The sequence below is a fragment of the Spongorhabdus nitratireducens genome (assembly GCA_947387575.1).
Lineage (GTDB): Bacteria > Pseudomonadota > Gammaproteobacteria > Pseudomonadales > Endozoicomonadaceae > CANDOC01.
The window spans coordinates 406200-450463 of record CANDOC010000002.1; the positions used below are offsets into that span (position 1 = coordinate 406200).

The following is a 44264-nucleotide window of genomic DNA, read 5'->3' on the forward strand; positions in this document are numbered from 1 at the left end:
TTCTTCTGCTTGCCAGCGGGTGCAACGGCCAAACTGAAGGTCGGAATTACCCTGCACCCCTATTACAGCTATGTCAGCCAGATTGTTGGTGAGCGGGCAGACGTTATACCGCTGGTAGATGCCGGTTTTAATCCCCACAGTTATGAAATGCAGCCAGCGGATCTCAAGCGACTGATGTCTATGGATGCATTGGTTGTAAACGGAATTGGTCATGACGAGTTTGCCTTTCGGGCACTGGAAACCCTTGAAAGCCAGCAGGGCGACAAGCATCAGGTACGGATAATCAAAGCCAATACGGATGTACCGTTACTGGCTGCAAGTAATGCTCAAGGTGCCTGGAACCCTCACACTTTTGTTTCCATCAGTGCCTCCATTCGACAGATCTACACCATTGCCCGCACGCTTGGTGAACTGGATCCGGACAATGCCCGCTTTTACCGCAAAAATGCGGTGAGCTTTGCCCGTGAATTGCGCCAGATGCGACACAGTTACGCTAGCGAGCTGGTCGGCCTGGATCTCAGCAAAGTCCGTATTGCCAGCACTCATAACGCTTATGGCTATTTCCTGCAGGAGTTCGGTATTGGCATTGATACCGTAATTGAGCCTGCTCACGGCGTTGAGCCCAGTGCCAGCCAGTTGCAGAAGACCATTGACCGAATCAGGGCCGCAAATATTCAGGTGCTGTTTACCGAGTTGAATATGGATAACCGCTATGTGTCCACTATCGAGCGGGCAACCGGCATTCGCATCTACCATTTCTCCCATATGACTTATGGCGAGTACGATCCTGCCCAGTTCAAACGGGAGATGGAAGCCAATCTCAAGACTCTGGTATCCGCCCTGAAGCAGTCCACAACTCATAGCACGCAACTGGCTGGAGCGAGTTCATGAAAGGCCCCTCCATCAGCTTGCAAAACGTCAGCCTGAATCTTGCCGGCAACTGTATTCTTGAGCCTGTCAATGCAGAGCTGCAGGCCGGTCAGCTCCATTTGCTGATTGGTCCCAATGGCGCGGGCAAAACCTCGCTGCTGAAAACCTTGCTCGGGCTGATGCCTCATAAAGGTGAAGTGCTGAGACACTGGCCTGCCGGGACAGATAAAAATACCTCAGACAGATTGCCAGTCTACATCCCGCAACAGCCAAAATTTGATGCTGTACTGCCCGTTACCGTAATGGATTATCTGGCTGCTTCAATCAGTCGTCGTCCGCTTTTCTTTCGGCAATCAGGCCGTATAAAGACACAGGTAATGGAAACACTTGAAGTTGTTGCCATGGCTGATAAAGCCGAACTTCAACTGGGCAAGCTGTCCGGAGGCGAGCGGCAGCGACTGATGTTTGCCCAGGCACTTCAACAGAAGGCCGGCCTCTGGTTTATGGATGAACCCATGACCGGGCTGGATGGTGAAGGACAGCGCATTATTACCGGGTTGATACAGCGCCTCAGACAAGAGCAGAAAACACTGGTCATGGTTCACCATGATATGGACTTTGTACGTCAGTATGCAGATAACGTGCTGCTGGTAGATGGCGGCGTCAAACAGACAGGAACGCCGGAGCAGGTATTGGGTCGCAGTGACACAGCCATGCTGGAGGTGGCCTGATGGAAAGCATTCGACAGTTTTTGTTTGAGCAGCAGGCAGCAGGTGTGCTGCCGGATATGTTCCAGTACGGCTTCCTGATCAACTCCCTCGCTGCAGCACTTATGATTGGCCCGCTGCTGGGTGGCATGGGTAGTCTGGTCGTCATCAAGCGGCTGGCATTTTTCTCCGAGGCTGTTGGCCATGCGGCATTAACCGGCATTGCCATTGGCATTCTGCTGGGTGAACCGGCTTCCCATCCCTTTGGCGGGTTGTTCAGCTTCTGTCTGACCTTTGCCGTATTACTTCACTGGGTTAAAAGCCGGACTGCGGTGCCCTATGACGCTCTGGTCGGCGTTTTTCTTGCAGTGGCTATCGCCTCCGGTGCAGCCTTACTGTTGTTTGTTGCACGCAAGGTCAATATTCATATTCTGGAAAACGTGTTATTCGGCTCCATTCTGACCGTACAGGATACTGATCTGGCTATTCTGGCGGTAATTACCCTGTTATGTATGGCTGCAATGCTGCTGTTCGGTAACCGAGCACTGATTGCAACCCTGTCTCCCGAACAGGCAAAAGTGCGGGGTATCCGCGTTAACTTGTACGAATACGCCTTTGTACTGCTGATCGCTCTGATTACCGTGGCCGCAGTGAAAATTGCCGGCGCAATTCTGGTCGGCGCCATGTTGCTGATTCCTGCCACCACGGCACGACTTGTGACCCGTAATGTCATGCAGTTTTTCTGGGTCAATATTGTGATCTCCACCTGCTGCTGTGTGGCCGGCATTCTGCTGCCAATGGTATTTGACCTGCCGGTGCCGTCCGGTGCAGCCATCGTTCTTTTGGCCAGCATCGGCTTTGTTGCCGCTGTTGGCTTCAATCGGATAAGAAGTCTGGCATAAGAGATCTCAACAAGGTCGCTTACCAGAGATTGTGAACAAGGATTACCAAAATGATATCAACCGGACGGGGATGGCTTGTTGCAGTGCTGTTGATGCTGACCTGTCAGGCCAACTGGGCATCCCAGGGCAAGATAGCAACAACACTCCCGATTGCTCAGGCACTGGCAAAAGATTTGCTGCAGGAGACCGGGATCAATGTCACTTATTTGCCTCCCAAACGTCTGCCTGTAAAGCGCAGCGGACACTGGCTGGCACATAAAAGCAACGACTCGATCAAGAAGGCAGGCCCTTTTAATGCGGTTATTACTATTGAATCAGTATGGCCGGGTCATGCTGCTTACAGTAAGCTGCGCACCCATAATATTCGAGTGGTTGCTATTGATATTGCCCGTGAATTGAGTGCACCGGGACGGCAGGTTCATCTCAGCAGAGACGCCTTGCAACAACAGCATTATTTCTGGCTGTCACCGGATAACCTGTTGGTGATGACACAGATTCTGGCGACCGACCTGGCACGCCTCTGGCCTCAACATGCGGCGATGATTCAGCGCAATGAAAAGCGGCTGAACCAACAGATCCAGCATTACTCTCTGGAAGTTGAAAAGCTGCTGTTGGCACGGGATATTGAGGCACTTTGTGTTCACAGTCAGGAGTTAATGCCACAGGCCTCTGCTACCTTCCTGCTGCTGGAAGCCCCCGGAGATTGCAGCCCGAATGCATTGCATCTGCAAAAGTTCAGGGCCGGTCAGAAAGATACACCACAAACCTGGAAACTGGACTCAGCCGAAAAGCCGCTAAAAACTGATATCGCAGGCTGGCTGAATGCCAACCTGACGCGCCTTGATCAGGCTGTCAGGATTGATAATTGATTTTTGAGTGAATGATGGAACTGAGTGAAAGGCAGGGCACACTGCCAAAGGCAGGGTTTTCCCAGCCTGCGACACGCATCCTGATAATAGAAGACGATGTTGTACTGAGTAACCTGGTTGCAGACCTGCTAAGAAAACATGGCTACCTGGTGCGGCAATGTTTCGACGGTTGCAGCGGTCTGGAAACCGCGACTAAAGAAGGTTTCCACCTGCTGCTGCTCGATGTCATGCTGCCCGAAATGGACGGTTTCAAGGTACTGAACAGGCTGCGCCGAAAGTCCGATGTGCCGGTTATCATGATCACCGCCCGGGGCGCTGAAGCTGACCGCATCAGCGGGTTTAAAACCGGCGCTGATGATTACCTGCCAAAGCCGTTCAATATTGAAGAGTTGTTGCTTCGAGTCGAAGCCATCATCAAGCGAACTCAGAGAGTTCATCAGATACCAGCAGAAGCTGCACCGGTACTTCTGGAGTTTGCCAGCCTGACACTGAATACGGGTTCTCAGGCTGTTATGTATGAAGATACTGCCCTGGATCTGACAGACATGGAGTTCAAACTGTTAGCAGAACTGGTTGAGCACCAGGGTCAGGTTTTGAGCAAACCCTACCTTTACCATGAGCTGATGGGCAGGCCCTATAGCCGCGAGGAGCGGAGCCTGGATGTTCATGTCAGTAAACTCCGTCGCAAACTGAACTCAGCTGGGTTTAATGCCAAACAACTCCGAACTGTTCATGGCCAGGGATACTGTCTGAAATGAACCGCAAGCTGTTCTGGAAGTTGTGTATCAGTATCAGCCTGATATCAATGGCACTCGTGTATCTGGTCGGTGAGTTGAGCAACAATATTGAAAGCTCAATGAGTCAGCTCAGTGATTTAGATAAACGTACATTAAACGAGTACCGTAGAGAAGCCGAAGTACTTGTCGAAGCTGGAAATAAAGAGGCCGTTCAGCAATGGCTTGAGCAGCTACAGAACAAAGAAAATACCTTTGCCACCATCATTGAGCTGCATAGAAAAGAATATGCAGCAATACCTCATCCAGATCAGAGACCTGTAACCGTCCGGCTCGGAAGGCAGTTGGACTGGGGCCTTCACCTGCACCACAGCAAGCCTATGATAGAGCTGGGACTGTCTGACGGTATTCACTATCTGGTTCTGCTGCTACCCGATCATATGATGCCCGGTCGTTACTGGGGTTTAACTCACACTCTGCTTCATCTATTGCTGCCTTTCAGTCTTATGATGTTTGTCAGCCTTATCCTCTACCGCAACTTGATGCGCCCTCTGGGAAGGCTGGAAAAGGCAACCCGGGAATTTACCCGTGGCAATTATGCGACTCGTGTTTCACCAGATCTGAATGGTCGGAATGATGAGCTGGGTCGTCTGGCTCAGGCTTTTGATGAAATGGCATCCAAGATTGGTAGCCTGCTTCAAACTCAACGCCATCTCTTGAACGACTTGTCTCATGAACTGCGCACGCCCCTGCAACGCATCGAACTCTGCCTGGAAACCGGGGAGCACAAAAACGGCAGTCGTTTAAAGAAAGAAGCCACCCAGATGCGCAATCTGGTCGAGGATACCCTGACACTGGCCTGGCTCCAGAACGAATCGCCACAGCTGCGTCATGAGACAGTTGATCTTATCGGTCTGCTGGAAGCCATCGCTGACGACACTCAATTTGAGTATCAGGACCGGCATCTTGAACTGCGCATACCGGATGAACTGCTGATTTCTGACAGCAGTGAGAAAGCATTGAATATGGCGCTCGAAAACATTATTCGTAACGCCATGCAACATAGCCCCACCGGGGCCACGGTTTTGATTACTGTTTCACTGCTGAAAGATTGCTGTGAAATCGTGGTGCAGGATCAGGGGGGAGGCGTACCTGAAGATTGCCTGGATATGATTTTCAAACCCTTTTTCCGTGTCGATAAAGCCAGAGGGCGTGATGCTGGCGGCTTCGGGCTCGGTCTTGCGCTGGCCAGACGTCAGATAAAAGGGGTTGGAGGATCGATCCGGGCAGAGAATGTAGCAGGTGAGGGATTACGGATGCAGGTCAGACTACCCTGCCAAAACAGCCTGAAATGTAAAAAATGTTAACAGGGTTTCAATCACAATTTAAATGATAATAATTCGCATTACAAAAATTAGAGCAGCACACTCCTGGAGATTATTTGTAATGCAAAACCCGCTTTCAGACATATTGGCAAAGCGCACCCTGTCACTGGCTATCGCGGCCGTTGTTATGACTCAGTCTGGTGCATTGCTTGCGGACGAAGAGAAAATCACCGTCACCGGCCAGTCTCTGACGGCTGATTCTGTTATTGACCAGGAGTCACTGGAAAACTATCAGGCTGCAGACCTCGAAGACATTTTCAAAAACGACCCTAATGTCAATGTCGGCGGTGGTTTCAGTACCGCTCAAAAGATTTATGTTCGTGGTATTGAAGATACCAACCTGAATGTCACCATCGATGGTGCAACCCAGGCGGGCTACCTGTTTCACCATCAGGGTCGTATCAGTGTTGAGCCTGAACTGTTAAAGCAGGTTGAAGTGCAGGCAGGTGCCGGTCTGGCCACTGATGGCCCGGGTGCTCTGGGCGGTGCGATCCGTTTTATTACCAAGGACCCTGAAGACCTGCTGCGTGATGGCGAACAGTTTGGCGGCATGGCCAAGCTGGGTTACTTCAGCAACACCAAGGGTTTGAAACTGAATACCAGCCTGTTTGGCCGTCTGTCCGATGACGTATCCGTACTGGCTTCCGTAACCCGTCAGGACAGCAATGAAATCAAGGACGGTGACGGTAACAAGCAAAAGAACACCTCATCCAAGATCGACAGTGGTCTGTTCAAAGTTGTTGGTCACCTGTCTGATGATCAGACAATCAGACTGTCCCATGATATTCGTAATGATGATGGTACCCGCAACCTGCGTCCGCATTTTGTCGAAGCGGGTTGGAACCAGGCCAACAAACAGAAAAGTCGCCGGGAAACCACCAACTTTCAGTACAACCTGAACCCGGACAAAAATGCACTGAACCTGCAGGGTAACCTGTATTACACCAAGTCTTACATGACTCAGAAGAGTGATACCAAAGATAATGGTGCCGGCGTCAAATCTCTCGGTTTTGATCTTAAAAATACCCACATCATTGACACTCACAGCCTGACATATGGTCTGAACTTCCGAAAGGATACCGGTTATTACATTAACCGCCCGGCTGACTCCACCAAGAAGGATGAAAAGCAGGATGTCATCGGTATCTTTGTACAGGATCAACTGCCGCTGACTGACCAGCTTACCCTGAATACCGGCGTACGTTATGACCGCTACACCCTGAAGGATAATATCGGCCAGAAGTTCAAGAGTGACGGCATCAGCCCCAACGTCAATCTGAATTTCGCACTTACTGACGAGATCGACATTCATGGTGGATATGCCCGCGCCTACCGTGGTGTAAACATCAAAGAGGCTTACCTGCTCAATTACGCCACCAATGATGCCAATCTGAAAGGTCAGAAAGCAGATAACCTGGAACTGGGCTTTGACTACAGCAGTGGCGCCCTCAGCTTTGGTGCTACAGCTTATGTTGCCAAGATCAAGCGCGTCTCCACCCGTGTCAGTGGCGGTGTGATCCAAAATACCGGCGATGTCAAAAACAAGGGTGTGAACCTGTTTATGAATTACAGCTGGGAGAATACCGACCTGCACCTGGGCTTCAGCCATAACCGCCCGGAACTGGACGGTGAACCGCTGGACGACGGCAACATGGCTATCGGCACCGCCAGCGGTGATACTCTGACAGCATCCGTAACTCACATGCTGCCTGAACAGAACCTCGAACTGGGCTGGTCTCTCGAAGCCGTTAAACGTCTAAAGAAAGTACCTTCCGACCGAAAGGAAAAGCCGGGCTACGCAGTTAATGACGTCTATGTGAAGTGGAACCCGCAGGGTAACGAAGATCTGTCTGTAACTCTGACTGTGAAAAACCTGTTCGATCGCCAGTACCTGAGCCACGCAAGTTACGGCAAGAGCTCCAGCAGTGGTCAGATCATTGGTTTGGCTGAAGCGGGCAGAGATGTACGTCTGACTGTCGCAACTCGATTCTGATCTCAACTACGAAAACAGGCAGATTGACATGATGACAACCTGCCTGACCCAACCGGATGACATGGATGTCTATCCGGCTTCAGGCACAGCATGAGCTGGCCTGAAATTTCCGAGCAAGAAATACCGAAACCCTGTACACTCATCCCCGCCTGTGGGCAGTAACGGAATATCAGGATTGACACTTCCCTGCTCCACGATGGTGCTGAAATAACAACAGCAAATACGATGTCGCTGCATCGAAACGCACCATACCAACGCACCCTTTTTTATTTTGCACCAAACAGGTGCACAACTTTCATGAAAAGGGCCGCCACAGGCCGTCTTTCAGGGATGAAAATATGGCACAGGCTTTGCTTTGTTCTGGGAAAGTGCGAAATCGCCTGAATCATTCGCCATGTTGCTGCCAGATAGGGCAGTCTCGGCTGGCTCCTGAGAGGAACAATAAATGTCAGAGAATACGCTGAAGCTTATTAAGGAACACGACGTCAAGTGGATTGATCTGCGTTTCACCGACACTCGCGGTAAAGAGCAGCATGTATCCATGCCTGTGAGCGAAGTCGATAGCGAATTCTTCGAACTGGGCAAGATGTTTGACGGCTCCTCCATCGCGGGCTGGAAAGGCATCAACGAATCCGACATGATCCTGATGCCGGACGACAAAGCCTCCGTAATCGACCCTTTCACTGACGAAAAAACCCTGATCGTTCGTTGCGACATCATCGAGCCGGCCACCATGCAGGGTTACGAGCGTGACCCCCGTTCTGTAGCACACCGTGCAGAAGAATACCTGAAGTCCACTGGCATCGCCGACACTGCATTCTTTGGCCCGGAGCCGGAATTCTTTGTATTTGACGACGTAAAATGGAATGTGGACATCTCCGGTGCTTCCTACACCGTCAACTCTGAAGAAGCTGCATGGTCTTCCGACAGCCACTTCCAGGACGGCAACATGGGTCACCGCCCAAAAGTTAAAGGCGGCTATTTCCCCGTTCCTCCGGTTGATTCCCTGCACGATCTGCGTGCCAACATGTGTAATGCCATGGAGTCCATGGGTGTTGGCGTTGAAGTTCATCACCACGAAGTAGGTACTGCCGGCCAGTGTGAAATCGGTACCCGTTTTAACACTATGGTCACCAAGGCTGACGAAGTTCAGATCCTGAAGTACTGTGTTCACAACGTTGCTCACGCTTTCGGCAAGACTGCGACCTTCATGCCCAAGCCTCTGGTAGGTGACAACGGCAGTGGCATGCACGTTCACATGTCCCTGAGCAAAGACGGCAACAACCTGTTTGCCGGTGACGGCTATGCCGGTCTGAGTGAAATGGCGCTGTACTACATCGGCGGTGTTATCAAGCACGCCAAGGCGCTGAATGCATTCACCAACGCTTCTACCAACGCTTACAAGCGTCTGATTCCGGGCTTCGAAGCACCGGTTATGCTGGCTTACTCTGCCCGCAACCGTTCCGCTTCTATCCGTATTCCTTACGTGAACAGCCCGAAAGCCCGTCGCGTTGAAGTCCGCTTCCCGGATCCAACTGCCAACCCTTACCTGGCCTTTGCAGCACTGCTGATGGCTGGTCTGGACGGTATCAAGAACAAGATCCATCCTGGCGATGCAGCTGACAAGGATCTGTACGATCTGCCAGCTGAAGAAGCGAAGGAAATCCCGACTGTAGCCGAAAGCTTCGAAGAAGCACTGGCTTGCCTGGATAAGGATCGTGAGTTCCTGACCGCCGGTAGCGTATTCACCGACGATATGATCGATGCCTACATCGAACTGAAACGCGAAGAGTGCCTGCAGATTAGCCAGACTACTCACCCGGCTGAGTTTGACCTGTATTACAGTGTGTAATTAATCAGGCTGAGCAAGATCCATTACTCTTGAAATATGGGGCTTCCAATTAACGTTGGGAGCCTTTTTTATAAATAGTTCAGCAAGAGAAGCGATATTAAGATCCCTGATTAGTTTAATCAGATATGGTTCGTTCACATCATATCCATTAGCTAACAGAGCAAACCCAAAAAAGACAGAAACAAGGCGATGGACTTTTTCTGTAGGATGCATCGGATCAAAATAAAAGTACTCATCAGCACGCCCACTTTTATAGTGAACATTTTCTTCTGTTGCATGCTGAATTTTCACATCTCCTGTACACCAGCTGCAGTCAGCAAAATTTATATTTGTATATGGCCTGTCAATCTCCGTAATACCAAATTTATCATGGTTATTTAATAAGAGATTTAAATAGTATTCTCCATCAACAAACGTAAATGTAACATCCTGATTTTCATCTCTTAGCTTTCCCAACTTTTTCTTAACCATTTCATTATGTTTTCTAGCATGTTCACCAATGACTGAAGCTGACTTGTGCCCCCTTAAGCAAGGAGCACGCCTTGCATCAGGAATAGTTCCCCATCCAATATGTTTAACACCTGCCCCGATTAATTTTTCTATCAAATCTACCTGATAGCTAACAACTTCTTTTGGGCACCATATATGATTGACATAATCACTACCGCCATTCCCAACAACAACAAGTGTGTGCTCTATATCCAGATCACCCACTAATGCGTCCAAACAACACTGGGACATATCAACCATTGTCGGGAGCATCCACCATTTCCCAGTGCAAACATCCAGGAACAAACCACTCAGATTCGCCACACTGGTGAAGAAGCCTGCCTTGCATCGACAAGCCTCACGCCCCCACACTTTCGCTGCTCCTCCTAATGGCATGACCATACTCCCGCCGTATGCCAAATTCAGAAAGTGCTCCTCAAGATCAGGATCAAGACCTAACAGTCTTACCGTATGATCACATGAGATTTTTCCATTACTAAATCGACCCTCATAATAGAAGGGTTGGGGCGGTAATGGCTTCATAAAATAGCCAATCATATTTAGCAGGTAATAGCGCAGGTTTTCATAGTATCTGGAGAAATGCTTCGGTTTTTCTTCACTTTGCCCTGACAAATAATTTGTCAGGCGATAGGTATTTCCTGTATCAGCCAGACTATCCCCGATAAGAATAAGTCGATTAATTTTTGTGTTTGAATGGACAACAGAAACGTCAAAAATAAAAAACACGAATAAAAAAACACAAAAACAGGATAGGTTACATCGACTACCCATCTTGTCTTCCCCTAACTTGTTATTGATACCAAGCCTAGACGAAGATAGTTATTTGTCCTGTTTATAGATACTCTTGAACCAGAAGGTAAAATTTTATTTACGGGGAAACATTTTATGCCTGTACATAGAAAAATATTATTCACTACAGGTATTTGTTTTTTATTACCCTTCATGGCCTATGCCACTATTTATAAGACAACTGATGCTCAGGGCAATATCATATTCACTGATGACCCACCGCCAGGTGTAGATGTAGAACCCGTCCAGCTTAAAGAGCCAACTGTTCTCCCGGCAATCAAAATTGAAAATCGACCTGAACGTCAGGAGATAGCCACGTCCCACAGCATCAAATATAAAAACCTGACCATCACTTCCCCGGCAAATGAAGCAACCATCAGAGGTTCAGGTGAAGTCACTCTTTCAGCAGTACTACAGCCACCTTTACATTCCGAACATCAGGCCCGGTGGAGGCTTAACGGCAAACTTCTGGCTCCGCCTTCCAGTTCTCTCAGTCATTCTCTTATGAATATGAGCCGGGGTACCTATTCAGCTCAGATAGAGGTCATTAATGCCAAGGGAAAGGTTCTTAAAAGTGCTCAGGTCAAATTTTATGTCCACCGCCCCAGCCTGCTGAACCAGAACAGAGCATCTGACTCTACAAGTTCTTTTCCTTCACTGTCGCCCCCTCTTGCCCCACAGGCACCAAGAGTTCCTCAGGGGCCCAAGGCTCATTCAGGTCAAAGCGCACCAAAATAGTGCGCCGAATGAGTTATACTGGGGCACTGGTACTGGCGCACCTCTTGGCCAACGCCTGAATTCAGACATTTTATCTGTCTGGCTTACATCTTGCTTTGTTACATCACAGATACAATTGACCGCGGTTTAAGGGCTGGCGATACATGAAAGGCTATCTATGCATGAAAGGCTGACTGGGCAACAACGCCTATCGCAGATTCAACGGGAAGCCTCTCTGCTGGAAAACATGACAACAGCAGTGGTTATGCTCGGTTCATCACTGCAGGTCAAATACATGAATCCGGCCGCAGAAGTGCTGTTTGCAGTCAGTGAGCAACGTAGCCATAACCTGTCTATCACCGAACTGGTATCTCGCTCCGGTGCACTAAACAGCCGATTGCTGGAAGCTATGGAAACAGGCCAGCCTTATACCCGACGCGAGAAGGATCTTGAGTGCCATGACGGTCGCCGACTATTACTGGATTACACGGCTACACCAGTTGAAGAAGGTATTCTGCTCGAGTTTCAGCAACTTGATCGCCTCAAAAAGATCAGTCGGGAAGAAGCCCTCAAAACCAACCGGGAAACCGCCAAGAACCTGATTCGGGGCATGGCTCATGAGATCAAGAATCCATTGGGCGGTATCCGTGGCGCCGCTCAGCTACTGGCCAGAGAGTTACCTGATCCTGAGATGAAAGACTTCACCGATATTATTATTGGTGAAGCCGACCGACTGCGTAATCTGGTAGACCGCATGCTGGGGCCTCTGAATCCTCCCAGACTGGAACCTGTCAACATCCACGCCGTACTGGAGCATGTACGTCAGTTGGTTCTGGCGGAAACCAAAGGCAAATTGCAGATCCTTCAGGATTATGATCCCAGCGTACCGGAGGTTTCAGGTGATAATGAACAGTTGATTCAGGTCGTACTGAATGTTGTGCGCAATGCCTGCCAGGCAATATCCGGCAGCATGCCATTGAACCAGGGCAAGGTTACCTTACGTACCCGGATCCGCCGCCAGTTTACAATTGAGAGCCGGATTCATCGCCTGATTTGCCAACTGGATATCTGTGATAATGGCCCTGGCATCCCGGAAGATATGCAGGAAAGTATTTTCTACCCGATGATAAGCGGTCGCGCTGAAGGATCCGGTCTTGGTCTCTCGATTGCTCAATCAATTATGGGTCAGCACCAGGGGCTGATTGAATGTAGCAGTGAGCCCGGCAACACCACTTTTACCCTTTATCTTCCTTTTGAGCAGATTTCAGCAGGAGAGCCGAATGAGCAGCACTGAAAATGTCTGGATCATCGACGACGACCGCTCTATTCGCTGGGTGCTGGAACGCGCTCTAAAGCAGGATAGCATTCCATCCACCAGCTTTGAGAGTGGTGATATGGCACTGGCAGAGCTGGAGCACACTCAACCGGAAGTGATTATCTCGGATGTCCGAATGCCTGGGACCGATGGTCTGAGCATGCTCGAGAAAATCGGCAAGCACTGGCCGGATATTGCCGTTATCATCATGACCGCACATTCCGATCTGGACAGTGCTGTCTCTTCTTATCAGCGCGGTGCTTTCGAATATCTGCCGAAGCCGTTTGATATTGACGAAGCTGTCAGCTTAGTAAAACGGGCACAAGCTCATGTTCATGAGCAGAAGCAGCAAAGTGCTCCCGCGCCTGAAAATACAGCTTCACCTGAAATTATTGGTGAAGCTCCGGCGATGCAGGAAGTGTTTCGAGCTATAGGCCGACTGTCACACTCCAATATCACAGTGCTGATCAATGGTGAGTCTGGTACAGGTAAGGAGCTTGTCGCCCACGCGCTCCATCGTCACAGTCCACGCTCAGCTAATCCCTTTATCGCCCTGAATATGGCCGCCATCCCGAAAGACCTGATGGAATCTGAGCTATTTGGTCATGAAAAGGGAGCATTTACCGGCGCCAATCAGCAGCGACGGGGGCGGTTTGAGCAGGCCAACGGCGGCACCCTGTTTCTGGATGAAATCGGCGATATGCCGGCCGAAACCCAGACCCGACTGTTACGGGTTCTGGCTGACGGAGAATTCTATCGGGTCGGGGGACATACTCCGGTTCAGGTGGATGTTCGTATCATCGCAGCAACACACCAGAACCTGGAAAAACTGGTTCATGCTGGTCGGTTCCGGGAAGATCTGTTTCACCGCCTGAATGTGATTCGGGTTCATATTCCAAGACTCAGTGAGCGCAAGGAAGATATTCCTCTGCTGACGCGCCATTTTCTCGATTCAGCTGCAAAAGAGCTGGATGTTGAGCCCAAGCAGATTCACCCCGATACCCAAACTCTAATGCGCCGACTCGACTGGCCCGGCAATGTTCGCCAGCTGGAAAATACCTGTCGCTGGATGACGGTAATGGCCTCTGGTCGAGAGGTGTTACCGGATGATCTCCCCCCGGAGTTGTTAGATCAAAACACCAATAAAGTCACTTTTGACAACTGGGAGCAGGCATTAAGGATTTGGGCAGATAAGCAACTGGCATCGGGAGATAAAGGCCTCCTGAAACAGGCAATGCCAACTTTTGAAAAAATCATGATTGAAACAGCACTTGCTCATACCGGAGGACGAAAACGCGATGCATCCGAGCTTCTCGGATGGGGTCGGAATACTTTAACCCGAAAAATTAAGGAGCTTGGACTGGAACTAGAGGAGTATAGTGAGGAGAGTGACCCAGTATCTTAAAGGGTTCAGCAGTAAACTCCAGACCTGCATCAGAGGAACAACTAGACTGTTGTTGCCAGAACTTGATGCTTTGGATGGTCAAGGCTAGCTTAGAGCGGATTTTATCGCCTGTAAGAACAGTGACGATTCGCCGGTAGTCATAGAACAATTTATGCTCATGAATACACTCTTGGCTATTCTCTATCGCTCTTAATAATGTCATCAGCTCAGCCGGATGATATTGAGCCAACCAGAATATTGAAAACTGCATACGAATAAAATCAACCAGATTATCCTCTCCACTAGAGTCTAGGGGCTTCATTTGGGTCAACCATACTCGAGTCATTGCTTCATTATCGCTTTCAAATCCATACTCATATCTAAACTGCTGATCCAGCCAGGAACGAAGCCTCTCCTGGCTCATAGAGTCAGATAGCAAGTGCTGCGAAAGATGTAGCTGGAATAATGGGTTCCACATGCCATTGCTGAATACATCTGGCCTTATTTCTCTCAGACCCTTATTAAATGCTTCTGGAAAGCTTTTTCCCTGGTCACAAAGAAAAAGACTCAAATGCTTATCAAGTTCCCTTTCCATCATATCAAAATGGAGATAGATAGCTCTGTGAGCTTCAGGAATAAATCTCAAAATATCAATATGAAACCAGTCATGCAGAGTACAAGCTAAGACCCCAGAATAACGATCATGAGGTGTCAGAAAATTATTCAAGACTGAAGGGTGAAATAGAATAACCGGATGTTTTCCCCGGCACCTGAACTCAAACAAATGATCAGCTTTAGTTTTTCCCAAGACCGGCACTGGTCGAATATAATGACTGTGCTCACTTTTCAGAACTTCATGAAAAAAAAAGTATGATGACAATAGAATAATGCCATCATCTTCTAAGAAGGAACAAAACTCTGGATTCATGTCTGCACGACGCATAATCCACTGTCTAAGGTGAAAGATTCGTTCATATTGAGGCCCTATTTCAGAACCTCTTGTTAATAACAACTGCCTTTTTTCTTGAGAGGTAAGAAAAACCCTAGAAAAATAAACAGATGATTTACCCATTGATTCTCGAAGCTTCGTGGCAAATACGCCACCTCTTTTTCCCTCTATATTCATCAAGTACTTTTTTCTGAGTTCGTGATTAACAGTCAAGTCTACCCTGTCTACTCCGGTTGAACCGAGCACTTCTGGAAGAGAGCATTTATCCATAGCACCAAATTGATCCATTAACTCTACATGGACCCAAGCATCAAGAAGCAGCTTATCATCTATACATCCATCAAGATAAAGCTTCAGCATACCGTTATATATAAAAGTCTGTTTCTTAAACAAATCCGAATCATATATTCCATCCATTTTAGCTAAAAGGTCATCGGAAATAACAGAATTTAATACATCCAATTCTTGCTCAATTTCATCTCTGTTTTCTACAAAATCCAGAATTCCTCCTAAAGCATTAAAAGAAACAAAAACAGACAAAAAGACAAAATTTCTAAATACAACTTTTTTTATAGATATCATTTAAAAAATCATTCTATTTATTTTATATTTTCTACTGACTGCTTTTATGTATTACAGGTTCAGTAAAATTTATAATTATCCAATAACACACCACTACTGAATTTGTATATATTAAAAAATAATGAGCAAGTTCATTCAGAAAGGAATCTGAAAATGGAGATCGGACATCATACTTCAGAGACTACAATCAATCAGTGGAAATATGCCGGTTTCTGGGTCCGCCTGACTGCTGTTTTGGTCGATATGATTCTGATTCTATTGATCACAATCCCTCTTGCACTACTGACCTATGACTACATTTTGCCCGAAAATGACCCAACCAACGCCGGAATAGCCTGGCTGCTGATTGACTGGATCCTCCCTTCACTCTGCATCACCCTGTTCTGGATTTACAAGGCAGCGACACCCGGCAAGACCGCAATGAAAACCCAAATCATAGATGCCAAAACCGGGGGCAAACCCTCTTCCCGGCAGGCTGTTATCCGCCTGCTGGCCTACACCGCTTCTTTCCTGCCTTTGTTTATGGGCTTTCTGTGGATTGCTATCGATAAGCGTAAACAAGGCTGGCATGACAAACTGGCCGGTACACTGGTCATTCGTAACCAGTAGCCACCTTTTGCGGGCGGTATGATGGTGCTGAAGCCCGCTTTGCCCTAAGCTTGCGGGTTTGAAGTTTTCACCCTTGTGCCGCACATGATCAATATCGCTCTCTACCAACCCGAGATTCCCCCCAATACCGGTAATGTTATCCGCCTGTGTGCCAACACCGGCTTCCGGCTGCATCTGGTAAAGCCATTGGGCTTTTCTCTTGATGACAAGCGCATGCGGCGGGCCGGACTGGATTATCACGAATATGCCGATCTGAAGCTGCATGATAACTATGAAGTTCTACAGCAGGGCATGAAGGGTGGGAAGATTTATGCTTTGAGCACCAAAGGGACAACCTGTTATACCGATGCCACATTTCAGCCGGAAGACTTGCTACTTTTCGGCCCGGAAACACGGGGGCTCCCGGCGGAAATCCTTGAATCACTGCCGCCAGAGCAGGTATTGAGACTACCTATGCTCCCCGACAGCCGCAGCCTGAATCTGTCCAATACAGTATCGATTGTGGCCTACGAGGCCTGGCGCCAGATGGGATTCGCCGGCGGAAAAGTATAATTCTGTGACCGAAAATCAGGCCCGGTTAAACCGTTGAATCTGGGCTTGGGTATCGGTTGCCTCTTTTTGTGCTGTGGCAGTCGCTCCAGCGACTTTCTCTACAGTACCAAAAAATTCTGTACGACCTTCTGCTACCTGAGTGGAGGACAGTTGTTCTCCACTCAGCGGGTCAACCTCACTGCCCAAATCCTGACCCATTAAATCAGAAGCTTGCTGAACGTTTCCGGCCTGTATCTCCTGCATGGCCAGCGTGGTTTTCTCCAGCTTTTCTTTTTGCTCTTCAGCTTGCTGCTGCTGAGCCAGCAGTTTCATCATTTTGTTATGAGACAGTCCGGTACGACTGACTTCAAAGCCCTCATAAGCTTTGGCCGCCCTTTCATTCTTTGACGCAGGTTTACCGGGGAGTTCAAGCCCCAGCTTCGCAGCCAGAGCACCGGGGTTGGATGATCGTTGTAACAAATCAATATTACGCGGCCCAATAGGTCCGCGAGCAGCTTCAACAATCGCTAATGTCGCGGGAATAATGGCAGGAGCAAAAATAAAACCAAGAATGGCACCCGCTTTTTCTCCTGGAGACAGATGGCTCAGGTCAAAAACACTGCGCCGTTCCGCCAGTTTTTCATACTTGGCCAGCGTCTTTTCATGCGCCTGTTGACGGGCATCCTGGGCCGACTTGATCGTCTCTTCGTTAAATTTGACACTATTGTCCTGCAGTCTGGCATTAAGCTCAGACATCAGCTCTTGTAGTTTGTCCTCTGTCAGTGTCCCTGCCTGAGCCAAATTTTTGATTTCTGCCACAGAGCTGCCAATGGCTTTTAGCGCTGCCGAATCTCCTCCCTCCAGCCCAAGCGTAATCGATGCCAGCTTATCCAGTCGTTCTACCACTGGTCCATTTTCTGCAAGAGGTCCTTCGCCAACCGCAGCCATTGCAAACGCAAGATCAGTATGGATTCTGGAAATCTGCCCCTGAGCTGACTGTTGGTCAATATGTTGAGCTTTGACCTCCCTCAGAACTTCCTGGGCAGGAGCCGCCAACTTCAGCTGTTTCGGCTGCAAAGCAACGGGCAGCTTGCCCTGTTCATTCAGGGAAGAGGTGTCAGTAACACCAAAGCCGGTGCCAACCCGTTTAACATCTTTTGCCTGGGTACCATCAACAGGCTGGGTTTGAGGTTGCTGCTGAATCCGGTCGAGTGGATTATTGCCTATCTGGCCGGCCATCAGCTTTCTCCCCCGGCCACTTCAGCAATCCGCTTCTTCAGCATGGTGCCTCTGAGAATATGGTTGGAGTAACGCTTGTCTTTTCCGGCGACTTTCAGCGCCTCATCAAGAACCGCCAGCGCCTTATCGTAGTTTCTCAAGGCCAGATAAATATCGACCATGGCAAACAGCGGGGTCGGATCGGACGTATCCAACCCGGCAACATAGAAGAATGTTTTTGCCGCCTGACCATAGGTTTTCAGCATTTGCTGGCAGGCACCCAGCCCCATGAAATAGCGGGGTTCTTCATGATCGTGATAACAGAGGTACTGGAAAGCTTCAGCGGCCTGCTCATAGTTACCACTTTCATAATGAGCATGTGCCATGCTGTAGGTGGCTTCCATGGCTTCATCGCTGATGCCATTCAACTGTTGCAGCGTCCCGCCCCGGGCGAGAAATTCCTCCAGCGGATTATCGTAGCTTTCTGACGCGGCTGTTGGCTCGGCCATCCCTGATCCCTGTTGCCATGGCTGGTGAAATATCCTTATCTTATACAGTGTAGCCTGTAGTCCCGGCCTGTTTCCCCTTGACCAGACCCAGACAGGATATCGATCATGAGACAATCCAGACGGCGTTTTATCAAAACGGCCCTGGCCTCCCTTGCCGCTATGCCCGCCATTTTCAGCAGTCGTATTCAGGCCGCAGAGGAACAACTGATTCCTTTGCAAGAGTCAGACACTATGGCGGTCCAGTTTCAGTATAAAGATGATATAGAGGCGACAGATCCCAAGCCCTCTAATTTCAAACCAGGTTCTGACTGTGCCAACTGTCTGCTGTTCAAGCCCGGAAATAATGGCTGTGGCATTTTCCCCGGCAAATCCGTGAAGCCCAAAGGCTGGTGTCTGGCATGGGCTCCCAGGCCCAACTGATACAAAAAAGCCGGTACCCTGAAAGGATACCGGCTCGCAATAATCAGTATCAGAACTGACTATTATGTAGCGACATGCAGCTATAAAATAGCTATCAGGCAGGCTGCTGCTCAGCTTCGGCCTGCTGACGCGCCTGCTCGTACAGGGCATCAAAGTTAACCGGAGCCAGCTGCAGCGGAGGGAAACTGCCACGGGTAACCATGCTGTCGATCGCTTCACGCGCGTAAGGGAACAGGATGTTCGGGCAGAAAGCGCCCAGAGTGCGGTGCTTGTCAGCGTCTTCCAGACCCTGAACCAGGAAAATACCCGCCTGCTTGATCTCAACCATGAACATGGTCTCGCCTTCACCGGCAACAGTTGCAGTCAGGGTCAGTACCACTTCGTGCAGATCATCGCCCAGATCAGTGTTAGCAGTATTCAGGTCCAGCTTAACTTCCGGCTGCCATGCCTTGCGGAAGATTTCCGGAGCCTTCGGGGATTCAAAGGAAATATCCTTTACATAAATACGCTGCAGGGCAAACTGCGGGCCCTGTTGCTGCTGATTCTCGGCCATCTCGGTTCCTTCAATCAGTAATAAACGAGCCAGTAAAACCAGCCCTGTGAGTCAACCCAGTCACTGCTACCGGTCGGCCGGTATCAGGCCTGTGGTGTCAGTAATGTATCGAGCTCGCCACGCGCTTCCAGTGCGTAGAGATCATCGCAACCACCCACATGATGCTCGCCGATCCAGATCTGGGGCACGGACGTTCTTCCTGCCTTTGCAGTCATTTCGCGCCGGACTTCAGGTTCGCCATCGACGGAAATGCGCTTGTATTCAACACCCTTGGCTTGAAGCAGCTGTTCTGCACGGATGCAGAAAGGGCAATAGGCCGAACTGTAGATCTGAACGTCATTCATCCCTGGGGTATCCGATGTTGTTTTAATTTAGCTTTTAACTTACCAGGGGCAGGTTATCTGCCTGCCAGGTGCTTACACCACCTTTCAGACGCACAACATTTTCAAAGCCGGCATCTTTCAGGATTTTGGCGGCAGAGCCAGAGTGCTGACCCATGGCATCGACAACAATAACCGGCTTGGTTTTGTACTTGTCGATTTCCACTGCACGCTCTTTCAGTCGAGCCAGCGGAATATTAACGGCATCTACCATATGGCCGGTATTGAAGTCTTTCTTCTCACGAACATCCAGAAAGACAGCACCGTCCTGGTTTACCAGACGGGTCGCTTCATGCACGCTGACACTCTTGCCACCCTTGCGTGCTTCAGTCGCGACCAGTGCGATCAGCAGAACCACAAACGCACCAATCAGCATCGGGTGGTTTATGGTGAATTCAATCAATTGTTCCATTAGCTTTTGACTTCCCGCCAGACTTGAACGCTAAACAACGAAATCGGGCAGTATACTTGAGCTCGGTGTGAAACACACGAGCCCGGCACATGCCCCGCCAACTCTCTGCCTCACCAGCAACTCAGGGGATCATCAGTTTCTGACCGGTTCGAATCGGGTCAGATAATCTGATCTTGTTCACCTTCGCCAGCTTTGCCGTCGTAATGTTATAGCGCAAGGCAATCGCTGACAGGGTATCTCCTGCTTTGACAATGTACTGTCGCATACCCGGTGCAGTACCCACCGGCTTTCCTGCCAATCGCCGTCCTTTGGCCCAGGCCAGCCATGAATCCGGCGGCGGGCGATCGGTAAAGTAATTCCGTACCGCAGAATAGATCGCTTCAGCCACCTTGTTCTGGTGGCTGCGAGTATTCAGCTTCTTGGCTTCACCCGGGTTCGTGATAAAACCAGCCTCCACTAACATTGAGGGTATATCCGGCGATTTCAAGACCACGAATGCCGCTTGCTCCACTCTTTTTTTATGCAGGCGATTAAACTTGCCAATATTCTTCAGCACGTCATCACCCAGCTCCATGCTGGCTGACAGGGTGGAAGTCATGGATAAATCGAGCAGTACTTCTGCCAACACATCATCCTTGTCCTCCAGACTGAGTCCACCTTCACCGCCAATCAAATCCGAGCTATTTTCCTTTTGTGCCAACCAGCGAGCCGTCTCGGACGTTGCCCCGCGGTTGGACAAAACAAAGATGGAAGCGCCCCGGGCCTTTTTGTTTTTGAAGGCATCCGCATGGATCGAGATAAACAGGTCGGCTTTTGCCTCACGCGCCAGCTGGGTTCTTCGGCGAAGCTTGATGTAATAGTCACCGGTTCGTATCAGTACGGCTTTAAAGCCCGGTTCACGATTGATTTTTTCAGCCAGCTTGCGGGCAATCGACATGGTGACATGCTTTTCTTTCACCCCGCGATGGCCGATAGCACCAGGGTCTTCGCCCCCGTGGCCGGCATCAATCGCAATCACAACTTCCCTGCCTCGCGGAGATGCGGGCTTGGGCTGTTTCACCGGCTGCTTTTTTGGTTGCTGGTCAAACAAATCGATCACCAAACGGTGACCATAAGTCGCATTCGGACGTAGCAGAAAGCTGTTGGCTCTAACCGCCGTACGCAGATCAAGCACAACCCGGGTGTCAGATTTGTTGCGGGTGCCCCAGCGTATATTACTGACCGGCGTATCTTTCAACGACAGTTTGCCCGTATTGGCTTTGAACGTCGTCTTATCCAGATCAACCACCAGCCGCCCGGGGTTATCCAGGGTAAACAGGGTATGTTTCACACTGCTGCTTAAATCAAGCACCAACCGGGTTTTCTCCGGAGACTGCCAGATACGGATATCCTTCACCGTTCCGGCAATGGCCGGAACTACGGACAGTGAATAGCAGAGCAGAACGCTAAGACAAAAAAGAAAAAAGGACCTTGCCGCAAAAAGATCGAGTATGTGACGTTTCATTCCCCCTCCAGCTGTCTTCCCTGTTGCTGGACGGCTATAACAACGCGCTCACCCAGGGCAGAGCCGGCTTCCAGCCGTGCTTCTCTTCCCGGTAACCGGGGTTTAAGAGTCAGAATCAGATCCGGCTGTGGCAGACAGCCTTCTCCCCGGCAGGGCCACTCGATCAGGCACAGCGTATTCTGCTCGAGATAGTCACGAACACCGAGAAACTCCAGTTCTTCCGGATCAGCCAGACGATAAAGGTCAAAATGATAGGCAGAGCCACGAGGCAGATCGTAAGGTTCCACCAGCGTGTAAGTAGGGCTTTTAACCGCACCGGTATGACCCAGTTGCTGCATCACACCACGACACAACGTGGTTTTGCCAGCGCCCAGATCCCCCTGTAAATAAATTATTCCGCGGCCACCGCAGGCTTTGGCAACAGCACGCCCCAGCCGTACCATTGCCTGTTCATCGGGAAGGTAAAGTGCAGTGACTTCAGGCTTCATATCTCAACTGTCTGTATTCTGTATCAACATTGGCAGACGGTGTGACACAAAACCTGCTGTCACGCGTTTAACGTTACCAGCCGCCGCTGCTGATTTTGTTAATAAGCTTTCTTGCATACGGTACCAGATCTGTGGCCCGCATGCCTCGTTCACCGGACGCTGCCGCACATTCATCACCGGCCATGGCATGCAACCAGACCGCTACACCTGCTGCCTGTTCCGGCTCCAGCCCCTGAGCCAGCAGTGATCCGACAATACCGCTGAGGACATCCCCCATGCCGGCAACCGCCATTCCCGGATTACCGTGACAACACAACCGGATACCGGAAGGCCCTGTCACCAGCGAACCGGCACCTTTCAGGATGACACAGGAGCCATAACGCTCTTTCATTTCACGCACCGCACCAATACGATCGGCTTCTACTTCTGCAGCAGTGCATTTCAGCAGTCGGGCCGCCTCACCGGAATGAGGAGTCAGTACTCTGGGTGCTGTTGAGTTTCTGATCAGTTCAGGCTGTTCGGCAATCAGGTTCAGTGCATCCGCATCCAGTACCATCGGAATCTCTGTTGCCAGCGCTTTGGTCAGCACTTGCAACGACCAGTCGGTCTTGTCCAGTCCGGGCCCGACCACCAGCGCCTGTTTATCCGCCAACAACTTATCCAGCGGGTCAAGCTGCTGATCCAGCCCATAGGCCATGATTTCAGGGCAACGGATATTGAAGATCGTGGTGTGCTCAGGCTGAGTACCGACGGTCACTTTTCCTGCACCTATCGCCAACCCGGCTTCTGCCGCCATTACCGCAGCACCGGCCATACCATGATTACCGCCCAGCACCAACACATGCCCGTGCATACCCTTGTGGGCAATACGCTCACGCGGTGGCAGCAAGGACACAAAGTTATTGTGAGTCAGGCGCTGTACAGCCGGTTGTTCCTGTTCGTATACCCTATCGGCTATTTCCAGACCAGCAAATTGCAATTCACCGCAAACAGCCGGACCGGCACCCGTCAGCAACCCCTGTTTCATACCGACAAAGGTAATGGTCAAATCCGCCCGCACCGCCTGACCGGCTTCAGCGCCGGTATCAGCATTCAGGCCGGAAGGAATATCCAGTGCCAGCACCGGTGTGTTGCTGATATTGATCCGGCGAATCGCCTCAGCGTAATTACCCCGAATCGGCCCACTGAGCCCGGTTCCCAGCATGGCATCCACAACCACATCACCACTGACACCGATTTCGTCATGCCAAAGCTCAGTTTTAACTCCAGCGGCAACACAGTCCTGATAGGCCTGCAGGGCTTCACCCTGCAGTGTTTCTGGGTCAGCCAGTGCGATAACCCGGGCCGGGATTTGTTGTTTGTGTGCCAGCAGGGCAACTACATAACCATCCCCGCCGTTGTTTCCGGCACCACAGAAGATCTGGATACCCACCGTTCGGGACAAGTCCGGCCAGCGGTTGAGCAGTGCATCAAAAGCAGCCTGCCCCGCCCGTTGCATCAGGGTATAGCCATCAATTCCCTCTGCCTCGATTGCAGCCTGATCCAGCCGGCGCACCTGCTCCGCCCGGTAGAGAGATACAGGCAATCGCCCCTGTGATAAACTGACACTCATATTTTCAGTTCCTCCCGGAAACAAAGCTGAGCCGGAGATGACGCCCTGAAATAAAAAGCGGCGGCATGTCCATAGTAGAAAACAACCGCACCATTCCGCATTTGAGTCCGCACTTGATCAAAACCGATTCAGTACAGCAGTCCGCACCTTCCGGCATCATACCAACCAGAGCCGTGTTCTCAAGCAATGAGCTACAGGTGTTGACCCAGGACATCAAACGATGGGGGCGGGAGCTGGGCTTTCAGGATGTCGGCATCACTGACATTGATCTGAGTGACCATGAAGCCCACCTGAAAAACTGGCTTGATCAGGGCCTGCATGGTGACATGGAATGGATGGCAGCCCATGGCAACAAGCGTTCACGGCCCGCCGAGCTAGTGCCCGGCACCCTGCGCATTATCTCACTGCGGATGGACTATCTGCCTGCTGATACCCGTCAGATCCAGATCCTGCAGGATAAGAGTAAAGCCTATATTTCACGCTATGCGCTGGGGCGGGATTATCACAAGCTGATTCGCAAAAGAATTACCCAGTTGGGTAAACGCATTGAGCAGGAAATTGGTGCCTACGGTTACCGCGCATTTGTTGACAGTGCACCGGTGCTGGAAAGAGCTGTCGCAATGCGGGCGGGGCTTGGCTGGATTGGCAAAAACACCATGCTGCTTAACCATAAGGCCGGTTCATTTTTCTTCCTGGGTGAACTGTTTACCGATCTGCCGCTGCCTGTCGACAAACCCCAAGACAAAGTCCATTGTGGTAGTTGCACGGCCTGTCTGGATAAATGTCCCACAGATGCCTTTCTCGGTCCTCACAAGCTGGATGCCCGTAAATGCATCTCTTACCTGACGATTGAAAACTCCGGCCCGATTCAGGAAGAGCTCAGACCCTTAATCGGCAACCGGGTATTTGGCTGTGATGATTGCCAGTTGGTCTGCCCCTGGAACAAGTTTGCAAAATTCAGTGGCGAAACCGACTTCCTGCCCCGACACAAACTGGATTCCAGCGAACTGGCTGATCTGTTCCTGTGGACTGAAGAGGAATTTCTGGACCGTACCGCAGGTTCTCCCATCAGGCGGACAGGGTTTGAAGGTTGGTTGCGTAACCTTGCAGTTGGACTTGGCAATGCTTCTTCTTCGCCAAAAGTTATATCTGCCTTGAAACAGAGGCTGGACTCTCCTTCCGAGCTGATTTCAGAGCACGTCCGATGGGCACTCAATCAACATAATGCACTTTAGACTGAAAAGCTTCAGGGGCACTCAAGGGTGATCAGGGGCAATAGTACGTTGTGATCAGCCGCGATGCTGTGTTCAGCTCATCGGTATGCCCGATATACAGGTCATGATTCAGTACTCGAGACAGCTCCAGATTCATTTCCAGATTGGTATCAGCGAATACAGTGGCGGCGTCAGGAATCTTGGAGAACGCCTCCCGCTCTGCAGCCAGCGAGGCCGGTGAATTACTTACAACCAGGTTGCGAATAGTTTTCATCGCACTCTTCTGACGACATTTGCCGACATATTTTGAGTTCTTTTTACTGGCTTCATGTTTGGCTACGGCAATATCAACACTGGCCCTGTCTACCGGCTGGTGCACAAACATAATAAACAGCCGGGTATCCGCCCAGACAATATCAGCCACGCTGTTATTGACGGCTCGGGCATAACTGTAAAGCCCGATAATATCGCCACCTGAAGGCCCGATACTTGTGGGCCGCCCCGTACGCTTCCTGTAGGGATGAACATGGAAGGTGCCGGCAAAAAAGTCAGGCACCACACCGGATACGGTCAATGGCGGCAGATCAACCGATGACTTTTGACCTCTGACGACTTCACCAAACTCCAGGCTGTTTCCTCGCAGATAGAGATGACACCCGATCTCTCTGCAGCTCTCTTCTGCTTCACTGGCGATCAGTGAGAAAACCTCACACAGGCTGCCACTCAGGCATAGCTCCATTGGTTTTGAGACACAGGAACCCTGCCGGCAGGACGCCAGATAATGACTTAGAAACATAGGGGAAACAGGAAACAAGAGTATGTCGCTTAAAATAGTACAACATACTCTTTGTGGAGAAAGCTGAGTGCTAAAAAGCTGTCTTTGTTATGAAAGATTCAGGAAGTGTTCTTTGTAATACTTCAGTTCGGCAAGAGATTCACGAATATCATCCAGAGCCTTGTGAGTGCCGGCTTTGGTGAAACCACTCATAATCGAGGGCTTCCAGCGGCGTACCAGCTCTTTCAGAGTGCTGACATCAATATTGCGGTAGTGGAAGTAATTGTTCAGCTCAGGCATGTATTTGATCAGGAACCGGCGATCCTGCCCGATACTGTTGCCACACAGTGGTGATGCACCAGGCTCCAGCCACTTCCGCAGAAATTCCAGCGTCCGCTTTTCAGCTTCTGCTTCAGACACCTTGCTGGCTCGTACCCGGTCTGTGAGACCTGATGCGCCGTGGGTTTTAATACACCATTCGTTCATCTGGGCCAGACACTCGTCGGACTGATGAACAGCCAGTACCGGCCCCTCTTCGAGGACATTGAGATCCGCGTCTGTCACCAGTGTCGCAATTTCGATGATGCGATCTGTTTCAGGATCCAGACCGGTCATTTCCAGATCAATCCAGACCAGATTATCAGCTTTAGACATGAAGACGCTTCCCGGAAAACAGTTTCTGGCTCACACTGAGCTTGAAGTGATGCGTTGATAAAATGCTTATGGTTCATCATAATCGCGGCAGGAAACCCATGCAAACCAGCCATAACCCCACTACCCGGATTCTCGCCAGCCACTCCTCTTTATGAGCAAACGAAAACTCTCCCGTCGCCAGAACTGGCGAATCCAGAAAATTCAGGATGAACGTGCTGCCCGTGCCGCCAAGCGCGAGCAAAAAGCCGAAGAGCAACTCACTGCCGGAGAACTGGGCGCTGAGCAGGAAGGTCTGGTTATTGCCCATTACGGCAGCCAGCTGGATATCGAACCCATTGGCTCACCGGGTGAACTCTACCGTTGTCACCTGCGCACCAACCTGCCACCGCTGGTAACGGGTGATCAGGTCATCTGGCGTCCCGGAGCCGAAGGCCAGACAGGTGTTGTAGTTGCCCTGCAGCCTCGTAACTCGCTGTTGCAGCGTCCTGATATGCGTAACCAGCTGAAACCGGTTGCCGCCAATATCGACTATATCGTGATTGTGGTTTCTCCGGTTCCGACGCCCCATGCCAACCTGATTGACCGCTATCTTGTTGCAGCAGAAACGGTTGATATCGAGCCGGTAATCCTGCTCAACAAGACCGATCTGATCGATGACAGTAACCGTGAAGAGTTGGACGCCATGATGCGCGTTTATGAAAATATCGGTTACCGGGTGCTGCGTGCCTCAACCAAAACCGAGCACGGGCTGGATGCGATCAAGGCATTGCTGAACGAACATATCAGTGTGTTTGTTGGCCAATCCGGTGTTGGCAAGTCGTCACTGGTCAATGTTCTCTTGCCCGGTGTTGATACCCGTGTAGGAGCACTGTCCGAACTGACCGGCAAAGGTACCCATACAACCACGGCAGCCCGGCTGTTCCACTTCCCTGCGGGTGGCATGCTGATTGACTCCCCGGGAATCCGGGAGTTCGGCTTGTGGCATATCGATGAACAGCAGTTAATCGAAGGCTTCAGGGATTTCAGACCTTTCCTTGGCTACTGTCGCTTCCGTGACTGTGCTCATGAAAAAGAGCCGGGCTGTGCAATTCGTCAAGCATTGGAAGACGGAGATATTCTGCCGGCAAGAATGGAGAGTTACCGCCGGATTCTGGAATCACTGGAACAAAACTAGCTTGTGTCGCCTCTGCCTACCGGGCAGAGGTTTTCTGCAGACGGTTTATTTCATACTGTCCCGCCCTTGCAAACTGCTTGAGAAAAGTTTCCTTCTCTACAACCACAAGACGGCTGGCATGTTCTTGTGCCAACTTCTCACTGATGTTTTCATTCAGTTTTTTAGCAAGACTCGGCAAAGTGCAAGGAAACTCCCCAACAACAACCAGTTTGGCTGGTCCCTCTCCTGTGGTAGGCCTGTAGCTGGAAGGCCCTGGCGTAAAGCGAAAGTTGATATCCCTAATCAAGGAGTCCACCGCATACTGCACCGCCTGATTGGCCTGAGTTCGTCCATTTTCGAAGTCACCCGCTGTCACTTCAAAGCTATAGCTTTCAGCTACAGGACTATATTGCTCTGTCACTGCAATCCTGCAAACGATCTGTCCCAATTCATTCATTTCACCCCAGCCTGCCGGCCGTTGCAGAAAGTGAGTAAAGGGTTTCTCTCTAACAGTGTACTGATCATAACCTGACGCATATTCACAGAGCGCCATCAGCTTCACCAACTCCGCTCCACTTCGTTTATTCAGCCCAATCCGTTGTTCATAGTTTGCACGGGATAGATTCGGAAGCTGATTACCGGATTCATCATAGAAAAGAGCTGAAATACATTTCTCGGCAACAATGCTGCCCACCTGCCACTGCCCACCATCCTCACCATGTCGGGCAAACGAGGGCTTCAGCGCTTCAGACATTTCCCCGTCCCGAATCATGTAGCACAAGTCACATGTGGCAGCATGGACAACATCAACATTCTGAACCATGCCTTCAATGCTTCCATCCCCGGCCACCAGCTGAGCAATACGCCCGGGAATACACTGGTCACCAGCCATCCAGAAGGCATTACTTTCTATGGTAAAACCCTGAGACTCAAGAATTGAGCTGACAACATCTTTGAAGTACTGCTCTCGGGTATTCAGGCTGGCTGATTCTGTGTGTATGGAAAGGTATTGATGAGCAGGAGTGAAAGTTACTTCACCCGGAGTAACTGCTTGTTTGGCATAGGCCTCATAGCCTGCAATACCGACAAAAATCCTGCACTGTTTTACTGCCTGGTCATTAATCCCGAAAGCCTTCACAGCTTTCTTGAAGCCATATTCAAAAACGACTATTGCGTCAGCCAGAACCTTCATCGAGGAAGGTAAGCCCCACAATTCAGGCTCTATGACTCTACCGGTTTCAATGGTGAGCAGTGATTCCGGCTTCAGGGAAACTGCATTTGAAGTTGTTTCTACAATGGAAAAATAAGCATGAGCATTACCCATACCAACAATAATGTCGTATTGTTTTGCAGTAGCGATAACAGGCAAAAAAAACATTATCAGTACAAGAAACTTCACTTGAAAGGAAACTCTTGAGTTGAGAGCCTATCTGCCGGCAAATCCTTGAACATGCCGGCAGATACCCATATCACAGAAGAGGCATCTATCGACTATTACCTCACAAGCGCAGCCCTGCGATCCATTTCTGCACGTCCTGCGATCGGCAAAGCGTCCATAAAAGTTTTACGATTGACCAGCTGAATCCTTTTGGCTTTGCTCTCATCAAGTCTTGTTTGTAGTGTTTCCGATTTCAGGCGTGAGTCCAAATCCTGCAGTACCCAAGCGAGTTCACCAGCAATAAGAATTGGTGGCAGCTCATCTCCTCCCGAAGGAACTGTATAAGGAGGGTTACCATCAGGGACTGCTGCACCGGGCATAAACGAGCCATTCACAACTTTAATCAGTGTTTCTATTGTTTCGGTGATATAAGCTTCGGCTTCACACTGCGCCCGACAGATATCAGAATCGGATACAACAATACTTTCGTAAGTAGATTTTTGACATACAGCATGCCCATCAGCAGCAATACTACACACCATCTGACCTGTTTCATTCTTTTTGCCGATAGCAAGATAGGTTAGCAGGTGCTTTTTTTTCTTTTCAGCTTCTACCCATTCTGTTTCATAATATTTTGCAGCAAATTCACTCTTTGCCATCACTTTAAGAAGGCAAGCATTTTCTCCTGTCAGCCCAGCTACAGTGAGTTCATAATCGTCATCGCTGCAGTTTCCAAACTTTGCTTTCAGGCAACCGTCAAGCAGTTGCTGGCCTATTCTCCACTGACCACCATGTGTACCTGGACGTCCATCTTGACGCTTGAGAGCTGTGGGTGGCTTACCATCACGAATTTGATAAGGTGTTACACAGGATGCCACATGCAAGAAGTCCAGATTGTTAACAGGTCTTGAAGCATTTTTGCTTGCTACATACTGTAAAACTTGAGCAAGAATGACCTGGTCTCCTTCAAGCCACATCTGGCCTGGTTTCACAATAAAGCCTTTTCCATTCAGCAATTCAGTGAAGACTTCCCGAAAAAACTTCTCTCTTCCGGTTTTATCTGCACCTCTCATAACAGGAATGGTATAGGCAACAGCTTTGGGACATTTCTGTAAACTCTTTTCATCCAATGAAACTGATGAAGGGGCCCATTCTTTCCCATCCCAGACTGCACGACAGCCTGCCGCACTGATAAAAACCCGGCATTCGTGCTTCTCTTGAGCATCAGGGTCCAGACCTAATCCTTTTACCGCCTGATCAAGTGCATAAGCAAATGCATACACCGGTGAGTCTGTACTCCACAAGCCAGAGGGATGCCCCGCCATTGCTCCGCAGATGACAGACCCAGACTCGACTACAGAACTTTTTCCTGCAGAGGCGCTGGAGTCTTGTTCCGAGATAGCAATATATACATGGGCATTCCCCATATAGGCAGTGATATCAAAAGATCTGGCCTGAACATAATTCAAACCAAGAAGACTTATAAATAGGCTTATGAAAGCCTGTTTCAGGTATTTCATTGAGGGGAACCCTTCCTGCTTTCGGCCATTATTTTCTATAGTGAGTTGTGACCCGGAGAAAGGTTTGTAGTTCCTTTTGGCACGATCGGATTAACCGGATATCACACGTTTCAGGACTTGAGAATTGCTTTATGTTCCCCGCCGCCCGTATGACCGATATGACCCTCTGCCCCAAGTTTGAAGGCCCGGTGCCTCATGTCGGAGGCCCGGTATTGCCGCTGCCGATCACCTGCCTGATTGGTGGCCTGCCTGCCGCAGTGATGAATCAGCCCTGCCTGTGCGCCATGTGTGGTAACCCTCCAACCATCCAGATGGGTACACCCAATATTCTGGTCAGTGGTATGCCGCTGGCTTTTATCGGGGATATGGTTGGCACCAGTGGCGGGGAGCTGATTATGGGTTGTCCGACCGTACTCGTTGGCTGATGAGAAAAGACTGGTGGAAAAATTTAGCTTCACCCGGCCAGCGCCCCGCTCTAGAATCGCCTGACGCCTATAAAACAGACAATGGCTTCACAGGAGCGAAGTAACAATGACAACTCTGAAAGATCTGCCCCTGATCATTGAGCCCGATCAATTGGAGCCGCTACTGAATGAGCCAGGCCTGCGTATTGTGGATCTGTGCAATATCCAGCTTTATCAACAGTTGCATATCCCCGGCGCTGTTCATGTCGAGCCCCGTCGGCTGATCAGCGGCATGCCGCCGGCTACCGGCAAACTTCCGTCTGTTGAGCAGCTACAGCAAATGTTGGGTGCAATCGGCCTGCATGAAGATATGCATATCGTTGTCTACGATGATGAAGGCGGTGGCTGGGCCGGGCGTTTTATCTGGACGCTGGATGTTATCGGCCACAAGAACTACTCCTGCCTTAATGGTGGTATCCGTTCATGGCTGGATGGCAAGCACCCTGTCAGTAACACCGTACCAAGCGTTGAGCCCTCACAACCTGCAGTCACTATTAATCCGGATGTGATCGCTTCAGCAGAATACATCATGGATAAAATTGGCAACCCGACCACTGTTATTTGGGATGCCCGCTCTCCGGAAGAGTACCGGGGCGAGCGAATACTGGCTCAAAGAGGGGGACGAATTCCCGGAGCAGTCAACTACGAGTGGACCCGCAGTATGGACTTTCAGAACAGCTTTCGTATTCGTGACAACGTAGAGTCCGAGCTGGCTGAGCTAGGTATTACAGCAGACAAAGAGATTATTACTCACTGCCAGACGCATCACCGCTCCGGCTACACCTATCTGGTGGCCAAAGCACTGGGATTCAAAAATGTCCGTGCCTATGACGGTTCCTGGTCCGAGTGGGGCAACCGGTCGGATACTCCGATCGAAAGGTAACGGCTTATCCGGAAAAAGTGAACAAATGCAGCACATGTCTGCACTTTGCGCACTCTGGTTTGCTTTTTGCAGAAGCAAGAACGTGTAAAAGCGGTGCTTCTCACCTGTAAAGAGAATGAGAAGCGTATTTCTTCGGGCTATGCGGTTGGCTACAATGTCGCCTCACACGATTTTCAAGAAGAGCAACGCGTGAACGGTAAACTTTTTGCGTCTATCCAACATATTCTGCCTCACCACCTGATTTCCCGTGCGGTATCCGGTGCGGCTGAATGCACCATGACCGGTTTCAAGAATGCCCTGATCAAAGGGTTTGCCAACCATTTCATGGTTGATATGAGTGAGGCGCAGGAGCCCGATCTTAAGGCTTATAAGAACTTCAATGACTTCTTTACCCGTCCGCTGAAGGATGGCGTACGCCCTCTGCCGGAAGACAAGACCCTGCACAGCTGCCCGGCTGACGGAGCCATCAGCCAGATCGGCGATATCCGTCTCGGCCGTATTTATCAGGCCAAGGGCCATGATTACAGCCTGACGGCCCTGCTGGGTGGTGATACCCAACTGGCTGACGAGTTTATGGAAGGCAAGTTTGCCACCATCTACCTGTCTCCCCGTGATTATCACCGGGTACACATGCCGGTAAAAGGCACCCTGCGCAGCATGACCTATGTGCCGGGCCGTCTGTTTTCAGTGAACCAGGATACGGCTGAAAACGTACCGGGTCTGTTTGCCCGCAATGAGCGGGTAGTCTGTATTTTTGATACCGATAATGGTCCAGTGGCAATGGTTCTGGTCGGTGCCATGATCGTAGCCAGTATCGAAACCGTTTGGGCAGGTCTGGTAACGCCACCTCGCCGAATGCTGAAAGAGTTCGACTATACCACCCACGGTCGCCGTCAGATCAAACTGAAGCGTGGTGATGAAATGGGCCGCTTCAAGCTGGGTTCTACCGTCATTATGCTTTACGGCCGTGATCAGATTGAGTGGCTGGAAGGTCTTTCTGCCGGTGATCCTGTACGGATGGGACAGGCACTGGCAAAGCCAGTGGTTGCAGCGGCTGAAGAAAAGTCAGACGAAGACAAAGCCTGATAGCCAGTAGAAACCAGTCAGTCGAAAAAAAGCTGTCACAGTCACCTGTGGCAGCTTTTTTAGCATCAGAGCTTAACGAATTGCGGATTCATTAAAGTCGACAAAGAGTTCCTGACACAGCACACGCATATAATCCCGCAGGTATTCGGTGCGTTCCTGCGCAATCTTTTTCCCGCCTTCAGTTTTCATACTTCCGGCCAGTTTCAGCAGTTTGCACTGGAAATGGTCCAGCGCGAACTCCTGATCATTCAGTTCGCGATTCTCTGCCAGCGGATCAACCGGATCAAACATGCTGCGCTTCATTCTACCAGAGGTGTAGAACACCCGGGCCAGACCTATGGCTCCGATGGCTTCCATTCGATCAGCATCCTGCACAATTTCGGCTTCTGTGGTTTCTGTAGGAATACCGGCTGAAAAACTGTGAGCCTTTACCGCATGGCAAACATTTTCAATTTTATCTGCCGGGAAATTTACCTGTTGCAGGATTTCCCGGGTCTTTGCTGCGGCCAGAGTAGAAGCAGTAGAACGCTCAGGATGGTCCTTGGGCAGGGTGACAACATCATGCATATAACATGCAGCCAGAATAGTCAGTAGATCGGACGGGCGAGACTCTCCTTCAGCGATCTGGCGCGCAACATGCCATACGCGGTGAGCATGGTGCACATCGTGGGAAGCATCGTCCCCGGTATTCTGTGCCAGAATGGCGGCCAGGCGGGCTTCCCACTGTTCGAGAGTTTGTTCAGATTTTTTTTCAATGGTCATGGCTGATAACGCTGACAGGTACGGCTGTTAATTCGGGGAGCATCGTGCATAAATGCATGGCTGTGTACAAGCACATTTTTTCCCTGTAACTGGATCACACCGTAAACCGGAGGCTCGGGCGAGACATAACCCGGCTTGTCATTTTCCATTTCCATCGGAGTCTGATGAACCAGCGAAGGCAGACAACTGAAGCTGATTCCGTTCCAGCAGCCATTAACATGGCGGTGGAGATGACCAAAAAACAGATGGGCTATGCGCTCCTTGTAAGGCTCGATACACGCCACGAATTCATCGGCATTTGCCAACGCATCCTTGTCCATATTGGGAATACCAACCGCCAGCGGTGGATGATGCATAAACAGGAATAAAGGCCCAGAGGTCAGCTCCATTTGCTGCTGCAGCCAGTTCAACCGCGCCTGGCATAGCCTGCCACCCCGCTTGCCATCATCCAGTGTATCGAGAAAGATCAGATGGGCATCACCGACAGGAACCGAGAACTGCACATAGTCACCGGCAATGACCGGCAAATCAGGAAAGTATTGCGCCAACAAACCTCTGTCATCATGGTTACCGGGAATCAGATAAACAGGGTAATCAAGAGACGACAGGCGTTCTGCCAATAGCTGATAGGCGGATTCCTCGCCCCAGTGGGTCAGGTCTCCTGTGATTACACAGCCGTCCGCATCGGGATGCTCTTGTTCTATACGATCAAGGCAGGCATCCAGCCGGGCCAGCGGATCAATATCATAATTGATCCGGCCAGCCGGAATGAGTTGCGGGTCAGTGAACCAGATCAGTTTGGCGGATGAGGCAGTCATACCGGGCTTTTTATTCTGTGTTATTTCACAGTGTTGCCTCAAATAGCCCGGTCGGCAAGCCGGTTACTGCTGGCTTATCGCCTTTTCCAGCTCATTCACAAGGCGTTGGGTCTGCTCCAGCGTCCCCAGTGTAATACGAAGACCGACCTTACCTTGCTGATTTTTCTTGGGCCGAACCAGTACGCCTGAAGCCTGAAGTTGTTGATTCAGTGCTTCAGCCTGTTCCGGAAAAGCAAAGATAAAGTTGGCACTGGCCGGCCAGAAGGGGATGCCATGCTGGTGCAGGAATGATTCCAGCAGAGGTTTCGACTGCTCCAGCACCTCGGATACAAACGACTGCATATATTCCGGTTCATCCAGTGCAGCCCGTACGGCAACTTCGGCAAACTGGTTCACATCGTAGGGGCCACGGATATTCAGCAGGGCATTAATATTTTCCGTTGCACTCATTACATAACCGAGCCGGATAGAGGGCAGCCCCCAGGTTTTGGAGAAGGTTCGGGTAATAAATAGATTAGGTAAAGCAGTCAGGTGATCCTTGACCGTGACCCGGGTATATTCGAAATAGCATTCATCGACAAGAATGGCGCAGTCAGGAGCCGCTTGGGCAATCCGAACAATATCTGCTTCAGAAACCAGTGTGCCCGTCGGATTATTGGGATTGGATATTACAATTAGCCGGGTTGCAGGGGTGACCGCTGCCAACACGCCCTCAACCGGAAAACCTCCGGTCTCAGTGAATTCCGGCTCAATAATTTTTGCCCCTTCAACCTGGGCAATCTGGTTATACATGGCAAAGCTGGGTGACGGGATAATAACTTCATCACCGACATTACAGGTTGCCCGGATAATCAGGTCGATTCCCTGATCAGAACCATTGGTAATCATCAGTTGTTCTGATGGAACCCCGGCGTATTCAGCAATACGCTGGCTCAGGTCACCATAAGCCGGGTAGGTCTGCAAATGATCAGTCTGAATATAATCAATCAGCGCCTGACGCACTTTCGGACTAACGGGAATGGTTCTTTCATTGAAGTCCAGCAGCAGGTGCCGGTCAGCATTACGCCCTTCAAGCGGAGGAGAATAGGCGCCCATTTTTGTTATACGGGATTTGCAAACGCTCATTATCTGGCTTCCGTTTAATTCCCACACACGATAGTTCAAACTCGAATGAATGGGTAGCGGAAATGATAATGTACGGGGCAGAAAGTTCTGCCCCGTGAAAGGATAGCGTTAGAGGACGTTATCTGAAGCTTTAGCTGGTTTACCGGAAGAGCTGGCCACAATGGTTTGATCCACAGTGCTGTTCAACTGAGCCAGCATATTGCCGGACATTTCCTTGAACTTTTTCAGCTTGCTCTTGGGGATACCGTGAGAGGCTGGCAGCTTGGCTCGCATCGCATTGACCGGACGGCCATTCACATGCAGCTCATAATGCAGGTGAGGCCCTGTCGACAGACCGGTATTACCGGTACGCCCAATAACCTGTCCCTGCTTGATCTGCTGACCTTTACGCACATTAATACGGCTCAGGTGGAGATAACGTGTCACATAGTTACGTCCATGACGGATCTCAATAAAGTTACCCGCCGCCGGATGCCTGCGCACAGCACGCACGACAACGCCATCACCTGGTGCCCTGACCCGGGTTCCGGTCGGCGTTGCCCAGTCGGTACCATAGTGAGGACGAACACGACCTGTAACAGGATGACGGCGTTTGCGATTGAAGCTGGAGCTGATACGGTACTTCTTGTCGACAGGGTAACGCATCAGCGCACGCCCCATGCCCTTACCTTCCGGTGAATAGTAACGGCCATCTTCATAACGGATGCCTGTCAGTTCCTTCTTTCCACGGTACAGGCGGGCAACCAGAATATTACCATTCCGGATCTTGCCGTCACTCAGGCGGGCCTGTTCATGCAGAATCTCGAATCTATCACCAGCACGCAGGTCACGACTGAAATCCAGCTGCCATTCAAAGATATTCGCAAATTGCTGAATCATTGCCGGCGTTAAACCTGCACGGGCAGCACTCAGGTAAAAGCTGCCCTTTATTTCACCCGCCAGCTTGACCGGTTTGTAATGAACCGCTTCTTTAAGAATATCCAACCTGAATTTGTCGTCATTCAATTCAAAGTGAAGTGTCTCGGTTGAATTGAGAGCAACTTCCATTACCTGCAGCTGGTTTTCATCATTCAGCTGATAACGCACCTTTTGTCCCGGGCGCAGCTTCTTGATGTATTTTTTGGCTCCATCCGCTTTCAACATGCTGTACATGGTTTTAACGGAAAGATTCTGTTTGCGGAATATCTTGCCCAGCGTATCACCACTGGCAATCACATATTCATGCCATTCGGGTTCAGCAGGACTCAGGTTTTCAATTTCAGCTTGAAGCGGGTCAATTTCCGGCGCTTCAATATGTTCTACAGGAGGGAGTTCGAAATAATCTGTTTCTGGGATATCCGCATTCGGTTCCAGCAATACGACACTGTAACGCTCATCATTCTCATTAACAGGGGTAGAGGCTGGTTCCGATGAATACCAGAACGCCATACCGGCTCCCGCTACAGCCACGGTAACGGAAAGCAGTATTCGGCGAATACTGAAGAATGATTTATTCCGGTCATTCCGGATCATTCTTGACTGATTTCGGCTCCTCGTCCGATACAGCCCGTTGTTCTTCTTTGGCAACATCACTGGGAAACCATGGGTACAAAATCAAAACACAGTATCACAGGCACGATACATATGCTCTATTGCGAATTTTCCTTATTCTTTTATAAGTATACGATCCAATTTATATCTTAAGACTCTCAATCCTGAACTTCTATACAATAATTCTTCATATCCCCACCTCTTTATTCAATAAAACAGTAATGGATGGGTTTTATCACTCTCTTTGACCATATGCTCCCACTGGGGAATTCGATCCTGATTCACTGGATAAATGGTATGCAACATCAGCTTCGGCTCTGAAACAAAGCTGGTAGCACCCACTGTATGGAAGACATGCATATGCCGCTCCGGTTCGTGTCCGGGCAAACACATCGTGCTCATATAGCCAGTGATATTCATCTGCTGGGAGCCTCGTTGTTTCCAATCTGCTGGCACCTCTTTTTCCGACAGCGCTCGCTGCAACAATTTGATGGTCAGCGGCTCCTGATACATCAAAACTTCCTGCTGCAAAGTAAGCAGCAGCGAGCACACAGTATCTTCCCAGTCCATCAGATAGGATTTGAAGCTCTGGTCATTAAAAATCAGATCAATCAGATTGAAGCCATCACTCTCAGCCGCCGCCGGAACAAACTGTAAAATCAGCTCCAGCCACGCCTTGTTAATCATTTCTGCATTACCATTCTGATCAACGATGGCGGTAGGAAACGGATCAAGGCCCCGCAGGGTGTAAATAAGCGACTCTTTGAGCCAGTGATGTTCTTCTGACTCCGGCTTCAGTGACAGGCTGCTGGGTGCAAACCCCGCCGAAGCCAACAGGTTATTGGTTTCTCTGATATTAAGCGACAGCACTTCCGCCAGCTTGATCACCATATCCTGGCTCGGCAGTGACCGACCATTTTCCATAAAACTGATATGTCTGGGGGAGACACCAATCTCCAGTCCAACAGCCTCCTGGCTGAGCTCACGGGTTCTGCGCCAGAATCTCAGCAACCGCCCGAAAGCTCCTTTGGGCATTTTCAGCCCCGTTCCCTGCAACATACTGCCCCCATCAGTATCACTATTATCTCTGAGGTAATAGATTCCTCGCTTGCATCCTAACAAAATTCTGTCGTCTGAAAGATGTTTTCAAATGTCATGAGCTGAAATATTGCCGTAATAATCACAAAAAATGGCTATATATTCATGGCGTCAGAGGGGGAAGAGAGCTCGATGAATTATTTTGTAACCGGTGGTACCGGCTTTATCGGAAAGTATCTGCTGGCCAATCTCGCCAAGCGTGAAGGTCAGATCTTTGTACTGGTACGCCCCGGTTCAGAAGAGAAGCTGCAGAAACATTGTGAACAGCTGCACCTTTCCATGGATCGCTTCAACATTGTTCAGGGTGACCTGACCCAGCCGCTGCTTGGCCTGTCAGAAGGCGAGATCGACAGACTGCGCAACAATGTTGATGAGTTTATTCACGCCGCTGCCATCTACGACATCTCTGCCAGTATCGAGTCCCAGTCACAGGCCAATGTGGAAGGTACCCGTCAGGCACTGGCAGTTGCGGACGCAATCAAAGCCGGTCGCTTTAACCATCTCAGCTCCATTGCTGTTGCCGGTCTCTATAAAGGCATCTTCAATGAAATGATGTTTGAGCAGGCTGAGGGACTGGATGTTAACCCTTACCTGAAAACCAAGCATGACTCTGAAGCACTGGTGCGTGAACACAGCATTCCACACCGGATCTTCCGCCCGTCGATGGTTATCGGTCATTCCAAAACCGGTGAAATCGACAAGGTCGACGGACCTTACTACCTGTTCAAGCTACTGCAGAAGCTTCGCGATGTACTGCCAAGCTGGATTCCGGCACTGGGCATCAAAGGTGGTCAGTTCAATATGGTACCGGTGGACTATGTTGCTGATGCCATCGATCATATCGTTGCCCAGAACGAAACTGTAGGTCAGTGCTTCCACCTGGTCGACAAGTCCGGTCTGAAACTGATCGACACCATGGATATCTTCTCTCAGGCTGCTCATGGCTCCAGATTGTCTGTCGGTGTCAGCCAGGGTGTCATGAACTTTATCCCGGCACCAATCCGCTCCGTTATCTTCAACCTGCCAGCCGTTAAGCATCTGACTGAACAGCTGCTTGGCAGCCTGAAGATTCCACCTGAAGCAATGAAGCTGCTGAACCTGAAAACCAAGTTTGACGACACCAATACTCAGGCAGCCCTGGCTGGAACTGAAATCATGGTTCCCCCGCTGCGCGACTATGCCGGTACCATCTGGGATTACTGGGAGCGTAACCTCGACCCCGAACGCAAAACCACTATGTCGCTGGAAGATCGCGTTGGTGGCAAGGTCATCGTAGTGACCGGCGCCAGTTCCGGTATCGGCAAAAGTCTGGCACTGCGTCTGGGTGAAGCCGGTGCCAAAGTGGTGCTGATTTCGCGCGGTATTGAAAAGCTGCAGGAAGTTGAAGGTGAAATTCTGGCCGCAGGCGGTGAAGCTTACAGCTACCCCTGTGACCTGAACGATCTTGAAGCCTGTGACCGCGTCATCGATTCTATTATGTCCGAACACGGCACTATTGATGTGCTGGTCAACAACGCCGGACGTTCAATCCGTCGTTCACTGGCACTGACTTATGATCGCTTCCACGATTTCGAGCGCACCATGCAGCTCAACTACTTTGCACCAGTTCGCCTGAGTATGCGACTGCTGCCGAAAATGGTTGAGCAACGTAGCGGTCAAGTGATCAATATCTCGACTATCGCAGTAATGGGCAGTGCCGCACCTCGATTCTCTGCTTATGTGGCTTCCAAGTCTGCACTGGACTCCTGGTCACGCTCTGCCGGTGCCGAATACCGTGAACACAATATCCGTTTCACCAATGTTCATATGCCGTTGGTTCGCACCCCGATGATCAGTGCCACACCCATCTATAAGGCCGCTCCAACACTAAGCCCAGAAGAAGCCGTCGGCATGATTGAGGAAGCTCTGCTGCTGCAACCGGTTGAAGTGAACACCGGTATTGGCAGCACCATGCGTGCAGCCAGTATTCTGGCACCTCAGCTGTATGAACTGCTGATGAGCACCACTTACAAAATGTTCCCGGATTCTGCTGCAGCCCAGGGTTTACCTCAGGACAAGGCGGTTAAACCGACTGCTGAACAGGTTGCGCTGGCAGCCTTGATGCCCGGTAACCATCTGTAAGACCATACCCCGGTGTCTGCAGTGAACTGCAGACACTCCTGCCTCTTCATGAACATTACAACTCTTTTCAGCTAATAAAATAAGGAAGCTTCAGCATGGCTAAAATCACAGCTGAACATCACTACACCAGCAGCGTTGATGATATTTTCAATTTCTTCTCTGATGAAGAGACTATTTCTGCCAAGTATGATGCTCTGGGCTCACGCAAATTTCGCCTGAAGTCCAAATCCGAGCGTGGTAATACCACCAAGATCGATTTGCTGCGTGAAGCACCTGCCAGCGACGCTATTCCCAAGGCTCTGCAAAAACTGCTGGGCGAGTGGAACAAGGTACGTCAGCGGGAAACCTGGACTCAGGAGTCAGACGGCAGCCGTGTTTGCAAGCTGCAGGTTGAACTGGATGGCGTACCAGTAAAAATCAAGGGTGAAATGCGGCTCTGTCCGACCGAAGAAGGCTGTGTAAATAAGGTCCGCATTGAAGCCAGCTCGATCATTCCAATTATTGGCAAGGCGGTAACCGGCTTTGTCAGTGATGAGATAAACAAGCAGATGGAAGAAGAATACGCATACATTAAAAGTGCGTAATGTTTGACCGGCAGCTTGTCTGCCGGTTTTTATTTTTAACTATTTTTCTTCAGCAATGAAAAAAGCCCGATAGCATAAGCTATCGGGCTTTTTAATTAAGAGCCTGACGGTGACCTACTCTCACATGGGGAGACCCCACACTACCATCGGCGAGGAACCGTTTCACTACTGAGTTCGGAATGGAATCAGGTGGGTCCAGTTCTCTATGGCCGTCAAGCAAAACTGTTGTCGAGGTGAAGGACTGTTGTCTTTCATCTCAACTGGAATTCGATATTTACTGTTGCTTCGTTTCTGTGTTTGCACACTTGGGTAACGTTCTTCGTTACACACCAAATCACTTTGGCGTTATAGGGTCAAGCCGCACGAGTCATTAGTACCGGTTAGCTCAACGCCTCACAACGCTTACACACCCGGCCTATCAACGTCATAGTCTTTGACGGCTCTTCAGGGCCCTCAAGGGGCCAGGGAAGTCTCATCTTGAAGGGGGCTTCCCGCTTAGATGCTTTCAGCGGTTATCCCGTCCGAACTTGGCTACCCGGCGATGCGTCTGGCGACACAACCGGAACACCAGCGGTTCGTCCACTCCGGTCCTCTCGTACTAGGAGCAGCTCTCCTCAAACTTCCAACGTCCACGGCAGATAGGGACCGAACTGTCTCACGACGTTCTAAACCCAGCTCGCGTACCACTTTAAATGGCGAACAGCCATACCCTTGGGACCGGCTTCAGCCCCAGGATGTGATGAGCCGACATCGAGGTGCCAAACACCGCCGTCGATGTGAACTCTTGGGCGGTATCAGCCTGTTATCCCCGGAGTACCTTTTATCCGTTGAGCGATGGCCCTTCCATACAGAACCACCGGATCACTATGACCTACTTTCGTACCTGCTCGACATGTACGTCTCGCAGTCAAGCTGGCTTGTGCCATTACACTAACCGTACGATGTCCGACCGTACTTAGCCAACCTTCGTGCTCCTCCGTTACTCTTTGGGAGGAGACCGCCCCAGTCAAACTACCCACCACACACTGTCCTCGATCCCGGTAAGGGACCAGAGTTAGAACCCCAACATTGCCAGGCTGGTATTTCAAGATTGGCTCCACGCAAACTGGCGTTCACGTTTCAAAGCCTCCCAGCTATCCTACACAAGCAATATCAAGATTCAGTGTGAAGCTGTAGTAAAGGTTCACGGGGTCTTTCCGTCTAGCCGCGGATACACAGCATCTTCACTGCGATTTCAATTTCACTGAGTCTCGGGTGGAGACAGCGTGGCCATCGTTACGCCATTCGTGCAGGTCGGAACTTACCCGACAAGGAATTTCGCTACCTTAGGACCGTTATAGTTACGGCCGCCGTTTACCGGGGCTTCGATCAAGAGCTTCGCCGAAGCTAACCCCATCAATTAACCTTCCGGCACCGGGCAGGCGTCACACCCTATACGTCCACTTTCGTGTTTGCAGAGTGCTGTGTTTTTAATAAACAGTCGCAGCCACCTGGTATCTTCGACCGCCGTCAGCTTAGGAGGCCAGCTCCATCACCAACAGCGGCGCACCTTCTCCCGAAGTTACGGTGCCATTTTGCCTAGTTCCTTCACCCGAGTTCTCTCAAGCGCCTTGGTATACTCTACCAGACCACCTGTGTCGGTTTGGGGTACGGTTTCATGTGACCTGAAGCTTAGAGGGTTTTCCTGGAAGTATGGTATCGACTACTTCTCTTTCTAAAGAAAGATCGTCATCAGCTCTCAGCATTGCGCGCCCGGATTTGCCTGAGCGTGCTGCCTACCACCTTAAACACGGACAACCATCGCCGTGCTAGCCTAACCTTCTCCGTCACCCCATCGCAGTCACATCAAGTACAGGAATATTAACCTGTTTCCCATCGATTACAGCTTTCGCTCTCACCTTAGGGGCCGACTTACCCTGCGCCGATTAGCGTTGCGCAGGAAACCTTGGTCTTTCGGCGGGGGAGCATCTCACTCCCCTTATCGTTACTCATGTCAGCATTCGCACTTCTGATACCTCCAGCCTGCCTCCCGGCTTGACCTTCAACGGCTTACAGAACGCTCCTCTACCGCACAGACCTAAGTCTGCACCCGTAGCTTCGGTGTCTAGTTTGAGCCCCGTTACATCTTCCGCGCGAGCCGACTCGACCAGTGAGCTATTACGCTTTCTTTAAAGGGTGGCTGCTTCTAAGCCAACCTCCTGGCTGTCTGGGCCTTCTCACATCGTTTCCCACTTAACTAGAACTTTGGGACCTTAGCTGACGGTCTGGGTTGTTTCCCTTTCCACGACGGACGTTAGCACCCGCCGTGTGTCTCCCTTGATTGCACTCCTCGGTATTCGGAGTTTGCATGGGGTTGGTAAGTCGGGATGACCCCCTAGCCCAAACAGTGCTCTACCCCCGAGGGTGATACAAGAGGCGCTACCTAAATAGCTTTCGAGGAGAACCAGCTATCTCCGAGCTTGATTAGCCTTTCACTCCGATCCACAAGTCATCCCCTGGCTTTTCAACGACAGTGGGTTCGGTCCTCCAGTTGGTGTTACCCAACCTTCAACCTGCTCATGGATAGATCGCTCGGTTTCGGGTCTACACCCTGCGACTATGGACGCCCTATTAAGACTCGGTTTCCCTACGCCTTCCCTACTCGGTTAAGCTTGCCACAGAATGTAAGTCGCTGACCCATTATACAAAAGGTACGCAGTCACCGTCCTAAAACGGCTCCCACTGCTTGTACGTACACGGTTTCAGGTTCTATTTCACTCCCCTCAACGGGGTTCTTTTCGCCTTTCCCTCACGGTACTGGTTCACTATCGGTCAGTCAGGAGTATTTAGCCTTGGAGGATGGTCCCCCCATGTTCAGACAGGATACCACGTGTCCCGTCCTACTCGATTTCACAGTTAAGAGCCTTTCACGTACGGGGCTATCACCCACTATGGCCACACTTTCCAGAGTGTTCCGTTAAACTCAAAACTGCTTAAGGGCTAATCCGCGTTCGCTCGCCGCTACTGACGGAATCTCGGTTGATTTCTTTTCCTCCGGGTACTTAGATGTTTCAGTTCCCCGGGTTCGCCTCTTACACCTATGTATTCAGTGCAAGATATCCGTCTTATGACGGATGGGTTTCCCCATTCGGAAATCCCTGGATCAAAGCTCGTTTATCAGCTCCCCAAGGCTTATCGCAGATTTCCACGTCCTTCATCGCCTCTGACTGCCTAGGCATCCACCGTGCACGCTTCGTCACTTGACCCTATAACCCAAAATAATCTGGATTAGTCGTGTAACGAGAATAGGAATGTGTATAAAGCAC

General features: G+C 50.4%; 40 protein-coding genes and 2 rRNA genes (1 of these 42 only partly in view). 21 read left to right on the top strand and 21 right to left on the bottom strand.

The features are described from left to right. The 8 genes from ACYZZ0_RS06405 to glnA all read left to right on the top strand — a co-directional run. Window positions 1-891, top strand: partial view of a metal ABC transporter solute-binding protein, Zn/Mn family gene (locus ACYZZ0_RS06405; protein ID WP_461535766.1) — the 3' portion only. 30 nt of this gene lie to the left of the window's left edge; only the last 891 of its 921 coding nucleotides appear in the window; its start codon lies off the left edge, out of view; it ends in the stop codon at window positions 889-891. Then, window positions 888-1601, top strand: a complete 714-nt coding sequence (locus ACYZZ0_RS06410; protein WP_461535767.1) for a metal ABC transporter ATP-binding protein — start codon at window positions 888-890, stop codon at window positions 1599-1601. The genes ACYZZ0_RS06405 and ACYZZ0_RS06410 overlap by 4 nt, the downstream gene beginning before the upstream one ends. Then, window positions 1601-2479 carry a metal ABC transporter permease gene (locus ACYZZ0_RS06415; RefSeq protein ID WP_461535768.1) on the top strand — a complete coding sequence of 293 codons (879 nt, stop codon included), beginning with the start codon at window positions 1601-1603 and terminating at the stop codon, window positions 2477-2479. The genes ACYZZ0_RS06410 and ACYZZ0_RS06415 overlap by 1 nt, the downstream gene beginning before the upstream one ends. A gap of 50 nt (window positions 2480-2529) precedes the next feature. Then, window positions 2530-3348 (top strand): TroA family protein, encoded by an 819-nt coding sequence (locus ACYZZ0_RS06420; RefSeq protein WP_461535769.1) that lies wholly within the window; start codon window positions 2530-2532, stop codon window positions 3346-3348. Window positions 3349-3359: 11 nt separating this feature from the next. Further along, a complete protein-coding gene (locus ACYZZ0_RS06425) occupies window positions 3360-4106 on the top strand; it encodes a response regulator transcription factor (RefSeq protein WP_461535770.1) in 747 nt (248 codons plus the stop codon). Beyond that, window positions 4103-5449 (top strand): ATP-binding protein, encoded by a 1347-nt coding sequence (locus ACYZZ0_RS06430; protein ID WP_461535771.1) that lies wholly within the window; start codon window positions 4103-4105, stop codon window positions 5447-5449. Before ACYZZ0_RS06425 ends, ACYZZ0_RS06430 begins: the two co-directional genes overlap by 4 nt. Window positions 5450-5528: 79 nt before the next feature. Continuing rightward, a complete protein-coding gene (locus tag ACYZZ0_RS06435; RefSeq protein WP_461535772.1) occupies window positions 5529-7460 on the top strand; it encodes a TonB-dependent receptor domain-containing protein in 1932 nt (643 codons plus the stop codon). Window positions 7461-7905: 445 nt separating this feature from the next. After that, complete coding sequence (gene glnA / locus ACYZZ0_RS06440; protein WP_461535773.1) at window positions 7906-9312, top strand: glutamate--ammonia ligase; 1407 nt, start codon at window positions 7906-7908, stop codon at window positions 9310-9312. Here glnA and ACYZZ0_RS06445 read toward each other — a convergent pair whose 3' ends face one another. Next, on the bottom strand, window positions 9313-10593 hold the full coding sequence (locus tag ACYZZ0_RS06445) for an SGNH/GDSL hydrolase family protein (protein ID WP_461535774.1): 1281 nt from the start codon (window positions 10591-10593) through the stop codon (window positions 9313-9315). It abuts the gene before it with no gap. A 114-nt stretch (window positions 10594-10707) separates the two neighbouring features. Between ACYZZ0_RS06445 and ACYZZ0_RS06450 the strand changes: the two genes are divergently transcribed. From ACYZZ0_RS06450 to ntrC, 3 genes are all read left to right on the top strand, one after another. Next, window positions 10708-11349 (top strand): DUF4124 domain-containing protein, encoded by a 642-nt coding sequence (locus tag ACYZZ0_RS06450; protein WP_461535775.1) that lies wholly within the window; start codon window positions 10708-10710, stop codon window positions 11347-11349. 157 nt (window positions 11350-11506) lie between these two features. Next, complete coding sequence (gene glnL, locus ACYZZ0_RS06455) at window positions 11507-12622, top strand: nitrogen regulation protein NR(II) (RefSeq protein WP_461535776.1); 1116 nt, start codon at window positions 11507-11509, stop codon at window positions 12620-12622. Further along, window positions 12609-14048: a nitrogen regulation protein NR(I) gene (ntrC, locus tag ACYZZ0_RS06460; RefSeq protein ID WP_461535777.1), complete on the top strand. Its 1440-nt coding sequence runs from the start codon at window positions 12609-12611 to the stop codon at window positions 14046-14048. Before glnL ends, ntrC begins: the two co-directional genes overlap by 14 nt. Here ntrC and ACYZZ0_RS06465 read toward each other — a convergent pair. Continuing rightward, the gene (locus ACYZZ0_RS06465; RefSeq protein ID WP_461535778.1) at window positions 13990-15558 is read right to left on the bottom strand and encodes a hypothetical protein; all 1569 of its coding nucleotides are present in this window, start codon (window positions 15556-15558) and stop codon (window positions 13990-13992) included. The genes ntrC and ACYZZ0_RS06465 overlap by 59 nt on opposite strands. 153 nt (window positions 15559-15711) lie before the next feature. On the opposite strand from ACYZZ0_RS06465, the gene ACYZZ0_RS06470 reads away from it, so the two are divergent. Both ACYZZ0_RS06470 and trmL read left to right on the top strand, forming a co-directional pair. Further along, window positions 15712-16167 carry an RDD family protein gene (locus ACYZZ0_RS06470; RefSeq protein ID WP_461535779.1) on the top strand — a complete coding sequence of 152 codons (456 nt, stop codon included), beginning with the start codon at window positions 15712-15714 and terminating at the stop codon, window positions 16165-16167. Window positions 16168-16251: 84 nt separating this feature from the next. Further along, window positions 16252-16719, top strand: coding sequence for a tRNA (uridine(34)/cytosine(34)/5-carboxymethylaminomethyluridine(34)-2'-O)-methyltransferase TrmL (gene trmL / locus ACYZZ0_RS06475; protein ID WP_461535780.1), 468 nt, complete (start codon window positions 16252-16254; stop codon window positions 16717-16719). 15 nt (window positions 16720-16734) lie between these two features. Here trmL and ACYZZ0_RS06480 read toward each other — a convergent pair whose 3' ends face one another. Then, window positions 16735-17937, bottom strand: coding sequence for a hypothetical protein (locus ACYZZ0_RS06480; protein ID WP_461535781.1), 1203 nt, complete (start codon window positions 17935-17937; stop codon window positions 16735-16737). Next, complete coding sequence (locus tag ACYZZ0_RS06485) at window positions 17937-18425, bottom strand: SycD/LcrH family type III secretion system chaperone (RefSeq protein WP_461535782.1); 489 nt, start codon at window positions 18423-18425, stop codon at window positions 17937-17939. The genes ACYZZ0_RS06480 and ACYZZ0_RS06485 overlap by 1 nt, the downstream gene beginning before the upstream one ends. 105 nt (window positions 18426-18530) lie before the next feature. Here ACYZZ0_RS06485 and ACYZZ0_RS06490 point away from each other — a divergent pair, with 105 nt between their 5' ends. Then, window positions 18531-18845, top strand: coding sequence for a high-potential iron-sulfur protein (locus tag ACYZZ0_RS06490; protein WP_461535783.1), 315 nt, complete (start codon window positions 18531-18533; stop codon window positions 18843-18845). A gap of 94 nt (window positions 18846-18939) precedes the next feature. Here ACYZZ0_RS06490 and secB read toward each other — a convergent pair whose 3' ends face one another. The 6 genes from secB to ACYZZ0_RS06520 all read right to left on the bottom strand — a co-directional run bounded on the left by secB (window position 18940) and on the right by ACYZZ0_RS06520 (window position 23794). Further along, window positions 18940-19398: a protein-export chaperone SecB gene (gene secB / locus ACYZZ0_RS06495; protein ID WP_461535784.1), complete on the bottom strand. Its 459-nt coding sequence runs from the start codon at window positions 19396-19398 to the stop codon at window positions 18940-18942. An 83-nt stretch (window positions 19399-19481) separates the two neighbouring features. Next, the gene (grxC, locus tag ACYZZ0_RS06500) at window positions 19482-19742 is read right to left on the bottom strand and encodes a glutaredoxin 3 (RefSeq protein WP_461535785.1); all 261 of its coding nucleotides are present in this window, start codon (window positions 19740-19742) and stop codon (window positions 19482-19484) included. A gap of 34 nt (window positions 19743-19776) precedes the next feature. Next, window positions 19777-20190, bottom strand: a complete 414-nt coding sequence (locus tag ACYZZ0_RS06505) for a rhodanese-like domain-containing protein (protein ID WP_461535786.1) — start codon at window positions 20188-20190, stop codon at window positions 19777-19779. A gap of 121 nt (window positions 20191-20311) precedes the next feature. After that, the gene (locus ACYZZ0_RS06510; protein WP_461535787.1) at window positions 20312-21694 is read right to left on the bottom strand and encodes an N-acetylmuramoyl-L-alanine amidase family protein; all 1383 of its coding nucleotides are present in this window, start codon (window positions 21692-21694) and stop codon (window positions 20312-20314) included. Beyond that, window positions 21691-22182 carry a tRNA (adenosine(37)-N6)-threonylcarbamoyltransferase complex ATPase subunit type 1 TsaE gene (gene tsaE / locus ACYZZ0_RS06515; RefSeq protein WP_461535788.1) on the bottom strand — a complete coding sequence of 164 codons (492 nt, stop codon included), beginning with the start codon at window positions 22180-22182 and terminating at the stop codon, window positions 21691-21693. The genes ACYZZ0_RS06510 and tsaE overlap by 4 nt, the downstream gene beginning before the upstream one ends. A gap of 73 nt (window positions 22183-22255) precedes the next feature. Next, window positions 22256-23794: an NAD(P)H-hydrate dehydratase gene (locus ACYZZ0_RS06520; RefSeq protein WP_461535789.1), complete on the bottom strand. Its 1539-nt coding sequence runs from the start codon at window positions 23792-23794 to the stop codon at window positions 22256-22258. Window positions 23795-23859: 65 nt separating this feature from the next. On the opposite strand from ACYZZ0_RS06520, the gene queG reads away from it, so the two are divergent. After that, entirely contained in the window at window positions 23860-25029 is a 1170-nt protein-coding gene (queG, locus tag ACYZZ0_RS06525) for a tRNA epoxyqueuosine(34) reductase QueG (RefSeq protein ID WP_461535790.1), read from the top strand. A gap of 31 nt (window positions 25030-25060) precedes the next feature. Here the strand turns inward: queG and ACYZZ0_RS06530 are convergent, their stop codons facing one another. Next, window positions 25061-25804, bottom strand: coding sequence for a hypothetical protein (locus tag ACYZZ0_RS06530; RefSeq protein WP_461535791.1), 744 nt, complete (start codon window positions 25802-25804; stop codon window positions 25061-25063). An 87-nt stretch (window positions 25805-25891) separates the two neighbouring features. Next, on the bottom strand, window positions 25892-26437 hold the full coding sequence (gene orn, locus ACYZZ0_RS06535) for an oligoribonuclease (RefSeq protein WP_461535792.1): 546 nt from the start codon (window positions 26435-26437) through the stop codon (window positions 25892-25894). 151 nt (window positions 26438-26588) lie between these two features. On the opposite strand from orn, the gene rsgA reads away from it, so the two are divergent. Further along, window positions 26589-27611: a small ribosomal subunit biogenesis GTPase RsgA gene (gene rsgA / locus ACYZZ0_RS06540; protein WP_461535793.1), complete on the top strand. Its 1023-nt coding sequence runs from the start codon at window positions 26589-26591 to the stop codon at window positions 27609-27611. 16 nt (window positions 27612-27627) lie between these two features. Here the strand turns inward: rsgA and ACYZZ0_RS06545 are convergent, their stop codons facing one another. Both ACYZZ0_RS06545 and ACYZZ0_RS06550 read right to left on the bottom strand, forming a co-directional pair. Then, window positions 27628-28989, bottom strand: coding sequence for a hypothetical protein (locus tag ACYZZ0_RS06545; protein WP_461535794.1), 1362 nt, complete (start codon window positions 28987-28989; stop codon window positions 27628-27630). 95 nt (window positions 28990-29084) lie between these two features. Further along, entirely contained in the window at window positions 29085-30488 is a 1404-nt protein-coding gene (locus ACYZZ0_RS06550; RefSeq protein ID WP_461535795.1) for a hypothetical protein, read from the bottom strand. Between the two features lie 131 nt (window positions 30489-30619). Here ACYZZ0_RS06550 and ACYZZ0_RS06555 point away from each other — a divergent pair, with 131 nt between their 5' ends. The 3 genes from ACYZZ0_RS06555 to asd all read left to right on the top strand — a co-directional run bounded on the left by ACYZZ0_RS06555 (window position 30620) and on the right by asd (window position 32921). After that, window positions 30620-30913, top strand: a complete 294-nt coding sequence (locus ACYZZ0_RS06555; protein WP_461535796.1) for a PAAR domain-containing protein — start codon at window positions 30620-30622, stop codon at window positions 30911-30913. Window positions 30914-31019: 106 nt separating this feature from the next. Beyond that, a complete protein-coding gene (locus ACYZZ0_RS06560) occupies window positions 31020-31835 on the top strand; it encodes a sulfurtransferase (RefSeq protein WP_461535797.1) in 816 nt (271 codons plus the stop codon). A gap of 189 nt (window positions 31836-32024) precedes the next feature. Beyond that, entirely contained in the window at window positions 32025-32921 is an 897-nt protein-coding gene (gene asd / locus ACYZZ0_RS06565) for an archaetidylserine decarboxylase (protein WP_461535798.1), read from the top strand. A gap of 72 nt (window positions 32922-32993) precedes the next feature. Here the strand turns inward: asd and ACYZZ0_RS06570 are convergent, their stop codons facing one another. From ACYZZ0_RS06570 to ACYZZ0_RS06590, 5 genes are all read right to left on the bottom strand, one after another. Beyond that, on the bottom strand, window positions 32994-33683 hold the full coding sequence (locus ACYZZ0_RS06570) for an HD domain-containing protein (protein WP_461535799.1): 690 nt from the start codon (window positions 33681-33683) through the stop codon (window positions 32994-32996). Beyond that, on the bottom strand, window positions 33680-34501 hold the full coding sequence (locus ACYZZ0_RS06575; RefSeq protein ID WP_461535800.1) for a phosphodiesterase: 822 nt from the start codon (window positions 34499-34501) through the stop codon (window positions 33680-33682). The genes ACYZZ0_RS06570 and ACYZZ0_RS06575 overlap by 4 nt, the downstream gene beginning before the upstream one ends. A gap of 63 nt (window positions 34502-34564) precedes the next feature. Beyond that, on the bottom strand, window positions 34565-35626 hold the full coding sequence (locus ACYZZ0_RS06580) for a pyridoxal phosphate-dependent aminotransferase (protein WP_461535801.1): 1062 nt from the start codon (window positions 35624-35626) through the stop codon (window positions 34565-34567). A 108-nt stretch (window positions 35627-35734) separates the two neighbouring features. Next, entirely contained in the window at window positions 35735-37138 is a 1404-nt protein-coding gene (locus ACYZZ0_RS06585) for a peptidoglycan DD-metalloendopeptidase family protein (protein WP_461535802.1), read from the bottom strand. A gap of 225 nt (window positions 37139-37363) precedes the next feature. Continuing rightward, on the bottom strand, window positions 37364-38215 hold the full coding sequence (locus ACYZZ0_RS06590) for a helix-turn-helix domain-containing protein (RefSeq protein ID WP_461535803.1): 852 nt from the start codon (window positions 38213-38215) through the stop codon (window positions 37364-37366). Window positions 38216-38386: 171 nt separating this feature from the next. Here ACYZZ0_RS06590 and ACYZZ0_RS06595 point away from each other — a divergent pair, with 171 nt between their 5' ends. Together ACYZZ0_RS06595 and ACYZZ0_RS06600 are read left to right on the top strand one after the other, a co-directional pair. Beyond that, complete coding sequence (locus ACYZZ0_RS06595; protein WP_461535804.1) at window positions 38387-40375, top strand: SDR family oxidoreductase; 1989 nt, start codon at window positions 38387-38389, stop codon at window positions 40373-40375. 95 nt (window positions 40376-40470) lie between these two features. Continuing rightward, window positions 40471-40959 (top strand): DUF2505 domain-containing protein, encoded by a 489-nt coding sequence (locus ACYZZ0_RS06600; RefSeq protein WP_461535805.1) that lies wholly within the window; start codon window positions 40471-40473, stop codon window positions 40957-40959. A gap of 101 nt (window positions 40960-41060) precedes the next feature. On the opposite strand, the gene rrf is transcribed toward ACYZZ0_RS06600, so the two are convergent. After that, window positions 41061-41176 (bottom strand): 5S ribosomal RNA (gene rrf / locus ACYZZ0_RS06605). A gap of 132 nt (window positions 41177-41308) precedes the next feature. Next, window positions 41309-44204: ribosomal RNA gene (locus ACYZZ0_RS06610) — 23S ribosomal RNA — on the bottom strand. Between the last annotated feature and the right edge of the window lie 60 nt (window positions 44205-44264).

Excerpts from the sequence above, each read along its gene's own strand:
- ACYZZ0_RS06410 (WP_461535767.1), top strand. The coding sequence starts at position 888 with ATGAAAGGCCCCTCCATCAGCTTGCAAAACGTCAGCCTGAATCTTGCC.
- ACYZZ0_RS06415 (WP_461535768.1), top strand. The coding sequence starts at position 1,601 with ATGGAAAGCATTCGACAGTTTTTGTTTGAGCAGCAGGCAGCAGGTGTG.
- ACYZZ0_RS06420 (WP_461535769.1), top strand. The coding sequence starts at position 2,530 with ATGATATCAACCGGACGGGGATGGCTTGTTGCAGTGCTGTTGATGCTG.
- ACYZZ0_RS06425 (WP_461535770.1), top strand. The coding sequence starts at position 3,360 with ATGATGGAACTGAGTGAAAGGCAGGGCACACTGCCAAAGGCAGGGTTT.
- ACYZZ0_RS06430 (WP_461535771.1), top strand. The coding sequence starts at position 4,103 with ATGAACCGCAAGCTGTTCTGGAAGTTGTGTATCAGTATCAGCCTGATA.
- ACYZZ0_RS06435 (WP_461535772.1), top strand. The coding sequence starts at position 5,529 with ATGCAAAACCCGCTTTCAGACATATTGGCAAAGCGCACCCTGTCACTG.
- glnA (WP_461535773.1), top strand. The coding sequence starts at position 7,906 with ATGTCAGAGAATACGCTGAAGCTTATTAAGGAACACGACGTCAAGTGG.
- ACYZZ0_RS06445 (WP_461535774.1), bottom strand. The coding sequence starts at position 10,593 with ATGGGTAGTCGATGTAACCTATCCTGTTTTTGTGTTTTTTTATTCGTG.
- ACYZZ0_RS06450 (WP_461535775.1), top strand. The coding sequence starts at position 10,708 with ATGCCTGTACATAGAAAAATATTATTCACTACAGGTATTTGTTTTTTA.
- glnL (WP_461535776.1), top strand. The coding sequence starts at position 11,507 with ATGCATGAAAGGCTGACTGGGCAACAACGCCTATCGCAGATTCAACGG.
- ntrC (WP_461535777.1), top strand. The coding sequence starts at position 12,609 with ATGAGCAGCACTGAAAATGTCTGGATCATCGACGACGACCGCTCTATT.
- ACYZZ0_RS06465 (WP_461535778.1), bottom strand. The coding sequence starts at position 15,558 with ATGATATCTATAAAAAAAGTTGTATTTAGAAATTTTGTCTTTTTGTCT.
- ACYZZ0_RS06470 (WP_461535779.1), top strand. The coding sequence starts at position 15,712 with ATGGAGATCGGACATCATACTTCAGAGACTACAATCAATCAGTGGAAA.
- trmL (WP_461535780.1), top strand. The coding sequence starts at position 16,252 with ATGATCAATATCGCTCTCTACCAACCCGAGATTCCCCCCAATACCGGT.
- ACYZZ0_RS06480 (WP_461535781.1), bottom strand. The coding sequence starts at position 17,937 with ATGGCCGGCCAGATAGGCAATAATCCACTCGACCGGATTCAGCAGCAA.
- ACYZZ0_RS06485 (WP_461535782.1), bottom strand. The coding sequence starts at position 18,425 with ATGGCCGAGCCAACAGCCGCGTCAGAAAGCTACGATAATCCGCTGGAG.
- ACYZZ0_RS06490 (WP_461535783.1), top strand. The coding sequence starts at position 18,531 with ATGAGACAATCCAGACGGCGTTTTATCAAAACGGCCCTGGCCTCCCTT.
- secB (WP_461535784.1), bottom strand. The coding sequence starts at position 19,398 with ATGGCCGAGAATCAGCAGCAACAGGGCCCGCAGTTTGCCCTGCAGCGT.
- grxC (WP_461535785.1), bottom strand. The coding sequence starts at position 19,742 with ATGAATGACGTTCAGATCTACAGTTCGGCCTATTGCCCTTTCTGCATC.
- ACYZZ0_RS06505 (WP_461535786.1), bottom strand. The coding sequence starts at position 20,190 with ATGGAACAATTGATTGAATTCACCATAAACCACCCGATGCTGATTGGT.
- ACYZZ0_RS06510 (WP_461535787.1), bottom strand. The coding sequence starts at position 21,694 with ATGAAACGTCACATACTCGATCTTTTTGCGGCAAGGTCCTTTTTTCTT.
- tsaE (WP_461535788.1), bottom strand. The coding sequence starts at position 22,182 with ATGAAGCCTGAAGTCACTGCACTTTACCTTCCCGATGAACAGGCAATG.
- ACYZZ0_RS06520 (WP_461535789.1), bottom strand. The coding sequence starts at position 23,794 with ATGAGTGTCAGTTTATCACAGGGGCGATTGCCTGTATCTCTCTACCGG.
- queG (WP_461535790.1), top strand. The coding sequence starts at position 23,860 with ATGTCCATAGTAGAAAACAACCGCACCATTCCGCATTTGAGTCCGCAC.
- ACYZZ0_RS06530 (WP_461535791.1), bottom strand. The coding sequence starts at position 25,804 with ATGTTTCTAAGTCATTATCTGGCGTCCTGCCGGCAGGGTTCCTGTGTC.
- orn (WP_461535792.1), bottom strand. The coding sequence starts at position 26,437 with ATGTCTAAAGCTGATAATCTGGTCTGGATTGATCTGGAAATGACCGGT.
- rsgA (WP_461535793.1), top strand. The coding sequence starts at position 26,589 with ATGAGCAAACGAAAACTCTCCCGTCGCCAGAACTGGCGAATCCAGAAA.
- ACYZZ0_RS06550 (WP_461535795.1), bottom strand. The coding sequence starts at position 30,488 with ATGAAATACCTGAAACAGGCTTTCATAAGCCTATTTATAAGTCTTCTT.
- ACYZZ0_RS06555 (WP_461535796.1), top strand. The coding sequence starts at position 30,620 with ATGTTCCCCGCCGCCCGTATGACCGATATGACCCTCTGCCCCAAGTTT.
- ACYZZ0_RS06560 (WP_461535797.1), top strand. The coding sequence starts at position 31,020 with ATGACAACTCTGAAAGATCTGCCCCTGATCATTGAGCCCGATCAATTG.
- ACYZZ0_RS06570 (WP_461535799.1), bottom strand. The coding sequence starts at position 33,683 with ATGACCATTGAAAAAAAATCTGAACAAACTCTCGAACAGTGGGAAGCC.
- ACYZZ0_RS06575 (WP_461535800.1), bottom strand. The coding sequence starts at position 34,501 with ATGACTGCCTCATCCGCCAAACTGATCTGGTTCACTGACCCGCAACTC.
- ACYZZ0_RS06580 (WP_461535801.1), bottom strand. The coding sequence starts at position 35,626 with ATGAGCGTTTGCAAATCCCGTATAACAAAAATGGGCGCCTATTCTCCT.
- ACYZZ0_RS06585 (WP_461535802.1), bottom strand. The coding sequence starts at position 37,138 with ATGATCCGGAATGACCGGAATAAATCATTCTTCAGTATTCGCCGAATA.
- ACYZZ0_RS06590 (WP_461535803.1), bottom strand. The coding sequence starts at position 38,215 with ATGTTGCAGGGAACGGGGCTGAAAATGCCCAAAGGAGCTTTCGGGCGG.
- ACYZZ0_RS06595 (WP_461535804.1), top strand. The coding sequence starts at position 38,387 with ATGAATTATTTTGTAACCGGTGGTACCGGCTTTATCGGAAAGTATCTG.
- ACYZZ0_RS06600 (WP_461535805.1), top strand. The coding sequence starts at position 40,471 with ATGGCTAAAATCACAGCTGAACATCACTACACCAGCAGCGTTGATGAT.